Origin of the sequence: Oscillochloris sp. ZM17-4, from assembly GCF_019599295.1 — a bacterium.
Taxonomy (GTDB): Bacteria; Chloroflexota; Chloroflexia; order Chloroflexales; family Chloroflexaceae; genus Oscillochloris.
Map to the genome: position 1 here is coordinate 30,067 of NZ_JAIEWN010000017.1, position 57,671 is coordinate 87,737.

The 57,671-nt window shown below is 58.9% G+C and carries 46 protein-coding genes; 36 read left to right on the forward strand and 10 right to left on the reverse strand.

From position 1 onward, the window contains the following. Positions 1 to 280, forward strand: a 280-nt coding sequence (locus K2Z83_RS14040) for a hypothetical protein (protein ID WP_220595814.1), incomplete at its 5' end; no start/stop codon positions are given. 244 nt (positions 281 to 524) lie between these two features. Here the strand turns inward: K2Z83_RS14040 and K2Z83_RS14045 are convergent. After that, positions 525 to 2,117, reverse strand: coding sequence for a hypothetical protein (locus tag K2Z83_RS14045; protein WP_220595815.1), 1,593 nt, complete (start codon positions 2,115 to 2,117; stop codon positions 525 to 527). Between the two features lie 477 nt (positions 2,118 to 2,594). On the opposite strand from K2Z83_RS14045, the gene K2Z83_RS14050 reads away from it, so the two are divergent. The 11 genes from K2Z83_RS14050 to K2Z83_RS14100 all read left to right on the forward strand — a co-directional run bounded on the left by K2Z83_RS14050 (position 2,595) and on the right by K2Z83_RS14100 (position 14,905). Further along, a complete protein-coding gene (locus tag K2Z83_RS14050; RefSeq protein WP_255603941.1) occupies positions 2,595 to 3,815 on the forward strand; it encodes a hypothetical protein in 1,221 nt (406 codons plus the stop codon). Between the two features lie 402 nt (positions 3,816 to 4,217). Next, positions 4,218 to 4,943, forward strand: coding sequence for a sugar transferase (locus tag K2Z83_RS14055; RefSeq protein WP_255603943.1), 726 nt, complete (start codon positions 4,218 to 4,220; stop codon positions 4,941 to 4,943). 90 nt (positions 4,944 to 5,033) lie between these two features. Beyond that, positions 5,034 to 6,713, forward strand: coding sequence for a WecB/TagA/CpsF family glycosyltransferase (locus K2Z83_RS14060; protein ID WP_220595817.1), 1,680 nt, complete (start codon positions 5,034 to 5,036; stop codon positions 6,711 to 6,713). 36 nt (positions 6,714 to 6,749) lie between these two features. Further along, a complete protein-coding gene (locus K2Z83_RS14065) occupies positions 6,750 to 8,432 on the forward strand; it encodes a sugar phosphate nucleotidyltransferase (protein ID WP_220595818.1) in 1,683 nt (560 codons plus the stop codon). A 31-nt stretch (positions 8,433 to 8,463) separates the two neighbouring features. Continuing rightward, a complete protein-coding gene (locus K2Z83_RS14070; RefSeq protein ID WP_220595819.1) occupies positions 8,464 to 8,802 on the forward strand; it encodes an STAS domain-containing protein in 339 nt (112 codons plus the stop codon). Between the two features lie 197 nt (positions 8,803 to 8,999). Further along, complete coding sequence (locus K2Z83_RS14075) at positions 9,000 to 10,385, forward strand: PP2C family protein-serine/threonine phosphatase (RefSeq protein WP_255603944.1); 1,386 nt, start codon at positions 9,000 to 9,002, stop codon at positions 10,383 to 10,385. Continuing rightward, on the forward strand, positions 10,382 to 10,816 hold the full coding sequence (locus K2Z83_RS14080; protein ID WP_220595820.1) for an ATP-binding protein: 435 nt from the start codon (positions 10,382 to 10,384) through the stop codon (positions 10,814 to 10,816). Before K2Z83_RS14075 ends, K2Z83_RS14080 begins: the two co-directional genes overlap by 4 nt. A 13-nt stretch (positions 10,817 to 10,829) precedes the next feature. Beyond that, positions 10,830 to 11,249, forward strand: a complete 420-nt coding sequence (locus K2Z83_RS14085) for a response regulator (protein ID WP_220595821.1) — start codon at positions 10,830 to 10,832, stop codon at positions 11,247 to 11,249. Positions 11,250 to 11,431: 182 nt separating this feature from the next. Beyond that, positions 11,432 to 12,547 (forward strand): glycosyltransferase family 4 protein, encoded by a 1,116-nt coding sequence (locus K2Z83_RS14090; protein WP_220595822.1) that lies wholly within the window; start codon positions 11,432 to 11,434, stop codon positions 12,545 to 12,547. Continuing rightward, complete coding sequence (locus K2Z83_RS14095) at positions 12,544 to 13,647, forward strand: glycosyltransferase family 4 protein (protein ID WP_220595823.1); 1,104 nt, start codon at positions 12,544 to 12,546, stop codon at positions 13,645 to 13,647. The genes K2Z83_RS14090 and K2Z83_RS14095 overlap by 4 nt, the downstream gene beginning before the upstream one ends. A gap of 64 nt (positions 13,648 to 13,711) precedes the next feature. After that, positions 13,712 to 14,905, forward strand: a complete 1,194-nt coding sequence (locus K2Z83_RS14100) for a glycosyltransferase family 2 protein (RefSeq protein WP_220595824.1) — start codon at positions 13,712 to 13,714, stop codon at positions 14,903 to 14,905. Positions 14,906 to 15,130: 225 nt separating this feature from the next. On the opposite strand, the gene K2Z83_RS14105 is transcribed toward K2Z83_RS14100, so the two are convergent. From K2Z83_RS14105 to K2Z83_RS14125, 5 genes are all read right to left on the reverse strand, one after another. Next, positions 15,131 to 18,433 carry a hypothetical protein gene (locus K2Z83_RS14105; protein ID WP_220595825.1) on the reverse strand — a complete coding sequence of 1,101 codons (3,303 nt, stop codon included), beginning with the start codon at positions 18,431 to 18,433 and terminating at the stop codon, positions 15,131 to 15,133. 531 nt (positions 18,434 to 18,964) lie between these two features. After that, complete coding sequence (locus K2Z83_RS14110) at positions 18,965 to 19,945, reverse strand: ATP-binding protein (RefSeq protein ID WP_220595826.1); 981 nt, start codon at positions 19,943 to 19,945, stop codon at positions 18,965 to 18,967. A gap of 12 nt (positions 19,946 to 19,957) precedes the next feature. Next, positions 19,958 to 20,488 (reverse strand): dTDP-4-dehydrorhamnose 3,5-epimerase, encoded by a 531-nt coding sequence (gene rfbC / locus K2Z83_RS14115; RefSeq protein ID WP_220595827.1) that lies wholly within the window; start codon positions 20,486 to 20,488, stop codon positions 19,958 to 19,960. A gap of 178 nt (positions 20,489 to 20,666) precedes the next feature. Further along, a complete protein-coding gene (lhgO, locus tag K2Z83_RS14120) occupies positions 20,667 to 21,884 on the reverse strand; it encodes an L-2-hydroxyglutarate oxidase (RefSeq protein ID WP_220595828.1) in 1,218 nt (405 codons plus the stop codon). 102 nt (positions 21,885 to 21,986) lie between these two features. Further along, positions 21,987 to 22,937, reverse strand: a complete 951-nt coding sequence (locus tag K2Z83_RS14125) for a UDP-glucuronic acid decarboxylase family protein (RefSeq protein WP_220595829.1) — start codon at positions 22,935 to 22,937, stop codon at positions 21,987 to 21,989. A 252-nt stretch (positions 22,938 to 23,189) separates the two neighbouring features. On the opposite strand from K2Z83_RS14125, the gene K2Z83_RS14130 reads away from it, so the two are divergent. From K2Z83_RS14130 to K2Z83_RS14155, 6 genes are all read left to right on the forward strand, one after another. After that, on the forward strand, positions 23,190 to 24,317 hold the full coding sequence (locus tag K2Z83_RS14130; protein ID WP_220595830.1) for a DegT/DnrJ/EryC1/StrS aminotransferase family protein: 1,128 nt from the start codon (positions 23,190 to 23,192) through the stop codon (positions 24,315 to 24,317). Further along, complete coding sequence (locus K2Z83_RS14135; protein WP_220595831.1) at positions 24,314 to 25,318, forward strand: NAD-dependent epimerase/dehydratase family protein; 1,005 nt, start codon at positions 24,314 to 24,316, stop codon at positions 25,316 to 25,318. Before K2Z83_RS14130 ends, K2Z83_RS14135 begins: the two co-directional genes overlap by 4 nt. Before the next feature lie 9 nt (positions 25,319 to 25,327). Then, entirely contained in the window at positions 25,328 to 26,338 is a 1,011-nt protein-coding gene (gene rfbB, locus K2Z83_RS14140; protein WP_220595832.1) for a dTDP-glucose 4,6-dehydratase, read from the forward strand. Between the two features lie 265 nt (positions 26,339 to 26,603). After that, entirely contained in the window at positions 26,604 to 27,896 is a 1,293-nt protein-coding gene (locus K2Z83_RS14145) for a glycosyltransferase family 4 protein (RefSeq protein WP_220595833.1), read from the forward strand. 95 nt (positions 27,897 to 27,991) lie between these two features. Beyond that, the gene (locus tag K2Z83_RS14150; RefSeq protein WP_220595834.1) at positions 27,992 to 29,692 is read left to right on the forward strand and encodes an alpha-L-arabinofuranosidase; all 1,701 of its coding nucleotides are present in this window, start codon (positions 27,992 to 27,994) and stop codon (positions 29,690 to 29,692) included. A gap of 218 nt (positions 29,693 to 29,910) precedes the next feature. Next, positions 29,911 to 31,116, forward strand: a complete 1,206-nt coding sequence (locus K2Z83_RS14155; RefSeq protein WP_220595835.1) for a hypothetical protein — start codon at positions 29,911 to 29,913, stop codon at positions 31,114 to 31,116. 129 nt (positions 31,117 to 31,245) lie between these two features. Here K2Z83_RS14155 and K2Z83_RS14160 read toward each other — a convergent pair whose 3' ends face one another. Next, a complete protein-coding gene (locus K2Z83_RS14160; protein ID WP_255603945.1) occupies positions 31,246 to 31,797 on the reverse strand; it encodes a DapH/DapD/GlmU-related protein in 552 nt (183 codons plus the stop codon). Between the two features lie 581 nt (positions 31,798 to 32,378). Here K2Z83_RS14160 and K2Z83_RS14165 point away from each other — a divergent pair. The 18 genes from K2Z83_RS14165 (at position 32,379) to K2Z83_RS14250 (ending at position 50,650) form a co-directional block, all read left to right on the forward strand. Continuing rightward, positions 32,379 to 33,458, forward strand: a complete 1,080-nt coding sequence (locus tag K2Z83_RS14165) for a Wzz/FepE/Etk N-terminal domain-containing protein (RefSeq protein WP_220595836.1) — start codon at positions 32,379 to 32,381, stop codon at positions 33,456 to 33,458. 71 nt (positions 33,459 to 33,529) lie between these two features. Beyond that, positions 33,530 to 34,321: a CpsD/CapB family tyrosine-protein kinase gene (locus tag K2Z83_RS14170; RefSeq protein ID WP_220595837.1), complete on the forward strand. Its 792-nt coding sequence runs from the start codon at positions 33,530 to 33,532 to the stop codon at positions 34,319 to 34,321. Between the two features lie 23 nt (positions 34,322 to 34,344). Beyond that, positions 34,345 to 34,488, forward strand: a complete 144-nt coding sequence (locus K2Z83_RS14175) for a hypothetical protein (RefSeq protein ID WP_220595838.1) — start codon at positions 34,345 to 34,347, stop codon at positions 34,486 to 34,488. 135 nt (positions 34,489 to 34,623) lie between these two features. After that, positions 34,624 to 36,306, forward strand: a complete 1,683-nt coding sequence (locus K2Z83_RS14180; protein ID WP_255603946.1) for an O-antigen ligase — start codon at positions 34,624 to 34,626, stop codon at positions 36,304 to 36,306. Between the two features lie 13 nt (positions 36,307 to 36,319). Further along, positions 36,320 to 37,156, forward strand: a complete 837-nt coding sequence (locus K2Z83_RS14185) for a hypothetical protein (protein WP_220595839.1) — start codon at positions 36,320 to 36,322, stop codon at positions 37,154 to 37,156. Positions 37,157 to 37,220: 64 nt separating this feature from the next. Beyond that, complete coding sequence (locus tag K2Z83_RS14190; protein ID WP_220595840.1) at positions 37,221 to 38,711, forward strand: flippase; 1,491 nt, start codon at positions 37,221 to 37,223, stop codon at positions 38,709 to 38,711. A gap of 62 nt (positions 38,712 to 38,773) precedes the next feature. Then, complete coding sequence (locus tag K2Z83_RS14195) at positions 38,774 to 39,328, forward strand: acyltransferase (protein ID WP_220595841.1); 555 nt, start codon at positions 38,774 to 38,776, stop codon at positions 39,326 to 39,328. Positions 39,329 to 39,684: 356 nt separating this feature from the next. Continuing rightward, positions 39,685 to 40,692, forward strand: coding sequence for a Gfo/Idh/MocA family protein (locus K2Z83_RS14200; protein ID WP_220595842.1), 1,008 nt, complete (start codon positions 39,685 to 39,687; stop codon positions 40,690 to 40,692). A 34-nt stretch (positions 40,693 to 40,726) separates the two neighbouring features. After that, entirely contained in the window at positions 40,727 to 41,827 is a 1,101-nt protein-coding gene (locus K2Z83_RS14205) for a DegT/DnrJ/EryC1/StrS aminotransferase family protein (RefSeq protein WP_220595843.1), read from the forward strand. Positions 41,828 to 41,854: 27 nt separating this feature from the next. Beyond that, the gene (locus K2Z83_RS14210) at positions 41,855 to 42,838 is read left to right on the forward strand and encodes an NAD-dependent epimerase/dehydratase family protein (protein ID WP_220595844.1); all 984 of its coding nucleotides are present in this window, start codon (positions 41,855 to 41,857) and stop codon (positions 42,836 to 42,838) included. Continuing rightward, positions 42,835 to 44,022 carry a DegT/DnrJ/EryC1/StrS aminotransferase family protein gene (locus tag K2Z83_RS14215; RefSeq protein ID WP_220595845.1) on the forward strand — a complete coding sequence of 396 codons (1,188 nt, stop codon included), beginning with the start codon at positions 42,835 to 42,837 and terminating at the stop codon, positions 44,020 to 44,022. The genes K2Z83_RS14210 and K2Z83_RS14215 overlap by 4 nt, the downstream gene beginning before the upstream one ends. A gap of 11 nt (positions 44,023 to 44,033) precedes the next feature. Next, the gene (locus tag K2Z83_RS14220) at positions 44,034 to 45,062 is read left to right on the forward strand and encodes a GNAT family N-acetyltransferase (RefSeq protein ID WP_220595846.1); all 1,029 of its coding nucleotides are present in this window, start codon (positions 44,034 to 44,036) and stop codon (positions 45,060 to 45,062) included. 26 nt (positions 45,063 to 45,088) lie between these two features. Next, positions 45,089 to 46,123, forward strand: a complete 1,035-nt coding sequence (locus K2Z83_RS14225; protein ID WP_255603947.1) for a glycosyltransferase family 2 protein — start codon at positions 45,089 to 45,091, stop codon at positions 46,121 to 46,123. Between the two features lie 12 nt (positions 46,124 to 46,135). Next, on the forward strand, positions 46,136 to 46,864 hold the full coding sequence (locus K2Z83_RS14230) for a polysaccharide deacetylase family protein (protein ID WP_220595847.1): 729 nt from the start codon (positions 46,136 to 46,138) through the stop codon (positions 46,862 to 46,864). 35 nt (positions 46,865 to 46,899) lie between these two features. Beyond that, positions 46,900 to 47,868 carry a glycosyltransferase family A protein gene (locus K2Z83_RS14235; RefSeq protein ID WP_255603949.1) on the forward strand — a complete coding sequence of 323 codons (969 nt, stop codon included), beginning with the start codon at positions 46,900 to 46,902 and terminating at the stop codon, positions 47,866 to 47,868. A 664-nt stretch (positions 47,869 to 48,532) separates the two neighbouring features. Continuing rightward, positions 48,533 to 48,940 (forward strand): DapH/DapD/GlmU-related protein, encoded by a 408-nt coding sequence (locus K2Z83_RS14240; protein ID WP_255603951.1) that lies wholly within the window; start codon positions 48,533 to 48,535, stop codon positions 48,938 to 48,940. 115 nt (positions 48,941 to 49,055) lie between these two features. Next, a complete protein-coding gene (gene epsD / locus K2Z83_RS14245) occupies positions 49,056 to 50,075 on the forward strand; it encodes an exopolysaccharide biosynthesis glycosyltransferase EpsD (RefSeq protein ID WP_220595850.1) in 1,020 nt (339 codons plus the stop codon). Positions 50,076 to 50,077: 2 nt separating this feature from the next. Continuing rightward, on the forward strand, positions 50,078 to 50,650 hold the full coding sequence (locus K2Z83_RS14250) for a serine O-acetyltransferase (RefSeq protein WP_220595851.1): 573 nt from the start codon (positions 50,078 to 50,080) through the stop codon (positions 50,648 to 50,650). Positions 50,651 to 50,675: 25 nt separating this feature from the next. Here the strand turns inward: K2Z83_RS14250 and K2Z83_RS14255 are convergent, their stop codons facing one another. From K2Z83_RS14255 to K2Z83_RS14265, 3 genes are all read right to left on the reverse strand, one after another. Continuing rightward, a complete protein-coding gene (locus tag K2Z83_RS14255; protein WP_220595852.1) occupies positions 50,676 to 51,011 on the reverse strand; it encodes a helix-turn-helix domain-containing protein in 336 nt (111 codons plus the stop codon). Beyond that, complete coding sequence (locus K2Z83_RS14260; protein WP_255603954.1) at positions 51,008 to 51,766, reverse strand: phage antirepressor N-terminal domain-containing protein; 759 nt, start codon at positions 51,764 to 51,766, stop codon at positions 51,008 to 51,010. Before K2Z83_RS14260 ends, K2Z83_RS14255 begins: the two co-directional genes overlap by 4 nt. 63 nt (positions 51,767 to 51,829) lie before the next feature. Beyond that, positions 51,830 to 57,085 (reverse strand): MBG domain-containing protein, encoded by a 5,256-nt coding sequence (locus K2Z83_RS14265; RefSeq protein WP_220595854.1) that lies wholly within the window; start codon positions 57,083 to 57,085, stop codon positions 51,830 to 51,832. Positions 57,086 to 57,671 lie beyond the last annotated feature (586 nt).

The following is a 57,671-nucleotide window of genomic DNA, read 5'->3' on the forward strand; positions in this document are numbered from 1 at the left end:
TCGTGCCAGCAGCGCGGTCGAGAACTGGCACAGTATCCTGCGCCCCCATCTGGCCGTGCATCGGACGTTGTCGGCGGGTCTGCTGGCCTTGTTGGCGGTCTGGCACAATCATCGCGTCTTCACCCGTGGGGTGCATAAGGGCACGAGCCCGCTCCACCTCAGCGGGATGGTGGATGCGCCCACCAATTGGTTGGTGGCCTTGGGCTACGGGCCAGCCGCATCTGCTGCGCCCGCTCTGCCACCGGAGCCGCCACCCGCAATCCTGACGCTGGTGGCCTGAGGCCCAAACTGTCAAGTGCGTTTGAAACATGCCTAAGGGGTTGTTTTGGGGTTTAGCGCACCAGAATAAGCTAAATGGTGGGGGCGCGATGATCGCGCCCCACCGATGAACGACGCCATGCTCAGAGCGGCGTGGTTCTGGAATCATCAATAGGATAGGTCGTACCATAGGGCATAGGCATACGCAAGGGCGCGGGCCAGCAACGCTGACCCGCGCCCTTGTGCGATCACCTCGCCTCACCCGCTCAGCGCGCCCAGATAGCGACATCCTGCACATGCCAATCAGCGCCCCACCACCTCTGGCCGCGGAACTGCACCTGGCTCGTGCCTGCGGGAACGGGCGTCCAATATGAGCGGAAGTGCTCATCCTTAAAGTAGCTTGGGTCCTGGGCTTGAGTCTTCGCAGCCTGCCAGCTCTGCCCCCCATCAAAGCTAACCTCCAGGCCCGGCCCGATCCCGGCAAAGCGAAGGTTGGCCCCGGCAGGGGCCGGCTGGGAGAAGCTGATCGCCGAGGATGTGCGATCGGCATAGCGGCGGCTCGCCTTTATGATCGTGAACGGCTTCGCCGGGCTGATGCTCACGTTATCCCAGTGCCAAGTATTCGGCGAGCAGGGGCCAGCACAGTCCTTCAGCGGGTTATAGGAGTGGTGGCCAAACTGCACCACACCCTGCTCCCAACCCAGGTCGGCAATCGCGGTGTCAACCCAGCTGAAGCCGTAGGCTGGCATGCCGGCGCGCAGATGGGTGCGCGAAATCCCAATCTCAAAGGTATCACGCCGTGCCGCATCAGGGGTGAGGAAGCTATCATAGGCCGTGTACGCCATCGCACCGCTCAGCGTCGTCGGCTGATAATTACGATAGACCGTCACCTGAAAGGTATTGCGGGCGAGATCCATATGAACCTGCACTGCATTCTGAGGCGGGCCGCTCAAATCAACCACCATATCGAGCGGCAGCGCCAGATTCTGGTCATAGGGAGTGATCCAGACATCGACCCAGTCACGCAGCGTCGTACGCAGGGTGGACATATCCCAGCGGATCACGGCCTCGCCCTGTGAGAAGTCCGCCATCTGGTTGGGGGTCAGATAAATGACTCCGTAGCCGCTGGCGCGGATCGCGGTCATCATATGGTTGCGGCAGGAGAAGACGGTGTCTTCGTAGCTGCGAATGGTGTGGGTGGCCGGAGGGGCGCCGCAGTCAGCGCCGTGCTGCGCCGCCATTGACTCCAGCTGGTACCAGGTGTCCACATCGCGTGAGTGAACCGCAACGTCCCAGTTCGCCCCATTCCAGGGCTGAGGGCTTGCCGGCGCGCCATCGAAGGTCTCGACAAAAGAGTTAGCCAGCTGGGGCTGCGTCGTCGGCTGCGTCGTCGGCTGTGTCGTCGGCTGCGTCGTCGGCTGCGTCGTCGGCTGTGCTTGGGCGGCACTCGCGTTCGCGACTGTAAAATTCACCCGCTTCGTCTCGCGAGCGCCATGGCTATCGGTAAGCGTTACCCGTAGCGTGTAGCGCCCATCAGGTACCGCAGCCGTATCCCAGCCTCTGGGCGTGCCCTGGCTATCCCCATAGAAGAAGAAAGGAGCCGAGCGATCAGTGAACGAGGCAGTAGCCGCGCCGGTGAGGCGGAACGCCACACGCGAGGCATTCCCGCTCACCAGCGCCTGGATAGCAACCACGCCGCTGACGCTCCCTCCATCCACAACACCGACAAGGCCATCGAGGCTCGCCGTCTGCGCGCCCGTTCTATGTGTCGCAAACGGCAGAGCGATCACTGCGAGTAGGACAAGGGCGAAGATGCCGGCGAAGAGCCGGGTGGGGAGTTGACGGTGCGTGTGTTTCATGGTGTAGGCGGTGAACGCCTGTGGGTGTCCTTTCTTTTTTAACCTTTTATTAACTTTCGTTCACGTCTGTTATATAGCACAGCCGCTCTCTCTGCGACCATAGGCCAGAGGTACCGCCTGGAACAGGGATAGGTCATACCACGTACTAAGACAGGTCAGGAATGAGCTCATTCCTGACCTGCGTAATAGCAACCGTATGCGATTCATAATACAGGGATGCGGAGAAACAGGAGAGTCTATAGCGGGGGGCAGAACAGCTGAGCCAGCATTGGTGCGCCTCTGATGCGATCCTGTTCTTCGCTCTGCGATCAACCGCTCTGCGCTCGGCTATAGCGCACAATACGCTAATCAGGGACCATCGGGCTATGGCCGTATACGGCGCTGGCTGCTAGATTGTGCGAGAAAGATCAAATAACCCAAGAAGAGGAAACACAACACATGACATGGTCTCGGCAGCTCAGACATCACCCATCGCGAATGCTCCTGCCGCTTCTACTCGCCATACTCATCGTGTTTAGCAGCTCCTCAGCATCCCAAGCCCAGACAAACACCGCGCACTCGATCACCTATCTTCCCCTCATCAAAACTCAGCACATAAGCACACCATTTCTCGCGACCTTTGACGGGGATCCAGCAAGCCCACAGGCCTGGGATGAACCAGGCTGGGAGGTCACCGTCCACTCACGCGATGGAGAAACCTGGTATCAGCTGGAGCCGATGGAGGCAATGCACGGCACCGACTGCGGCGCCCCTCCGGCCACCCACACCATTCGCAGCTACCAGGACACCGTCTTCTCCTGCCGCAACCATATGATGACCGCGATCCGCGCCAGCGGCTACGGCATGATCTATCTGACCCCCAACCAGATGGCGGACTTCTCACAGGGCGAGGCCGTGATCCGCTGGGATATGTCCACCCTGCGCACAAGCGGGCGTGACTGGGTCGATGTCTGGATCACCCCCTATGACCAGAATCTCCAGCTCGCGCTCGACTTCCAGGTAGACGGCAACGGACCGCCGCGCAATGCCGTACATATACGGATGGACTTTAACGAAAACACCTTCCTCGCAGCGATCTATAAGGAGTTCAGTGCATATCATCTCGACAGCCCAATCCACTGGATCACCTACGACGACGTGCTAGACCAAGACGCAAAGCGACGCGACACCTTCGAGCTACGGATCTCACGCACCCACATCGCATTCGGCATGCCGAGCTATAACCTGTGGTGGTACGATACGGCAATACCAGACCTCGGATGGGATCAGGGGGTTGTACAATTCGGACACCACTCCTATAACCCAATGAAGGACTGTGCTGGCCCCTGCTCACCGAACACCTGGCACTGGGATAACATCAGCATCAGCCCGGCAGTGCCGTTCACGATCATCAAAGGCAACCAGTACGTTGTCAATAAGGACAGCGAGGGCACTCCGGTTCGCCTATCAAGCCCGGCACCCTCCAGGGCGAGCCTACGCTTCACCGGAATGTATGACGGCATCGAGGTGAGTTTTGATAACGGTACAACGTGGCGTCCAGCTTCGCTCCAGCAGATCGATACCAGCCAGGCCAACATGTACCACTTCCAATCCTACTGGATGCCGATCCCCGCCGGCACCACACAAGTGTACTTCCGCAACACCCAAGAGGCCCAGTGGCTTGTGCGCTCGATCTCTGTCTGGGCGCCCCCTGCCTAACGCCAGACAAGGCAGCACCATTACAAAACAGCCGATGACAACAAACCAGCAGGCGAGGGGATGCTCTTGGCATCCCCTCGCCTGCTGGTTTCCTTCTGCCAGACGATGTTGGTTACAGCAATGCGATACAGTATAGTACCATGGCACCAAGAGGGCGGGTGACGACAACTATATCTGCAAATATCAAAAAACAGAAATGTTACGTTCATAATACGCGCTGTTACCGCGCCACCACGCGGAAATCCTACACCTTCAAGCGCCACCATCTCGGTGAACTAATATTCACACGTATACTTCAGAGATGTAAGGCAATTGTTCACTGGCACTGATACAGTTCATTGTGTAAAAGATATTGCCTCAGATGAGAGATAGCACACGAGGTGCCTGATGCGTCCAGCCGATATGGAACAGCAGCTCGACCCAAAAACTCTCCGCATGCTGGAGAAGTTCGCGAACCGCCGTTTCCAAAGTACGCGAGCAAACCAGCGCCTACGTTTCGTCATGTCCTGGTGGGTGATCCGCAACAAGATCGTAGGAAACCTCAAGCGTGCGCTCGACATCACCGTATCGCTCGTCGCAATTGCCCTGAGCTCACCGATCATGCTGCTCACCATCATCGCTATCAAGCTCGACTCGCCCGGCCCTGTGCTCTTCCGCCAGACTCGCGTCGGGAAAGATGGGGAGCACTTCCCCTGCTACAAGTTCCGCTCGATGTATATCGATGCCGAGCAGCGTAAGGCGGAGCTGATGGCCAAGAACGAAGCTGATGGCCCTGTCTTCAAGATGAAGCACGACCCACGTATCACCAAGGTGGGCAGGATCATTCGCAAGTTGAGCATCGACGAGCTACCACAGCTGTTCAACGTGCTCAAAGGCGAGATGAGCCTTGTTGGGCCTCGCCCGGCACTGCCAAGCGAGGTGGCAAAGTATAACTACGACCAGATCGGCCGGCTCCACGCCATCCCTGGGATCACCGGCCTCCAGCAGGTCTCTGGCCGCAGCAATGTGGACTTCAAGCGCTGGGTTGAGCTCGATCTGCAATATATCTCCGAGCAGAGTATCTGGAAAGACCTCGAGATTCTGATCAAGACGATTCCGGCTGTACTGTTCAGCAAAGGCGCGTATTGAGTGATGTTGAATGCTGAATGCTGAATGCTGAATGTAGCTCCATTCAACATTCAACATTCAACATTCAGCATTCGATATAGAGGGGCTCTGATGCGCAAGCTGCTCGTTGTTCTGGGAGTGCCGGTCGACAACCTGACAATGGATGAGGCGCTAGACCGCTGCGATGAGTTTGTCGCCGTGGGCCGAGCATCCGGGCGTACCCACCAGATCGCGACCGTAAACGCCGACTTTGTAGTGAACTCAATACACGACCCAGAGCTCCAGCGGATCTTGCAAGAGTCTGACATGGCCACGGCCGACGGCATGCCACTGGTGTGGGGAGCCCGCCTACTTGGCGGCCGGCTCCCCGGACGTGTTACCGGCGCCGACATGGTGCCGGCCTTAGCCCAGCGCGCAGCGCAGAAGGGCTACTCGATCTTCTTCTTAGGGGCGCGCGAGGGGGTGGCCGCGAAGGCCGCCGCAATCCTCCAGGAGCGCAACCCAGGGATGATCATCGCCGGAGTGCTCTCGCCACCGCCACGCTCCCTTTTCGATATGGATCGCTCTGTGCTCGATGCGGTGAAAGCAGCCAAGCCAGATATCTTGCTCGTAGCGTTTGGCAACCCCAAGCAGGAAAAATGGATCCGCATGCACGCCCACGAGCTCCACGTGCCGATCTGCATCGGCGTGGGCGGCACCTTCGATATGATCGTCGGGGTCACGAAGCGCGCCCCATCGTGGGTGCAGAAGATCGGCCTTGAGTGGGCCTACCGACTCTCACAAGAGCCGCGCCGCCTCGCAAAACGCTACCTGCACGACTTCGGCTACTTCGGCTACTTCTTCGCGCGCCAGTGGTGGGGCATGCGTCGGGGCACCGCTGTCTCGATGACACCAACGACTGCGCCTGAGCCCGCTCAGGCACCACCGATTACCCTCGCGCCGACTCCTGAGGTTGCCCTCGCGCCAACTCCTGCCCCCCCGATCGCCCCCATCGCCCCGACGGCACTGGTGGATAGACCAGAGGATGCCGAGCCGCTGGCCGTAGAAGGACAGGCCGAGCCACATGTCTCAGATACACAGCAAACGCTCAACAGCACCCCAGTGCTCTACCTGCGCGGACGACTCGACATCAACAACCACGAGGAGTTCACCACGCAGGCGCATATCATGCTGGATGAATCTCCCTACCTGATTATTAACATGTCAGATGCCACCTTCCTGGATAGCTCAGCGCTCGGAACGCTTGTCGCACTCGCAAACCGAGCGCGAACCGACGGCGGGGCGCTCTGGCTCGTCGAGATGCCTCCGCAGATCAAGAGCCTGCTTTCGCTGGTGCGCCTGGAGAGCTTTTTTGAAGTCTACCCCGACGCCGAGGCCGCAGAGTTCAAGCGCCGCCAAGCCCCACAGCCTGTGGCCCCACGCGCTGCGGACAACGGATGGAGCGTTGTTCATATGCCGCGAATATTTGACGGCAACAACATCGGGCTGATTGTCGAGCGCTGCCTCGCTGGCATTGAGACAAACCCGCATCTCGTGATGGACTTTAGCGAAACCTCTTTTATGTCAAGCGCTGGCATGGCAGCACTCCTCAAGCTAGACAAGGCAGCCCGCGCAAAGAATGGCGCTCTGCGAATAGCCAGCTGCTCCCATGACCTGATCCGAACGCTGAAGCTGATAAAGCTCGACAATATTCTGACGGTGATGCAAGATGTAGCTACCGCAACCAGAGATCCCATCGCGACAGCGCCAGATCTCTCGGGGTTACGGATCATGCCTGCCGGTCAGCAATAGGCGATGGTTGCTTCACCATCAGAGTGATACGAGACTATGCAAGCGATCATTCTCGCAACACATGAGGAGCGCAAGCTCCCCCCACTCACTGACACCATACCTGGGCCGCTCATCCCAGTAATCGACCGACCCGTGATGGCAATGACGGTCGAGATCCTCGCCCGATCTGGCCTCAAACGAATTCTTGTGAGCCTCTACAACCAGGGAGGACCAATCGCGGCGTACTTTGGGAGCGGCAAGCGGTGGGGCGTTGATCTGGAGTATGTGGCCCAGCGCGAGAGCTGGGGCTCGGCCGGCTCGCTCAAGTGGGCGGGGCGCCTGCTCGATCAGACATTCCTCGTGATGCCCGGGAACGCCCTCATTGATCTCGATGTCGCAGCGGCGCTCGCCTTCCACCAAGCCCACGGAGGGCCGGCAACCGTTATTCTGCACAGCCCCGTTCCAGGGAGCACCGCACCACTGATCCACCTCGGAGCCAACGCGCAGCTCGCAGATACCGGCAAGCCGCTGAGCGCCACAGGTGCATTTATCTTTGAGCCAAGCGTACTCCAGCACATCCCCGCGCGCAGCCACTTCGACATTCTCACCGAGCTCCTACCGGCAATCGTCGCCGCCGGTGAGCCAGTACACGGATTCCAGATAGCCGGCTACTGGAGCCCGCTTGACAACCTCGCTTCATTTCAGGAAGCCCAGCAGGTCGTGCTCTATAGCGCCTTCAAGGAGAAGGCGCCTGAAATGTCCTCCACGGGGCCGAAGGCAACCGTTCGCTACCCCTCGCTGAGCAGCCGCCAGATCGTGCCGGGCGTCTGGGTGGGGCTCAACCACTCAATCCACCCCAGCGTAAAGATCGCCTCGCCCGTCTACATCGGGGAGAATAGTTACATTGGCCGCGAGGTCGAGATCGGTGCCGGCACCGTGATCGGCTCGAATGTCGTTATCGATGACGAGGCGACTGTCAGCGGCAGCACCATCATCAGCGAGACCTACATCGGCCAACTGCTGAAGGTCGAGGGCCGCATCGTCACAGATAGAAGCATTAGCGACCCCGAGTCTGGCGAGACAACCGCAGTGCTCGACCCTTTTTTGCTCAGCCGAGTTGGCACACAATCCGAAGGGCAAAACCAGCTCCTCCGCGCCCTCGGCAGGACAGTAGCCATAGCCCTAACGGTTCTATCTAGCCCACTGATGCTCTTCCTCTGGCTGCTCGCACTTATCGGTAGCGCCGGCAAGCCTATCGCCCGCTGCCAGCGAATGGGCCAGCGGATCACCACCGCAGACGGGAGCCCAGGGCTCTACACCTTCGAGCTGATTCACTTCCAGACTCGTCGGCGCGACGGGAAATACACCGTCGGCGGCCGATGGATGGAGCGATGGGAGCTACACCGCCTCCCCGAGGTATTCAATGTACTCAGCGGTGATATCGCGCTCGTAGGAGTCAAACCATTGCACCCAGAAGAGGCCGCTCAGCTCAATGAAGAGTGGCACCAGCGACGCCACGACTCACGGGCAGGGCTAACCGGCCTGTGGTACCAAGAGACAGACCCAAACAGCAACCTCGATGCTGTGATCATCGCCGATGTATACTACACAGCGACACGAACGTGGCGAAGCGATCTGCTCTTGTTCCTGCGCACACCAGCCATCTGGGCGCGTCGAAACGCTCGCCGCAACGCCGTTGCGGAAGCCCTGCTCCACGCCGATAACGTGGGAAGTATGTAGCTCTATCTAAGCTGTTAAGGAGGATCTCCATATGGAGATGAAGACTCGCGTTGCCGGTGACGTGAATATCCTGGAGATCTCCGGGCGCTTCGACACAAACACGGTCCCCCCAGTAGCGACCTGGCTTGAGCAGGTCACGTCGGCCCAAAAGGCGCGCGTCCTGGTGAACCTCGCGGAGACGACCTTCGTCGACTCGACAGCCCTGGCCACCCTGGTGCAGGCCCTCAAACGATGTCATCAGGTGCAGGGCGACCTCTGTGTCTGCAGCCTGAGGCGCCCTGTGTACATGATCTTCGAACTGACCCGGCTCGACAAGGCATTTAACATTTTTGTCGATGAAGAGCACGCCCTCCAGTCGTTCAATAGCTGATCGGGAGTTGAGGGGGCCTTCAAGGAGGGTGCTTCTTGAAGGCCAGCCCGACACATGTTATGCTCGTCACACTACTCAGCTCACAATATCAGCGTTTCGCAAGCCTAGCTGAGGCGTGGCTCGCCCAAGGGGCGAGTGCCTTTGGGGTCTTTCAAGATAACCGCCCCCTGGTGTATTGGCCGTCCGGACACCGGCTCATGAGACCCAGTATCACGGCACCGATCACCAAGAACGATGAGGACATCGCCGATCTCCGCGTGGCCGGGATCAGCGGAATGAGCGCAGAGCTCCGACTCAAGGCTGACGCAGCCATGATCAGCTACATGCTCCAGCTCGAAAGCGAGCTTCAGCACATGACAGCTGACCTCGTAACAAGCCAAGACCAACAGCTCGCACTGTACCGGCTGACCCAGACCATGCGCGACCACATGACGGTCGTTGAGACGCTCCAGGCACTGGTGATCGAAGCCCTACGCATGACGAAGTTCCAGGTGGGTTTCGCCGTGTTTGTATCAAGTACCGGGCAGGAGCCACTGCTCATCCAGTCATCCGAGAATTTCTTTGATGACGACATCGCCTGGCGCATCTACTGGCACACCTTCTCGCTCGAACATGATGTGATCTTACCCAACCCGGAGAGTGAGTTCCCATGCCCGAAAGGAATCGAGAACTTACTATCAGTGCCAATCTGGGTGCGAGGCAGCATCATGGCCGGAATGGGCCTGGCAAACCGGCCTGGAGGGTTTGGGAGCCCCGACATCAAGCTCGTACGGGCGATAGCTGATCAGGCCAGCGCACAGATCGAGCGCATGCTGCTCTACCAGGAGATGTTTGACCAGGCGAAGCTGCGGACTGAGATGGATCTGGCACGACGCGTCCAGCTTGACCTGATGCCGCGCCAGCTGCCCAAGATAGACGGCCTGGACATCTTCGCAAACTCACGACCAGCACTCCAGGTGGGGGGAGACTTTTTCGACTTCATCCTCGGCGATGGCCGGCCAATGCTCTTCTCACTAGGCGATGTGACCGGTAAAGGGCTCTCAGCAGCCCTGCTGATGACAATGACCCGCTCGGCCATCCACAGCAAGGCCCAGTTTATGCCGTTCCCGACACCTGAGGCAGTTATGCGCCAATCGAACGAAGACCTCTACAACGACTTCACACGGGTGGGGGTCTTCGCCACCGCCTTTGTCGGTCAGTATGAGCCAGGCAGCCAGAAGATGCTCTACGCCAATGCCGGACATGCGCCCGTGATCTATCGGCCCTTCGACGGTAGCCCAGAGCTCCTCCGGGCAGACAGCACCGCGATCGGGATCCTCCCGATAAGCCACTGTCGAAATCAAACGCTGAATATGCGCCCCGGCGATCTGTTAATTGTCGCCACCGATGGATTCAGCGACGCCCGAAACGCACACGATGAGACATTTGATATCGAACGCCTCATCGAGCTCGTTGATCAACTCGCTCCACGAACTGCACGCGAAATCGCTGATGCGATGTTTGAGACGGTTGATCGCTTCGGAGGGGGGCGCAACCAGGATGATGATCAGACCCTCGTGGTGATCAAAGGAGCAGCATCGTGAGCCTGCAGCACCCAGAGGTTATCCGGCTAGATCTGCCGGCCCGCTACGCCTACCTTCATATCCTCAGCGACTGCATCGCCGATATGCTGCGCCAGATCGACGGAGTCGAAGACCACGAGATGCTTACCTACAATATGCAGCTAGCCGCGCACGAGGCCTGCACGAATATTGTCGGCCACGCGTACGACGGCGCAACAGACGGTAACGAGCGTATTGTCATTTCGCTCTCCCTCTTCCCACAACCGCGCCGGCTAGAGATCGAACTACACGACACAGGAAAGCCCTTTAATCCTGAGGTAGTCCCATCGCCAAGCCTGGAGCAGGCGCAAGTCCACGGCTACGGGCTCTTCCTCATGCGCAATCTGATGGATACGGTGACCTATAAGGCCCAGGTGGGGGATAACTACTGGTGCCTGGTAAAAAATCTCTAAAGGAGGGGCGCTTGTGACAACGATCCTGATCGTCGATGACTACGCGCCCAACCACCGGCTGATGAGCTTTATTCTTGAGCAGCATGGGTATGCAGTTGTGGCCGCCTTCGACGGACAGCAAGCGCTTGACCGACTGAATAACGCAGCTGTTGATCTGGTATTGACCGACCTCACCATGCCGAAAATAGATGGCCTGGCCTTAGCCCGTGCAATCCGCGCCGATGCCCGTTTTACAAGCACGCCAATTCTTATGGTCACCGCAAGCACTCGCGAGCAAGATCATGTGCGCGCCAGCGGCATTGGCATCGACTCATTCCTGACAAAGCCAGTCGACTCGGAAGATCTGGTGCGCGAGGTGGCCCGGCTGATTAGCCAGTGTCCCCCCCCCGAAGACACTGCTCCGATCAAAATGTTCGAGCACAGCGCAGCATAACCGTCACGCGGGAACGCTCAGGTATGCACTATCAACCCTCGCTCTTGATCGAATTGACACCAAGATCACGCGCCCATTCACATAAGGTTTATACGACCCAGATACTCTACAATGGGGATCGAGGGAGATCGGGGGATCTCTCTCGATCTTTACTTTTTTTGTAGTAAGGGAAGCAGCATCTTATGGGCATCTACAATATCGGCTTCATCATGGAACAGGCGCTCGGACATGTCACCCACACCAAAAACCTCCAGGCGAATGTCCCAAATGACCCCGAGGTGCGCGCCTATTGGGGGCTGATCCCGTTTGAGACTACCGGTATCGCCAGCCGGATCCCGATCTATAAGAGTAACTGGACGGTGCGCGCCGGGCTACGGGCACGCGGGGAGGTGGCACGTATCGCCCGCCAGACAAAGCTTAACGCGCTATTCTTTCATACACAGGTTCCGGCCATCCTTGCCACAAGCTGGCTCCAGAAGATCCCAGGAATCGTCTCACTCGACGCAACGCCGATGCAGTATGACCAGCTCGGCACCTTCTATCAGCACGAGCAGGGGCCAGACTGGCTCGAAGGCCTGAAGTGGCGACTGAACCGCGACTGCTACCGCGCCGCGCGCCACATTGTGGCATGGGGCGAATGGACGAAGCGCGGTCTCGTCGATGACTATGAAGTGCCCGCCGATAAGATTACCGTTATCCCGCCCGGCGTGAATGTGCGAGATTGGAAGCGGCCCACCCCGCGCATGCGGCACGATGGCCCTGTGAAAATACTTTTTGTCGGTGCGAACCTTGAGCGCAAGGGCGGCCTGCTACTGCTCGACGCCTTCCGCGCCCTACGCCCGCTTGGAGTCGAGCTCCATCTTGTGACGAAAGATAAAGTAGCAACGGAGCCAGGACTCTTCGTTTATAACAATATGCAGCCGAACAGCCAGCCGCTCAAGGATCTGTACCACAGCTGTGATATTTTTGCGCTGCCGACCTTCGGAGACTGCCTGCCCATGGTGCTCTCTGAGGCAGGTGCCGCCGGCATGGCGGTGGTCTCGACACATGTGGCAGCCATCCCTGAGATCGTTCGTAATGGCGAAACCGGGCTGACAGTGCCAGCCGGCGATACCGCTGCGCTCACCGAGGCCATACGCCAACTGGTCATGAGCCCCAACCTGCGGATGAGCCTAGCCGAGCGGGCGATGGCGCATGTCGCCCGTGAGTACGACGCCCAGAAAAACGCTGGCCGCCTGCTCGATCTGCTCAAGGGAGAGGCCGACTTGTCCCGTATAAAAATGAAAGTTGCCACATGAATAACCAAGTTCTTCTGACTGTCTCCGGCACAATCGCCGCCGACATCGACACGAAGATCGCTGCAGGGTCACGGCCACGGGCCGACTACCGCGCTCTCGCAGAGGCATTTGGGGCCGACTTGCTCGACTACCCTGCAGCTAGGGGGGTGGCCGGCTCTTTTGGAAAAGCGCTCGAGCGGATCGGCGGGCCAGATCTGATGCTCGCCTGGGCATGCTTCATGCTTCGCCACCGCTACAAGGTCATCGTCACCGACGGTGAGCAGATCGGGCTACCGCTGGCCACACTGCTCAAGTTCTTGGGGCCTGGGCGCCGCCCACGGCACCTAATGATCGCTCATATCATCTCGGTGCCGAAGAAGATGATCTTCCTCGACCGGCTCGGCGTACAGAGCCACATCGACCGCTTCCTCGTCTACGCAACAGCGCAGAAGCAGTTCATCGAGCGACGCTGGAAGATCCCAAGCGCGCGCGTCGTCTTCACACCCTTCATGGTCGACAGCGACTTCTTCGCGCCTGACCATGTGCAAGCCAACGATGCGGAGCCGATGATCTGCGCGGTAGGGCTCGAGCGGCGCGACTACCCGACGCTCCTGAAAGCGGTTGCTGGCCTACCGGCGAAGGTGATCATCGCCGCCGCCAGCCCCTGGTCGAAGCGCAGCGACACCACCGAGGGCCAGGACATCCCATCAAATGTGGAAGTGCGCCGTTTCACACAGTACGAGCTGCGCCAGCTCTATGCCGATAGCCGATTCCTGGTGATGCCACTGGAGAATGTAGAGTTCCAGGCCGGGATCACCGCAATCCTAGAGGCAATGTCGATGGAGCGAGCGGTCGTCTGCTCGCGGACAACCGGACAGACGGACGCGATCATCGAGGGTGAGACCGGCACCTATGTGCCGCCGAAAGACCCTGAATCGCTACGGGCAGCCATGGAGCACCTGCTGTGGCACCCCGAGGAGGCCGAGCGCATGGGCAAGGCGGGCCGCCGAATCGTCTTACAGCACATGAGCCTCGATAGCTACGCCGAACGGCTAGGCCAGCTTGTCCGCGAGGTGCTCGCCGAAGCAGAGGGCGGCACATCGAAGATGATGCGTGTGTAATGGCGGATCAAGACTGAATCGCTACTCTGCGTCGCTACTCTGCGTTCGCCATGATGGAGGCCGCGTGGCATCACTTCTTTCGACCCTGACACGCCTGCTCATCGCCGGCGAGGTAGGGCTCGCGCTGATTATCGACTATCTGCTCCTGCTGACCGCAGCGGCACTCTTCGCAAAGCGGCAGACGCCTCTGCGTGACGGCAGCCCATCTCACCGATTCGTGATCATGGTGCCCGCCCACAATGAGGAGCTGCTGCTGCCTCAGCTCCTGGAGAATCTGGATCAGCTCGACTACCCTCATGATCTCTACGCCGTGCATGTGGTGGCTGACAACTGTAGCGACCGTACGGCGGAGCTAGGCCGCGCCCACGGGGCGACCGTCCATGAACGGTTCAACACCGAGCTCATTGGCAAGGGCTACGCATTAGAGTGGCTGCTCCAACAGATCTGGGAGCGGGGCGACACCCATGACGCCGTCATTATCCTTGATGCAGACTCGGTTGTCTCGCCAAACTTCTTGCGGGTGATGGACACGCGCCTCGCGCGGGGCGAGCGCGTGATCCAGGCATACTACGCAGTGCGCGCACCCGAGAACGCCCGCAGCGCAGGGATCCGCGCGGTGGCGCTGACGGTGCTCCACTACCTACGGCCCCAGGGTCGGATGGTGCTGGGCGGCTCGACTGGTCTCAAAGGGAATGGCATGGTCTTCGCCGCCGATATCTTGCATAAGCACCGATGGACAGCCTCGCTCACTGAAGACATTGAGTACCACATGGAGCTGATCCGCGCCGGCGAGCGAGCAATGTTTGCGCCTGATGCGGTGGTATGGGCAGAGATGCCAGATAGCCTGAAGGCCTCGCAGACACAGAACGAGCGCTGGGAGCGCGGGCGTATGGAGATGATCAAAACCTACGTGCCCAGCCTGATCAGCGATGGACTACGACGTCGCAACTTCTTACTGCTGGATGCAGCTATCGAACAACTGATACCTCCCTTCTCAGTGGTGGCAGGGCTCAGCGTGATAGCACTAATAGCCGCCCTGCTGCTGCGAAGCCCTCGGGCTATCGCTCTGGCAGTAGCGATCATCATCGGCCAGATCATCTACATCTTCGCGGGGCTCGTCCTCGCACGCGCGCCACGCGCAGTCTACCAGGCACTGCTCTTCGCCCCGGCATTCATGTTCTGGAAGATCTGGCTCTATGTGCGGATGCTGCTGGGGATCAAGCCTGGCGGCTGGATCCGCACCGCTCGTAACGGATAGATCACCCCTTCGCGGTGGCAGAGTGCGGCGTATATGATAGTTCAGCCTCGCTGAGTTATTGCACACGCCGCACTCCTGATTCTGCTGCCCAAAATTACGGGTGTATGGACATTTTTAAGCTACACGAACCTGAGCGTTGCCTTTTTGGCAGCGCAACGCGAGCAGTCATCACATCTGTGTCGGCCAGAGAAACCGTGTTTCTGAGCAAGATCCTCTTGCTACGAGCTAATCAGGCGGGCCTGTCGAGCACGGATGATAGCGCCGCCTATATCTATGCGCATGGCGGTAGGGCCATGTGACCCGATGGAATAAGCGTGTAACATAAATCATGTTACGCGCTAAAAACAACGATTTTACGCTTGTGGAAGCTTGTGGTGGTGGTTCTGCTACCTGTCTCGGTTCTTTCTTTGGCGGAACGATGCGCCCTCGGCGGATCAGAATCTTTCTTCGGTAGGATCGTTGCTGTTCGGCCGACGAACAAACATCGTGTCGTATTTGGTGCCCATGGCGTAGCCGCAGGCGTATCGCAACATACTCCCAGTACTTTCGCACCGTTGCGTAGCTCACATTTGATGCGTGAGCGAGATCATCGATGCTGAACCAGCGCTTTCCTGCCGTGAGCAGACGTTCGGCCGCTTCAATGATACTAGCTCGGGCTGCCTCTTGCCGCCCTATGTTGCTCGTGGGCGAGGCATTGCCTTCTCTGACAGTGGTTGGCAAGAGCCCTGGCAGAGGCATACCGAAGAGCAGGGTGATCTGAGCTTCTGGGTGGTCGAGTGGGCGTCCCCGCAGCGCGCACTGCACCATCTCAGCCTCGCGTCTGCTCTCAAGGAGGGCGGTCAGTCGGTCGTCGGCGAAGATCGGCACTTGTACAGACCAGCGTGCGCCGGTCGCATCTTCGAGTATCCGCTCGGTAGCGATGATCTCCTCGTTGAGTGGGTCTCTGTCATGGGCGAAGAGCGCCCTCCCTTCGCGGACAATCGCCTCAAGATTGGGGTGATATATCTGGGCGAGGATGACGTCGTAGCCTTTATAGGCGTTTGAACCGCGTAGCGCCCCGTAGTGGGCGACCTCGATCTGCTGGTGTCCGTGTGCGGTCAGGAATTGGCGAAGGTCGTTCACACACGCTTGCGTGCAGACCACGAGTGTCGGTCGGTCAGGGCGAATCTGGGCCGACACCTCGGCATACCAGTTTGTGCGCCGTGTTCCGCGAAGGGTTGATTTTGCCCAGTCGCGGGTGATGATTTGATGTACCTGTGCGCCGCTCGTGATGTCTGGGCGCTGGATCTGGATCGGTGCGTCTGGGAAGATCGCGCGCAGCAGGCTATCGCTCACGGTCGCGTCGAGGATGATCTTTGGCTGCTCTGGGTTCGCCAGCTGGGCGATCAGGTGCTCGATGCGTAGGAAGAGGAGCAGGCGTCCGCTGCTGAGCTCGATCCGGCTGGTGAAGGGTATCCCGGTGAGGTGAAGCCGTCGCTCGTGGGCGATCTGCTGGAGGAGTATGGCAAGGTAGTTCGGCGGCAGCGCCTCGTATGCGCTGAGCCCGGCGCCTTGGGGAAGTCCTGGGAGTATTGAATGCTCATCGTCGGTCGGTAGGTTCGCACAGGCCGTGTTGAGGATTGTATCAAGACTGAGGCCCTCGGCGCGTGCAGTGCTCTCCAGATCGGCTAGGAGCATGACTCCTGTGAGGAGCCGATCAGTTGTTCCGGCTAGCACGAGGCTGATCCAGCGGAGCACCACGTGGGTATGTGGGCATGTACTGGTGCGGCCCATAGCGGCGAGATCGGCGCTGGTCAGGTGTACGATCCGGGTGAGGCGCGCGGGGTCAAACTCGTCGAGGACGATGACTCCAGCGCGCTCCCACCATCCGGTGGCCTGAAGCAGCGGCATCGGCGCGAAGAAGTGGGCGTCCTGGCTGAACTGGCGTAGGTAGATGCAGTGGTCGACGTAGGGGCAGCGGCGTCGGCAGAGGGTGTCGCGTACGCTGTAGCCCTTTGCGCTGAGCACTTGCGCCTCACCGAACTTGCGGCAGTTTCCGGGGTTCCTCCCGTGAAGCGGGGTCAGCTCTAGCCCATCTTGGTCACGAATCTGCTCTTTGCGCAGGGCTGTCCAGACGATCCTCCCTGGCTCGTTATCGCTGCCCTCAAGGTAGGATTGCAGGCCGGCGATGGTGTTGTGGCCTTTGCCTGAGCCGGGTGGGTGGGCGAGGACGAGGAATCCCTGTCCGGCCTGCGCGTGCTCGCGTACCTGTACCGCGATTTGCGCCCTGACATCGCTTAGGCGTATTGTGGGTCTATGCGTTGCTGTTGGGGCGCTCGTGGACTCTTCAAGGCGCTTTGGGCGGGCGCGACGGGTCGGGTATGTCTGTAGCTGGGGGAGCTTGGCTGCTGTGAGGAGGTTGCGCGGCAGTGCGCGATGAAAGTCACGTAGGGTCGGCGCAGTATCAATCAGGTGCTGGAGTCGTGTGGCGCTGTGGTCGAGCAGGAAGGCGTCAAGGTCGGCCTTCTGCTGACCTGGTGCGATCGGGAGGCGCAGAACACGCACCTCCAGCCCGGCTTCGGCGAGGCGTTGCCCATGGCGGATGCTCCATGTCTCTTCGGGGGCGAGCTGGGGCAGGTCATCCTTGATGGGGCGTGGCCCGCTGTCGTAGGCCAGGATAATGGTGCGGACGCCGCGGCTGCGCAATTGGTTGGCCCATTCCTCGCGGATGTATGAGAGGCCTGGGTGGGCCATCGCGGGGATGCTCAGTTGACCCGCTTGATAGGCCTGGGTGACAGCGAGTGCCTTGAACTCACCCTCTGTGAGGATGATTGTATCTGCGTCGTCGAGGTCGTCCCAGCCGAAGGGGAATGTCGCACCGCGATCAGTGTAGCCGCCCGGGAGTGATTTGTAGCCCTTTCCGGGGTAGCTGCGAGCGCGTAGGTCGACGATCTCTCCGTCGGCGATGTAGGGGAAGATCAGGGCACCGCAGAGATTTGGGTGTGCGCGCAGATCGCCGGCGTGATCTTGTACGAGTACGCCAGCCTCTTCGGCATAGGCTATCAGCTCGGGGCAGTCGCGGCGCAGTAGCTCCGGGATGGCCTGTGGGTCGCGCAGGGTGGCCCCAAGGATGTGTCGGCTGACTGTGCTGCGGTCAATACCGCGCTGTCTGATGTAGTCTAGCGGCTCGGGGTTGGCCGGATCGCACAGAATGGTATGTGCCCAGAGCGCGATGGTGGCGTAGATCTGGCGGTAGTGCTCCTGTCGATCCTGTGTGGCTGGCGGAGATAGGTGCCGGGCTGAGGGACGGCGGGACGTGCCCATTCTGGGCCTGATCTCTTCGCCGAGGAGCTTCGTCAGCGGCCCCTTTGCGTCACAGCTGCGGCACCAGTAGCGCTCGTGGCCGGGCTCCATCCAGACATGGAAGCGGTCGCTGCGCTGGTCTCCGCCGCAGAAGGGGCACGCGCCAACATGCTCCTTGGTGCGGCGACTCACCAGCCGCAGCGGCGGGAGTTTGTTTGGGAGGGTTATGGTTGGCTGTCGGTCCATACTGGCTCTTGTCTACCTCTACCCCAAATACAGGCAACAAAAAGACAACTTGTCACGGAATACCGTTGACAGAGGGAGTCCAAGGATGTTATAGTAGCAACGGCGATACTGTTATTTCGCGATGGCACTCCTTTCTTGCTATTGCGATGGGGCCTTCGACTACGTGCTTGGCGGCGTGGTAGTCGAGGGCCTTTGCCATGCCCGCGTGCCATTTCCGGCTCGCGGGTTTTTCTATTCGTCTCACATCTTCAGGTGCAGACGGGAACTATTGTACTATATTTATCCACTTTCGTGTAGCTCGACTCTGGGCGCGTATCTATGCGCTGAGTCTATCAAAATCTCGCGCCATACTCAATAGGTTTGCGCGCCAGTATGCGCGAATCTCGCGCCAATCTCGCGCCACTCGCGCCACTCGCGCCACTCGCGCCACGTTCGCGCCACGTTCGCGCCACGTCTGCGCCAGTGTCGTATGCGGGAAACGATCAAGCGCGCCGTATCACCGGCGCGCTTGATCGTTTTTTCTTGGTGGGGCTACTTGCGTGCGAGGCGGTAGCGCGCCCGTGAGGTCGGCCCATCCATCTGAACCAGGCCAAGCTTGAGCATGATCTGGAGGTCACGCTGGACATTGCGCCGGGCCTCGCCTATTGCGTCAGCCAGCTCGGCGCTCGTGGCCGCACGACGCCCGCCGATTTCGGCCAGGATCCGCTCCTGGCGTAGAGTTAGGGTCAGATCATCGACACCCTCAGTCTGACTCATCGGCCGGGCGAACACCTGGAAGGTGAAGAATGTCGTGTCGTCGTGGTAGATCGGTGGCTCGCAGCCCATGCTGGCAAGGGTGTCGAGCACGGTATCGATACCCATGCCGAACTTCTCTACCAGGCCGCCATGGTAGAGAAGCTGGGCCAGCGCCGGGTTGCGCGAGACCTGGGCGACTCGGATGTTCTCCACAGTGACGCCTGCGGGTAGGCCTCCCGGCGTCACCCAGCGGATGAAGCCGGGGTGCATTTCGATGCGGGCGATTGCCCCGGCCAGGCCCCAATCGCGGTGGCAGAGGGTGTTGACTGTTAGCTCACGCAGCACTGTGGTGTTGAAGGCATGCTCTTCAACGCGCTCTGCGCCCTCTAGGCGGTAGCGGTGTTCGGATCGTGCCCAGAGCAGATCGACGGTGCGGTTGATCACGTCAATGATCGGCCCGCGGATCTGGCGCGAAAAGACCATGGCGGTCGAGTGGGCGTTTGGTCCGCTGAACTGGGCGATGTCGACGCCTGCGGTGTCGAGCCAGCGATCCGGCTCGGCGGCGAAGACCAGCATGCCCGCAATCGTTGGTCGTAGCGCGTCTTCTTCGGAAGTGAGGCAGTGGTAGCGCTGGAGATATGCGATCGAATCGGTGGTCCCCTCGTAGCCGCGTCGCTCGACGGCGGTGCGGATGTGGCGCCGCACGAGGTCGAGGTCGAGATCCTCGATGCGCGCGCCAGCGACTGTCTGGCGCTCATTGAGTCTCTGGTCGATCATGCCTGTGGTCCTCTAGCCCCCAAAGTCCGGCCATTGTGTGTCCTTCGGGCTCATCTCAGTGGGCTCCAGGGGCCATGTGATGCCGAAGGCTGGGTCGTTGTGGCGCACGCCGCCCTCTGCGCTTGGCATGTAGGGCTGAGAGACCTGGTACATCACCTCGACGTCATCCACGAGGGTCTGGAATCCGTGGGCGAAGCCCTCTGGCACGTACAGGGCGCGGCGGTTCTCATCGGTGAGCTCGACGCCGATCCAGCGCTTGAAGGATGGTGACTCGGGGCGCAGGTCGATGATCACGTCGAGGATGGCTCCGCGTATACATCGAACGAGCTTCGTCTCGGCATAGGGATGGTGCTTAAAGTGCATCCCACGCAGCGTGCCCTTCACGCGGTTGTACGAGAGGTTCATCTGCGCGATGTGAGAGCTCAGGCCGCGGCTCTCAAAATCATCGGGCGACCAGGAGCGGGCGAAGAATCCGCGGTTGTCCTCGAAACGCTGTACGTCGATGATGAATGCGCCTACGAGCTCGGTGGGCGTAAAGAACATGCTGCTACCTCTAGCTGCCGTCGGCGCGTCGCGCTATGGCGTGAGCGAGTTGCCGATCTGTGATCAGGCTGATGTCATGGCTGCTAGGATACTCTTGATCCTCAGGTATTGTCCAGCCGGGGCGGCCAGATCGTTAGCCGCTATCCGCCAGCACGTGCTGGCGGATAGCGGCTCGCTCTTAGGCCGTCAAGAGCGTGCGTCGCTCGGGCGCGGGGATGCGCTCGACGATAGCCTTGCCGATCTCGATCGATGCGGTCGCCGCCGGCGATGGCGCGTTACAGATGTGGATGGAGCGCTCTCCGTTGATGATCACAAAGTCGTCCATGAGCGTGCCATCATGCATAAGCGCTTGGGCGCGCACGCCGGCGTGGGTTGGCACGACATCTTTGGGCTTGATATCGGGGATGATCTGCTGCATGCTGCGGACGAAGAGCGCCTTGCTGGCCGAGCGCAGCATCTCTTTCACGCCCTCGCCCATATACTTCCCTGCGAGCTTCCAGAAGGCAGGGTAGCTCAGCACCTCGCCGAGGTCGCGCAGGTCGATGTCCGTCTTCCGGTAGCCCTCACGCTTGAGCGCCAGCACTGCGTTGGGGCCGGCGTGTACCGTGCCGTCGATCATCCGGGTGAAGTGGACGCCGAGGAAGGGGAAGTTTGGATTTGGCACCGGGTAGATCAGCCCCTTCACCATGTGGCGCTTCTCGGGGACGAGCTCATAGTACTCGCCGCGGAAGGGGATGATCTTCATTCCGGTGCGGGCTCCAGACATGTCGGCGACACGGTCGCTGTGGAGGCCCGCGCAGTTGATCAGAAAGCGCGCCTGCATTGCCCCTCTGCTGGTCTCCACGGTCACCAGATCGCCGCGCTCGGTGATCGATAGCACCCTGGTGCTCAGGTGGAGCTCACCGCCCTGCTCGCGGACGATCCGCGCGTAGGCCTCGCTCACCTGGGTGTAGTTGACGATCCCGGTGCTGGGGATGTAGATCCCGGCGACTGCCCGCACGTGGGGCTCGCGCTCGCGGATCTGCTCAGGTCCGATTTTTTGCGCCTCCAGACCGTTCGCCAGGGCGCGCTGGTAGAGGTTCTCCAGCCGCTCTCGCTCGCTCTGTGCGGTGGCGACGATCAGCTTGCCGCATACCTCATAGGCGATCCCCTGCTCTTGGCAGAATGCGACCATTGAACGCTGCCCCGCGCGGGCGAATTGGGCCTTTAGGCTGCCTGGCTTGTAGTAGACGCCGGCATGGATCACGCCGCTGTTGTTGCCGGTCTGGTGGGCCGCCCAGCGCGACTCCTTCTCGCAGACGGCGATCTTTGCCTGCGGGTGCTGCGTTCCGAGCGCCATGGCTGTGGAGAGGCCAACGATCCCGCCTCCGACGATAAGGTAGTCATAGGTTGGCATGGTGGTTGCTCAGCTCTTGATCTTCTAGGGTGCAAGTCTGCTTTGTCATGTATAAAGAGGGTAGAAGGAGGGCGATATCCCGCCCTCCTCTCACCCTCGCTGCTAGATCTCTCCGAGCCGCTGGAGCTCCTCGCGAAACCAGGGTATGGTGCGCTCCAGGCCCTCCTGTAGGCTTACTTGTGGCCCCCAGCCGAGGATCGTGCTGGCCTTGGTGATGTCGGGCTGGCGCACCTGTGGGTCGTCCTTGGTGCGTAGATCTTTTGTGATGGTGCCGGCTTTGTTCCCTACGAGATCATTCACCAGGTGGGCGAACTCTTTGATCGTGAACTCGCCGGGGTTGCCAATATTTACCGGCTCGACCTCGTCAGAGGCCAGCAGCCGGTAGATCCCGTCCACCAGGTCGCTCACATACTGGAACGAGCGGGTCTGCATCCCGTCGCCATAGAGGGTCAGTGCTTCGCCGCGTAGGGCTTGCGCGATGAAGTTGGGCACGACACGCCCATCACGCAGGCGCATGCGCGGCCCGTAGGTGTTGAAGATTCGTACGATACGAGTCTCGACGCCGTGAAAGGTGTGGTAGGCCATCGTGATGGCCTCGGCGAAGCGCTTGGCCTCGTCGTACACGCCGCGCGGGCCGACCGGGTTCACGTGGCCGTAGTAGCTCTCGGGCTGCGGGTGTACCTGCGGGTCGCCGTAGACCTCTGATGTTGAGGCGAGCAGAAAGCGGGCCTTCTTCTCTTTGGCCAGGCCGAGGGCCTTGTGGGTGCCTAATGCTCCTACCTTCAGCGTCTGGATGGGAAGCTCCAGGTAGTCGATCGGCGAGGCCGGCGAGGCGAAGTGGAGGATTGCGTCTAGGGGGCCGTCAACATAGATATAGTTGGTGACGTCATGCTTGATGAAGGTGAAGCGCTCGTGGCCGGCCAGGTGGGCGATGTTGTCGGTGGTCCCGGTGATCAGGTTGTCCATCGCGATAACCGTGTGGCCCTCCGCCAGGAATCGGTCGCTGAGATGTGAACCGAGGAACCCGGCCCCGCCCGTGATCAGAACGCGCATATCAAGGTTCTCCTCTCCCTGTGCGGCCATTCCGCCCAGGCCCAAGTCTGTGTCGCAGATGACTGTAGCGCTCGTCTATGAATGCTTGATGATATTTAGCATGCGCTGCGCTACCGAGTTCGTCACATCAGGCTCATTGTACACTACGCGCTCATCTGCACCATACCACGCTGCGCTCAGGGACAGCTCAGCCGGCCTCAGATCACGCCGTGGTACAATCCCCCGCAGGAATCAAACCCTACGAGGCACTCGATGGAATCTCCCGCTGTCCCATTTGGTGATCTGCGTCGCCAGAATGCGGTGATGCGCGCTGAGCTTGATGCGGCCATGGCCCGTGTTATCGAGAGCGGTTGGTATATCCTCGGCCGTGAGGTGGCGTCTTTCGAGGAGGAGTTCGCCGCCTACTGCGGGGCTGCGTTGTGTGTCGGCGTGGCGAGCGGTGCTGAGGCGCTCTATCTGGCTCTGGCCGCCCTTGATGCCGTCGGCCCGGACGCTGAGGTGATCACGGTCGCTAACGCTTGCATGTACCAGGTTGCCGCCATCCTCCAGGCCGGAGCGCGACCGGTGCTGATCGATGTGGATCCGATGACTCACACGATGGATCCGCAGGCGCTTGAGGCGGCGATCTCGTCGCGCACTCGGGCGATTATGCCCGTTCATCTCTTCGGCCGTCTCGCTGATATGCCTGCGATTATGGCGATTGCAGATCGCCATGGGATCCCGGTCGTTGAGGATGCGGCGCAGGCCCATGGAGCCTGGCTGTTCGGCACCGATGGGCACCCGCGTAAGGCCGGGGTCTGGGGGGCTATCGCCTGCTTTAGCTTCTACCCCTCGAAGAATCTTGGCGCCCTTGGCGACGGCGGTGCGCTCACCACGAGCGATCCGGAGATCGCCGCTCGCCTGCGCCGCCTCCGCATGTACGGCTGGGGCAGCAAGTATCACACCCGCGAGCCTGGCGGTCGGAACTCGCGCCTGGATGAGCTACAGGCGGCGCTGCTGCGGGTGAAGCTGCGCTATCTCGATGCGGGTAACGCCGCGCGTCGCGAGCGGGCCTCATGGTATGCCGAGCTTCTCGCCGCTGCGCCGCTGACTCTCCCGTCTCCTGATCATGGACACGTCTACCATCTGTATGTGATCGAGTCTTCGCAGCGCGATCTGCTACGCTCCCATCTCCAGGCTCGTGGTGTCGGCTGCGATGTCCACTACCCCGAGCCGGCTCACCTCCAGCCGGCCTATGCCGATCTGGGCTACGCTCCTGGCAGCCTGCCCCATACCGAGACACTCGCCGGGAGAATCCTCTCGCTGCCGATGTTTCCCGAGCTGAGTCGTGTCGAGGTCGAGCGGGTGGCCGCCGTTGTGATTGAGGGGGTATCTCGATGAGTGACACGCGCAGCATCGCCGAGCACTTCGCTGGTGCCCACGTCTTGATCACTGGCGGTATTGGCTTCGTCGGCGCGAACTTGGCCCGGCGTCTGGTTGCCCTTGGCTCGGAGGTGACTCTGGTTGACTCGTTGATCCCTGAGTACGGCGGCAACCTCTACAATATCAGCGGCATTGATGATCGGGTGAAGGTGAACATCGCCGATGTGCGCGATGAGTACTCCATGAACTTTCTTGTCCAGGGGAAGGACTACTTGTTCAACCTCGCTGGTCAGACAAGTCATATGGATTCGATGCGAGACCCCTATACGGACCTAGAGATCAATTGTCGCGCCCAGCTTTCTATTCTGGAGGCCTGCCATAAGTACAACTCGGCCATTAAGGTCGTCTACGCGAGCACCCGCCAGATCTATGGCAAGCCCGACTATCTGCCGGTTGATGAGCGCCATTTGCTGCATCCCACTGATGTCAATGGCATTAACAAGATGGCTGGCGAGTGGTATCACATCCTGTACAACAATGTCTATGGGGTGCGCGCCTGCGCGCTGCGCCTAACCAATACCTATGGTCCGCGTATGCGGGTGAAGGACGCGCGCCAGACCTTTCTGGGCATCTGGATCAAGAATTTGCTCGATGGCGTGCCCATCCAGATCTGGGGCGATGGCATGCAGATCCGCGACTTCACCTATGTCGATGACTGTGTCGAGGCGCTGCTGCTCGCGGCGGCGACGCCGAGCGCCCACGGCCAGATCTTTAACCTCGGCAGCGATGAGACGATCAACCTGAAGCATTTGGCCGCCCTTCTGGTTGAGATCGCTGGCTCTGGCAGCTATGAGATAATCCCCTATCCGGCTGACCGCAAGCCGATTGATATCGGTGACTACTACGGCGACTACCGCTTTATCCAGGGGCGTCTCGGCTGGCGTCCGCAGATCGGCCTGCGAGATGGCCTCGCTCGTACGATCGACTTCTACCGTGAGAATAAGCAGTTTTATTGGTGAGGCATACTGATGCAGAACCTGCTCGTCACCGGCGGTGCCGGATTCATTGGTTCGAACTTCGTCCACTATATGCTGGAGAAGTATCCTGCGTACCGGATTGTTGTCTATGATGTGCTCACCTACGCTGGGCGTATGGAGAACCTGGCGCTTGCGCAGGGCAACCCGCAGCTGTCTTTTGTGCGGGGCGATATCTGTGATATCGATGCCGTGCGCGCTGCCGTGGACACGTACCAGATCGATACGATCATCAACTTTGCCGCCGAGACCCATGTCGATCGCTCGATCCTCGCTCCTGATGCTGTGGTGCGTACCAATGTCAATGGCACCTGGGCTCTGCTTGAGGTGGCCCGCGAGCGCCAGCTGGAGCGATTTCATCAGATCAGCACCGATGAGGTCTATGGGGCTATTCCTGCGCCGCAGCGATCAACGGAGGGCGACCCCCTGGAGCCGCGTAGCCCGTACTCGGCGAGTAAGGCTGGTGCCGAGCATCTGGTCTATGCCTATTTCATCACCTATGGCCTGCCGGTGACGATGACCCGCGGCTCGAACAATATTGGCCCCTTCCACTACCCCGAGAAGGCCGTCCCGCTCTTCACCACGAACGCGATCGATGATATCCCGCTGCCTATTTATGGCGATGGGCTTCAGATGCGCGACTACCAGTTTGTCCTTGATCACTGTGAGGGCATTGATCTGGTGCTGCACAAGGGCGCGCTCGGTGAGACATACAATGTTGGCACTGGGGTGGAGACGGCCAATATCGACATGGCCCACAAGATTCTGCGCATCCTCGGTAAGCCCGAGAGCCTGCTGCAGCATGTGACGGATCGCGCCGGCCATGATCGGCGCTACGCGCTGGATTGTAGCAAGCTACGGGCGCTCGGCTGGAGCTCGCGCCACAGCTTTGATCAGGCGCTAGAGCGTACGGTGCGCTGGTATGTGGAGCATGAGGGCTGGTGGCGGCCGATTAAGTCTGGGGAGTATCTGGAGTACTACAAGCAGCAGTACGGCGCTCGTTAGGGTTTCTGTAGGGGCGCATTATGTGCGCCCCTACGGCTGTTCCTCAATCTTTTTGGCTGGGAGCCCCTCTCTCTCCCTCTCCCCCCTCTCCTCCCCCGCGCATACATGGTGCGATCTGAGCTGACATTTTTGTCACGTTATTACATAGTATGTGTACTCCAATTCTCAGCACAAACCCGTACTTCTGCTATATACTGATCTCTGCGTGGTCTCCAATATATCTCGTATTATAGTTTAAATATCTTCTTAAGTGTGTATATGTCAGATGTTGATCATTGGTCAGGTGCTCGTACGGGAGGTTCTTCTTGTGATGTCTCTCTCTTCTCATGACTCTTCAGTGTCTGGCAGTATGAAGACGCAGCACCGCGCCGGCGATGTGCGCGTGCTATTCATCCATGCCTCCCAGGATCATCTCTCTGCTGAATATAAAGTCCACAAGATCTTTGCGGAAAGCGCCACCGCCTATGGGGTTGAGAGTCACTTTGTCTGGCAGCGAGGATTACAATCGACGAGCGATAATACGATGGTCTTCCCCTGGCCTGAGCGCGTGCGTTACATTGATTTTGGGCGCGATCTCTCTCTCGGTCTCCATGGAGGGCGCCTGCGGCGTGCTCGGATGATGCTGCGTAGTATGCCGAGCGCTTTGCGCGAGACAATCACCTATGTCCGTGTTATCCGGCCCGATCTCATCTATACGTCACAGCAGGTCTATGATGTGAGGGTCGCTCGCTTCATCACGCAGATGACTCGTGTGCCCCATGTGATACATATTCACTATACCGTTGGGAAATGGCTGGGCGGCGATGTCTTGCGCGCTATACAGAAGACTCCGCGCCTTATCGCAGTCTCTGAGTTTATCCGCCAGAATGCTATGCTCCAGGGCGTCTCTCCTACGACGGTGAGCACGGTGCCAAACCCAATAAGCCCAGAGGTGTTCCTTCAGGGCTCTGTCCAAGAGGGCGATGCGCGCGCGGCCATGCGGGCTGAGTTCGGCTGGGCCCCTGATACCCCTGTGATAATCGCAGCTGGCCGCCTTGATCCGATGAAAGGCCACCACAAGCTGATCGAGGCGTTTGCTGCGCTGCTCACGCATGTGCCTCATGCTCGGTTGCTGATCTGTGGGCGTACCTTTAACAGCTCTACCTACCCAGATATGCTCAAGCGGCGTGTTGCTGAGCTCGGTATCCAACACGCGGTCGTTTTTGCTGGGCACCGCTATGATGTCGCTGCGCTTATGCGTGCGGCTGATGTCTTTTCGCTGCTCTCAGAGATGGAGCCCTTTGGCCTCGTCTTCCTGGAGGCAATGGCTGCCCGCCTTCCGGTGGTGGCATATTATTCGGGTGCTGTCCCCGAGATTGTGGCCGATGGTGTCACTGGCCTGCTCTCCTATCCTGATCAAGTAGAGCCGCTGGCGCATAATATGGCGCGGCTGCTCTCAGATCGCACGCTTGCCGCGCAGATGGGGAAGGCTGGCTATGAGCGTGCCTCTAGCACATTCTCGTCTACGGTGATCGTTCCTTCTTGGGCTGCGCATCTCCACCGGTTTGCTGGCTGCTGATGATCTTCACCAATAGCGATCCGAGTTCGGTTGTGAAATCTATCAGGTGTGGCTAGTGATAGATGTACCGCATTTCAGTAAAGGTGTCTGTTTTTATGCGACGAACGTTTGTGATGCTCATGCTTGTGGCGGGTATGGTGGCTACGGCCGCTTGCTCTCGCTCTGCCCCGATACGCCCTGCCCCTGCGGCTGACGCCAGTCCGCTGCCGACTTCGTCATTGGTCCAAGTTCCTATTGACGATGCCCCCGCCCCTACAGATGATGTGCCTGTTAGCACGCCGCTGCCGTCTTCTCCCGACGGTCGTCCCCTGATCACGGTTCATGTCGATGGTGACACGCGTCCGCTCGATGATCGCCTCTTTGGGACGAACATACCTGCTTGGCTCGGCCCAAGCAATCTTGGGAGCAGAGATGTACGCACGCTGACCACGGCTCTGGGCGCGTCGGTGCTGCGTCTTCCCGGTGGTAGCTGGAGCAATGCTTATAGCTGGCTGGCGTGTGAGACCGGAGATAGCGACGGCTGTTACTGGACGTGGGCTGCTCGACCGACGGACTTTCTGAACTTTGTGCGCGCCACTGGGCAGCAGGCCATGTGGACGGTCTCGATCAATGGGACGTCTAAGGAGGCTGCTGCCCTCGTCGCCTTCTTTAACGGCTCAGTAGATGACACTACTGTGATTGGGGTAGATGTTCGTGGCAAGGATTGGAAGACGGTTGGCGACTGGGCGAAGCTTCGTGCGGAGAACGGTAACCCTGAACCGCTGCCGATCAAGCTTTGGGAGGTTGGGAACGAGGTCTATGGCGGCAAGCCCGATGGCGGCGGCCCCGAGTGTGCTGATTGGGGCTGGGAGGATGTTTGGACCTGCGATGGCAAGGAATATATGCTTGGCAAGGGTGCGGGGGCAGAACGCCACGAGGGCTACCTGGAGTTTCGTGCCGCGATGCGCGCCGTCGACCCGACGATTATGGTGGGGGCGGTCGGCGTGCCGCATCCGAGCGACTGGTCAAACTGGGGGAATGAAGTCATTGTTGAGGGGGGTGCGAACCTCGACTTTTATGTCGTTCATTACTATGCATTTGACCGTCAGCCCGAGAGCGCTGAGTCTATCCTTGTCACTCCCCAGCAGATCTGGGCGGGGATTATGGACTCAACCAACGCCGCCTTCGATGCGCTCGCAGGCGGGCGTCGTGCCCCCGTCGCTGTGACTGAATATAATCTGGTGGCCTTCCAGGAGATCGATAACGAGCAGATCATGACCCGCGCTGCCAATGCGCTCTTTGTTGCCGATATGGTTGGGCAGATGGCAGTGCATGGCGTCACACTGGCAAACCAGTGGGATCTTGCCAATGGTAAGGCTGGGAATGGCACTGACTATGGTTTGATCAATGTCGATACGAAGGAGCGTTCGCCGCAGTACTACGCGCTCGTTCTCTGGAGCCGTTTTGCTAACACGCTTCTCTTGGTTGATTCTCCCCTCTCCGATACGACGACGCTGAGCCTCTATGCTGGGCGTGCTGATGATGGCACCCTTAGCATCATGGCGATCAATAAGACTGGTGAGCCGCTTGATGCTCAGCTCCGGCTTGACGGTGCATCCGGCACATTCAGCGTCTCTGCTGATACGTTCGCTGCGCAGAGTCTGGACTCCACCGACATTACCTTTAATGGGGTCGCCGATCCAGCTATCGATCTCTCCGATGCGCCAGCAGCGAAGGTAGGGGATGTTGATGAGGCGCTAGATTATGTCTTTGCGCCATATTCGATCACACTGCTCCATCTTGTGCCGACACCATGACGATGTCGTGTATCCCTTCTGGGTGAGCAAAGATTTCTGAGACCCTACGTGGCGTATGCACATCTGTAAGATCAATGAGGCTCCTGATGATGAGCAATAGTCGCTACATGGTACTCTTCTGTCTCCTCGTAGTGCCTCTGCTACACTTCGGAGGCACCCCCGCTCACGGGTTCAATCTCGCTGCTACCACGGTTGTCCCTAAGGGTCAGTCAGGCTGTGTGACGGGTACAGTTGTCGCTGGCTCCAATAAGGTTTTCAACGGCGACTTTAGTATTCCGGCAGGGAATGGCCCAGAGATTAATCCTGGAGCTGGGTTCGATAGCGATTTGCCAAATGTCGGTCCTGACACCTACCCTTACGATGAGAACGGTGGAGGATTTTCGATTATTAGCACTGGCGTTTTTACTGTCGCTAACCGCTCTCTGATATATGGCCGGCCTTTTCCTGGCGACCCTCGCCGTGCTGTCGCGGCTTCACAGCCTTACTTTTATACTAAGCCGAACAAAGACAGAAGCGGCAATGATATTTACGGTACGAAAGGCTATGCGCTCCTCTGGACTCAGCAGGTCACCCTGACGATCGGCACGACCTACAATTTTTTTGCCTACTTTAATAATATGCTTCTCCCCAGCGTAGGCGATAACAATTTCGTAGATCCGCAGATTAAGCTGCTTGTCAACGATGTGCCCGCTGGTGATTCTATCTTTGTGCCGGAAACTCCTGATGAGTGGGTTCCTGTGCAGTTCTCTTTTTCCCTCAGCGGTGAGGTTGGTGCTCAGGTTCCGGTGACCCTTCAGATTCGTGACTATGCGGCACAACGTCTCACCTATGCCGGCGATGACTTCACGATGACTGGGGTCAATTTGAAGCAGTGTGTTTCTGGGCTAGGGGTTGCCTTCGCCAACCTGAAACCTGTCGATAATGGTGACGGGATCTACGATATTCCTTTTGTTGTCACTTTGCGTAATTATGGGGTGGATCCCCTCCCGATCACTGGTGTTCAAGTGGTCGCTGATCTCTCTTCGATTGCGCAAGCTGTTGACACATTCCATATCTTGAATTTGAGTAGCCCATCCCTGAGTGTAAATAGTGGCTTTAATGGGGTAAGTGATACAAAGCTGCTCTCTAGTGCTCTGAACGTGCTCCATTCGGGCTCGACGGCGACGATCACATTTACTGCACGTATCAAGTTGCTGCCGGGATCAACTATTGTTGGCCCGTTTAATATCCAGGTTACTGCCTCTGGCCAGGCTGGAACAGAGGATAGTGGATCTGGTGGAGGGGTGCCGATTATCGTCGAAGATGTATCTGCACCTGGGCTGGATCCTGGCCCTGATGATGATTTTAAAGATCCTGTCCAGGATACTCCAACACCAGTGTATATTACGCCAATGAAAATATATATTCCAATGGTGCAATTGTAAAATATATATTTGAGGCCTTTAATGTAAATCGTATGCATATCAAGCGTTGCTAGTGAGACTAGCGAGTTTTGATGTGTATGCGATTTTTCTTGTGCAATTTGGGGTTACGTAGAAATCTCACTCTTTGTGTCATTCATTGATCGCCCGAATCATCCGTGCTGGAACCCCACCAACCAGGGTGTTTGGCGGTACATTTTTTGTTACAATCGCGCCTGCTCCAACCACGCTTCCTGATCCTACTGTCACACCGGGCATGATCACACTGCGTGCGCCAATCCACGCCCCGTTCTCAATACAAACAGGTGCCGTAAAGAGTGGGCCTGCGCGATGGACTGTCTGGTCGATGTGGTGCGATGATGTTAAAATCATCACTTCATGGCCAATGGCAACGTGATCTCCAATATTGATATGCTCGTTGAGCTCAAAGGTGCAGCCGATATTGATGACGACGTTATCTCCGATGCATAGACGGTGATAAATATCCCCAGATCCGTAGAGAAATGGTGTGCCCATGATAGTGCTGCCATGACCGACGTGAATTCCGAATACTTTCAAGATCCGTGCTCGTGCTCGAATGCCTGTATATCGCGGTATCAGGCTTGTGATGATGTGCATAAGGATAATGCGGGGCTGAAGTGCGTTGATTTCCTCACGCAGGACTCGTTCAAGCTTTGCTGTCAACTTTGCCCTCCTTGGATATGTGCGGTGAGTATGTATTCTGTCATGGTAACGTGAACTGAATGCTATTTCTCTGCTGTGGGTGTTACGCTATCCCATAGAGTTGTCATTCGTTGGATATGTCGGATATGTAAAGATGTGTCATATGTATTGTTCCTGGCAGGGCCCTTAGTGGAATGAAATCCCTGTTGCTGCGCTTGAGTTGGATGTAGTGTGAATGTTCGGCTAACAAGAAGCCTCTATCGGCGTTTGTGTTTCAATCTAGCAGTTATCTTTTATTTTATGCGTATGACGAAACTGTTAGGAGATATTTGGGTTACGACTGGCTGTCGTTTTAGCGATAGGGCCCTCAATTATGAGCTCTGTGCCTCATCTCCGTGCAGGATTTCGCGGCTTTCTCACCTATTCTTTATGTTGTCAGATGAATATTTGCAAACGTGGTAATTCATATCCTGTATGCTCAATCCTGATAGGATTTCCTTAGCTTGACGTCATGAGCCTTCTATTCTCCCCTTGACTTTCACCGGGCTCTGTTCTTATGATGAAGCAGTGTCGTCACAGTATATCCCGAGGATGAAACAGTTATGGTACGGATTGTTCTACTAAGGCTTTTGGAGAGCTACTTCCGCCATCGCTGGCTGTATGTCCTTCCCATCGTGATTGCCGTTGGGGCGGGCGCAGTATTTGTCTCTAGCACGCCGCCCGAGTATTCGGCTAGCGGTCGTCTCTATGTGTCACAGCAGAACCTTCTCGCCGATCTGACATCCAGTAATACTGGAGGCTCGTGGTGGGTCTCAGCTGCACAGTCTACTGTCACCGAGATCAACGAGCTGCTTGGCACGCAGGCATTTATTCGCACCGTTATCCAGAAGACTGATCTCGAGCAGGGCATGTCAGGTGGGCCTGATGCTGTAGATGAGACTATCTCATATGCTCGTAGCATCCTGAGCCTCCAGGCTGCTGGTGATAAGCTAGTGGACATCAGCGCCACCGGCGATGATCCTACGATTGTGTATCAGATCGTGGTCTCGACGATGGATGCGTATGTCCAGTGGAAGATCAACAACGGCTATCAAGAGAGCATCGCCGCCCGCACCTTCTTCGATAACCTGATGAAGCCGTATCAGGACGATGTCGATCAGGCGCGGAGTGATCTTATCACGTTTCTGAATGCCCATCCGTCGCCGGTTCGCGGTGATCGTCCTCCGGCGGAGCAACTTGAGCTTGATCGCCTTCAGGCTTCAGTTCAGCGCGCTGAGGATCGCTTGAACAGTGCCCGCGATAATGAGGAGAGCGCTCGTCTCTCTCAGGTGCAGTCCGAGAGTGTCACCAAGCAGACATACATGGTGATCGATCAGCCTCAGGTTCCCCAGGAGGCTAAAGTATCGACGAAGACGATCGCGACCAATATGATTATCTTTTTGGTCGTAGGGGTCTTCCTCTCCGTGGCTGGTATTGCAGGTGGGGCGCTGATCGACCGGAGCTTGCGCTTCCCGATTGATGTGCGCCACGGCCTGAGTCTGCCGGTGCTGGCGATGGTTCCGGTTGCTCAGTTTATCGTCCTGCCTGCCCCTGCCGAGCAGGCGCTACCCACGCCAACGTTAGGTGCCACCTCTGCGGAGGCTGGGAAGAGTGAATCGTCGCTGCTTCAGCCGCAGATCTGACAGCTGTCGCCAAGCCGATTTCTCAGAGGGTGTAGCTCGTTGCGACCTACCCATCTATAAGGCACGTATCTATGTCGAAGCGACAGAAGAAGAACCAAGGTGTTGATGTCGATCACGTCCTCACCGTACGCTCTACAGATGGCATTCTTCAGCGCACGTTTGACGCTGATGTGATCCAGAGCTTTCGCTATATGTCAACGGAGCTGACCCTGAATGGCGACCTCCCTCGCAGTGTCGCGGTGATAGCTGCCCTTCGTGGTGAGGGTGTCACTCATACGGCGGTGGCGTTAGGTGCGACTCTCGCGCACGATACGGGCGCCAGCGTTTGTGTGGTCGAGCTGAATTGGTGGTCTCCTGGGCAGATTGCTCTGCTCGACCCAAAGGTGATCGCAGAGGCTGCGAGTAAGAAGCGTCGTAAAACGAGTTCCCCATCATCTGCTGAGCCCGCTCTTGCTAGCCACCCAGGCTTGGCTATGGTTGTCTCTGGTGAGGTGAGCCTCGATGATGCCATAATCCACAGCGATATGCCCAACTTTGATCTGCTCCCTGCGGGCGAACTCTCCGTTGCTAAGCGCCCTTCGATGGCGCGGAGCGCCGCGCTTCGTGAGCTCATGAAGCAGCTGTCAGCTCGCTATGATCACCTGATCCTGGATGTTCCCGCTGTGCGCACGACGAGTGACTCTATTGTCCTTGCGTCGTTGGGCGATGCCTGCATTGTTGTCACACGTCAGGGTGCCACCTCCACTGCGAGCGTGCAGCAGGCGCTTGATGATGTCAAAAGCCTGACGATGCTTGGCGTGGTTCTCAACAAGGTCACCATCAAGACACCAGGCTGGATCCGTGCGCTGGTACCACAAGAGTAACTGCGTGTGGAGGAGGGCTACTGATGAAAGTCTTTATGGGGTTCTTGCTTGTCTGCTTCTTCTCCGGGTGGCTGATGAATAAGGTGAGCCTGAAAATCATGGCGCTCTTGTTGATCGGACTCAGCGTTATGGTGACAGCGGGCTACTTCTTCCTAAACCTCATCTAGCACAGATCCTGGGGGCTGTTGGACAAAATGTTCTATTGTAGACTTTGCCCAGATATGCTGTGCCGAATCTGTACTCTATGATCGCACGAGGCGGTATCGGGCTGTCCGCCCAAATCGCCAGAGGTCTATGTCGTTATGGCGGTTGATGCGTTTCTCCCCAAGCGAGTACCCACTGTCACCGAGTATATGCGGCGATCACAGATCGCATGGTGGCTCTTATTTCTGGGCCTGCTCGGGCTCAGTGGGGTAGTCGGCTTTTTGATGAATAGCAATGGTCCTTCCTGGTCGGTAATCGCATGGATCATCTACTTCGTCGGCATTGTTGCTATCTTCTATAACCCGCGCTACGGCGTCTATATGATCCTTGGCTTTACGCTGATGGGCGACCAGGTCATGCTCTACTGGTACCCGTTCACTAAGAATTTTTCAAGCGCCGAGTCGATCATGTTTCTCAGCCGCGCGGTGAATCTGAGCCCGCTAGAGAGCTACATGGTCTTCACGCTTTTCTCGTGGTTTGGCCGGATGGCAATGGAGCGGCGGATTCGCTTTCGTGCCGGGCCGCTCTTCTGGCCTGCGGCCATGTTTACATTCTTCATAACGGTTGGTCTGGCCTATGGAGTCTCTCGTGGTGGTGCGTTTAAGATCGCGCTCTGGGAGGTTCGTTCGATCTATTATCTGCCAATTGCGCTAATTCTTACCGGAAATCTGATACAGACCCGTGATCAGCTCAATAAGCTGATCTGGATTATGGCATTGGCAATTGGCTATAAGGGCCTCGCTGGTGTTTTTTATATCGGGATTGCGCTCAATTGGGATATTGGGAGTGTTGAGCAGATCGGCGAGCACTCCTTGTCTATCCACTACAATGCTTTTTTTATCCTGGCGATCACTGTCTGGTTTTACCATGACTCGGTTCTCAAGCGGCTGATCTTGCCTATCTTGACGCCGTTCATGCTGTATAGCTTTTTGGCGAACCATCGACGCGCCGGCTTCCTTACACTTGGGTTGGGTATTGGTATTGTTGTATCTATGCTCTACCGTGAGAACCGCAAGCTGTTCTTCACGCTTGCGCCGACTGGTCTTGTCGTTTTTCTTGCCTACCTCGCTGCTTTCTGGAATAACACCGGCTCGATCGGTATGATCGCCCGAGCTGTGCGCTCCGTGGTTGGTCAGCCCACAGCGCGTGATGCTGCCTCAAATGTCTACCGCGATCTCGAAAACATCAACTCGATGTTTAATATTAAGAGCTCGCCGATATTTGGCCTTGGATTTGGTAATAAGTTTCATATCGTCGCTCCGATGCCAGATATTAGCTTTTTCGAGTGGTGGGAGTACATTACCCATAACTCGATCATGTGGATCTGGATGGAGGCAGGCGTCGGGGCATTTTTTGCCATGCTGCTGCTTACTGGCATGACGATGATTGTCGGCGGGCGGGCGGTTTGGAATGTGCCGCGTGGCCCATTGCGGGCGGTTGCGCTTACCGCGACACTCTATGTGTTTATGCACTTCACCTATGCATATGCTGATATGTCTTGGGAGGGTATCAGCATGACATTTGTTGGCACGATGATGGGCCTGATCAATAGCATCGAGCTGATCGCCTCGCGGCCGCTGCCTGCTCAGGTGAAGCGCTGGCCATGGGTGCCTGATCGTGATGCGCCGCTTGAGAAGCGCTGGCCATGGGTGCCTGACTCAGGAGTTCTCCCTCCCTACCGCCAGCCGAAGGTTTGGCCTATGCCTGTCCCTGCTTATCGCGCAGCTCAGGCCTCGCGTGAGGCGGCGCGTCGTGAGGCGGCGCGTGTGTCTCAGCATTGAGGCGCTCTTCTCTATGATGAAACGCAACCACGCTCGCATAGCAATTCTCGGCTTACTGCTTTCTACCGTTTACATCGCTGCGTGTGGTCCTCAGCGGCCAGTTATTTCGCCTGATCAGGCTGCCTCTCAGGTTGCCCCGACGGTGTCTTCAGTCTTTGGCGCGCAGCCGAGCCCCGTGCTTGTCCCTACCCGTAGGCCGACCTCTGTCTCTAACTCGATCTTGGCTGCGACGCCTAATCCTACGGCGGTGGCCCAGGCTACTATTGCAGCTATGGGAGAGGATCAGTTTCGTGTCGTTACTGTCTATGGTGATACACTGAGCTCTGATTGGTCTGTGAAGAACAGCTTTCAGATAAATATCGATCTAACTAACAGAGAGTATATTGATCAGGGCCGATCTGCTATCAAATCGCAGCCGCTGTACACGACGGGTATCCTCTATTTCACGTTAGATAGAGCCGCAAAGGAGACATTTCTCCGCTCGAAAGTTCAGGCTGTACGCTTCTATTTGAGCGGCGGCGCAAACCCAATTAATAACGATGCTATTGCGGTCGCGGTTGTGGGCAGCAATACACAGCCCTATTGGGTCGATGGTGATACCTCGGTGAAAATCGAGGGTCGAGTCACCGATAACCAGCCTGTATTCTCTGAGACGAGGCTCTCGTTCCTGGGCATTAATACGGCGATCCCGCCAAAGACATATGTGGAGGTTACGGTCTGGCTTGATAGCCTTATCTATGATCCGCTCTACACCTATGTCACAGGCTTTTATCTGAAGACTGATAAGGCTGATGCGCCCACATTTTATGTGGATCAAGTAAGCCTGCTGTTGCTGCCAGATAAGCCGTAGCATCGCTTCAGTATCGTGTCGCTTATTTACGCAACGCGTCTATTCTCTAAAGGAAGTTGCCCCTATGATCAGTGGAAAGACTATCGCCAAGAATGTCGGCGTGATGATGGCCTCGCAGCTGATAACCTGGGTGATGGCGTTTATTCTGGCGATCTTCTTGCCGCGCTATGTGGGGGCTGAAGCGATTGGTGCAATCACAATCGCTACCTCGGTGTGGTTGATCATGAGCGTGTTGTATACATTTGGCATGGATACACACCTCACGAAGAGCATCGCACGCGATCCTTCAAAGACATCGGAGTTACTTAGCACGAGTTTGGTGCTTCGAACGATATTCTTTCTGATTGGCTGTGTCATCGTAGCTCTCTACGCGAGAATCATGCAGTATGATCTGCAACTTACTACGGTGATCTGGATCATGGGTTCCTACTTTCTTACGTCATCTTATGCCGCTGCGTTCAATGCCTCGCTTATTGGCTTAGAACGTATGGAATTCATCTCGATCTCAAACATTGTTGGCAAGACCTTGCTCACAGCCGTTAGCTTGCTGATGATCTACTTAAATGCTGGGCTCTATCTTGTGATCTCCGTCATGACATTCTCGTCGCTGGTCTCCTGCACTATCCTCTTTATCTCTCTTAACCGCCAGCAGCCTCTCCGATTCCAGGTGGACTTTTCCAACATGCGAGCTGTCGCACGGGATTCATCAGTCTACCTTGTCTCTGGCCTAGCCATGGTGATCTATCAGCAGATCGACAAGCCTTTCATATCTGCCCTTGTTGATACAACTACTGTTGGTTGGTACGGTACAGCTATGAATCTGTTTGGCACGCTGATGTTCCTCCCGGTTGTTTTCAGCTCAGTAGTATTTCCGGCGATGGCACGTAGCTACGCATCCGGAAACAATAAGCTGAATATCATAGCCCAACGCAGCTTCGATTTGATGTTTCTCATCAGCATCCCTGTAGGCCTTGGCCTGGTCGTTATTGGCCAACCGCTAGTGGATCTCCTCTATGGGCCGCAGTTTAGGCCAAGTGGTGGCATTTTGATGATGCTTGGCGTCGTTCTGATCTTCACGTATCTCAACACGATCCTCGGACAGTTGTTGATCTCAACGGATCGCACTAGTCGGTGGAATATTGTGATGATAGTGGCGATTGTGGTGACCTTGCCGATCGACTATGTGATGGTGCCTTGGACTCATCAGGTCTATGGGAATGGCGGTCTGGGTGGCACTTTTGCCTTTCTCATCACTGAGTTTGCCATGGTTGTGGCTGCTATTCTTCTTCTTCCGCCGAAGACCTTGCAGTGGTCGAATGTGCGAACTGCATCACTCACGCTGCTCTCTGGGCTGTTGATGATGGCAACGAGTTGGTGGTTCCGTGAGACGATGATGCTTGTGTCGATCGGCATCGCGGCGGTCACCTATATTGGGGCGGTGGCGCTTCTGCGGATTGTTCCGAGTGAGGATGTCCTCCTGATCAAGAATGCGGTGATGGGGATTATTGGCCGGCTGCGCCGTCGTAAGGATGCTTCAGCAAGCCTTGGTAATTAGGAGACCAGGGTCATCCGATAAGATAGGGAGGGGCACCGCATTTACTGAAAGGCATGTCATACATGGCGACCATCCATTCGACCGCCGATGTCTCACCGCAGGCGGAAATTGGCGATGGCACTCGGGTATGGGCCAATGTGCAGATCCGTGAGCGCGCGAAGCTGGGTCGCAACTGTATTGTTGGCCGGAATAGCTATATTGAGTTTGATGTTTCCGTCGGCGATAACGTCAAGATCCAGAATAACGCCTCCCTCTATGTTGGCCTCACGGTCGAAGACGGAGTCTTCATTGGCCCCCACGTCATCTTCACTAACGACAAGCTCCCTCGTGCGATTAATCCTGACGGTAGCCTGAAGAGCGCCGCCGACTGGCATGTTGGGGAGACCCTCGTGCAATACGGGGCGGCGATAGGTGCCGGTGCTGTGATTGTCACGGGCGTCACGATTGGCCGTTGGGCGATGGTTGGCTCCGGTTCGGTCGTTACGAAGGATGTGCCTGACCATGCGCTGGTTGTTGGCAATCCAGCTCGTGTCATTGGCTATGTGAGCGCCACCGGTGTTCGCTGCGCTTCTTTGGAAGAGGCGGCGTCCTTGACGCAAGACGAGGGTGGCGTCTGACGCTCTCTGTGGCTCACCAGCTCACACCTCCCCCCATTCTGTCGCACCGATCTCGTTCCTCTTCCTCCCTCCCCTTCGGTCGGCAAGCCTCTTCTGAAAGCCAATACGCGATGGGTGCATTCCATGCTGCATCTTCATTCGCAGGTGGCTGCTGGTATGATTGCTACGTGAGCATGTAAGAGCGTGAGATATTCCAACTGGTTTTTTGTGGTTTAGCCTCACCTAAGTTATTTCTTATATGTCGTACGGGGATTGGTCATCGTATCCTCATCTCCATATACAACTATGGTGACGTAATAGGGAATACATCAGGCAACGTTTTTCCTTGGGTCTACTCATCATAAGGACGGACCACTATGGTAAGCATTGGTGTTATTGGCTACGGCTACTGGGGCCCGAACCTTGTTCGGAACTTCTCACAGGCAAAGGGGGCTCACGTCACCGCTGTTTGCGATCAGCGCCCCGAGCGGCGCGCGCTCGTCGAGAAGGTCTACCCCTCGGTGAAGACCTTCTCCGATATAGATGAGATGCTGCATAACCCTGATGTCGAAGCGGTCGCTATTGCTACCCCCGTCTCCTCGCACTTTCCGCTGGCAATGCGCGCCATCCAAGCAGGCAAGCATGTCTTTGTCGAGAAGCCTTTTGCTGCGACGGTGGCCGAGGGTGAGCAGCTGGTGGCCGAGGCTGAGCGCCGCAAGCTCACCCTCATGGTCGACCATACCTTTATCTACACAAGCGCAGTGCGTAAGATCAAGGAGCTGCTCTCCAATGGGTCTTTGGGTGATCTTTACTACTATGACTCGGTGCGGGTCAACCTTGGTCTCTTCCAGAGTGATGTGAGCGTCCTCTGGGATCTGGCGGTTCACGATCTATCAATTATGGATTTCCTGATCGGGCGGAGCCCGACGATGGTGGCCGCCACAGGTATGTCGCACGTCCCAGGTCGGCCTGAGAATATGGCCTACCTGACCTGCTTCTTCACGAATAATCTGATTGCTCACTTCCATGTGAACTGGCTCGCCCCTGTGAAGATTCGTCAGACCCTGATCGGCGGCTCTGAGAAGATGATCGTCTACGATGACATTGAGATGAGCGAGAAGATCAAGGTCTATGACAGCGGTATCACCGTCAACCAGGATGAGGACTCGGTCTACCAGCGCCACGTGGGCTATCGAACCGGGGATATGTGGGCACCGCGCCTCGATAATATTGAGGCCTTGAAGATCGAGGCTGAGCATTTTGTCGAGTGTGTCGAGACGGGCCAGCAGCCGCTTTCGAGCGGCCACGCTGGGCTGCGTGTCGTCCGGATCCTTGAGGCCGCCTCTCGTTCGATGGCTAATCATGGACAGCCCGTAGAGCTGTAGGGCGCAGCGTGCTGATACCACTAGGAGGACTTCTATGGTTCCGTTTGTTGACCTAAAGGTACAGTATCTCTCTATCAAGGAGGAGATCGATACCGCTGTGCTCGGTGTGCTGGAGAGCACGCAGTTCGTACTTGGCAAAGAGGTCGCCGCCTTTGAGGAGCTGTTTACTGCGTACACCCAGACGAGCCATGTGATGGGGGTGAACACTGGTACCAGCGCGCTGCACCTCTCCCTTCTTGCCGCCGGCATTGGCCGCGGCGATGAAGTGATCACGACTCCCTTCACGTTTATTGCCACGGTCTCGGCCATCGACTACACCGGTGCCACCCCGGTCTTTGTTGATATTGACCCGGCATCGTTCACGATCGACCCGGCAAAGATTGAGGCGGCGATCACGCCGCGAACGAAGGCTATCTTGCCGGTGCATCTCTATGGCCAGCCCGCCGACATGGATCCGATCATGGAGATCGCGAAGCGTCACGGGCTGGTGGTGATCGAAGACGCCGCGCAGGCCCACGGCGCTGAGTATAAGGGCCGTCGTGTCGGTAGCATCGGCGACCTCGGCTGCTTCAGCTTCTACCCTGGCAAGAACCTTGGTGCCTATGGCGAGGGTGGCGCGGTGACGACGAATAACCCCGAGTTTGCCCGCACGGTGAAGATGCTGCGTGACTGGGGGGCTGAGCGAAAGTACTACCACGACCTGAAGGGCTTTAACTACCGGCTGGAGGGTATCCAGGGCGCGGTGCTTAAGGTCAAGATGAAGTATATCGAGGGTTGGACCGAGGCCCGCCGCGCGGTGGCTGCGCGCTACGACGAGGCGCTTGCCGGTACCAGCATCCGTACTCCGACCGCCCTGCCCGACCGCCGCCATGTCTATCATGTCTACGCGATCCGCGATGCCCAGCGCGATACGCTCCAGACCTTCTTGCACGACCATGGGGTGAGCACGGGCATCCACTACCCGATCCCGGTCCACCTCCAGCGCGCGTTCGCCGAGCTTGGGCACAAGGAGGGAGACTTCCCGCACTCCGAGGCTGCCGCTCGCGAGGTGCTCTCGATCCCGATGTACCCCGAGCTGCCTGAGGATCAGCAGGATCTGGTGATCGCTGCCCTTAAGGCATGGCCGCTTCAGTAATCCCTTCTTACTAGGAGAACTCATACTATGAGCACAACCCCCCAGCGTGTTCTCGTCACCGGCGGCGCGGGCCTGATCGGCTCGCATATCGTCGATTTACTGATGGATGGCCGCGAGCAGGGCAAGTACGGCGAGATTGTGATCGTCGATAACTTCGTGCGCGGCCGGATGGAGAACGTGGCAGCAGCGAAGGCCCGCGGCGACCTGACGATTGTTGAGGGCGATATCACCGACCGCAAGCTGATGGCTGAGGTGATGCAGGGTATCGATCTGGTCTTCCACCTGGCCGCCATCCGTATCACCCAGTGTGCGGAAGACCCGCGCCTGGCGGTTGATGTGCTGGGTAATGGCACCTTCAATGTGCTTGAGGCCGCCGTGCAGGCCAACGTGAAGAAGGTGGTTGCTTCATCGTCGGCCTCGGTCTATGGCCTGGCTGAAGTGTTCCCGACCACGGAGAAGCACCACCCCTACAACAACCGCACGATCTATGGTGCGATCAAGGTCTTCAACGAGGGTCTTCTGCGTAGCTTCAACGATATGTATGGCCTGAACTATGTGGCCCTGCGCTACTTCAACGTCTACGGCCCGCGCATGGATATCTACGGGGCTTACACCGAGGTGCTCATCCGCTGGATGGATCGAATCATCGACGGCAAGTCGCCGCTGATCTTCGGCGACGGCAAGCAGACGATGGATTTCGTCTATGCTCCCGACATCGCCCGCGCCAACATCCTCGCCGCCGAGGCCGATGTTTCTGACGAGGTGTTTAACGTAGCCTCCGGCGTCGAGACGAGCCTGGAGGATCTGGCCCACGCCCTGATGCGCGCGATGGATGTGGACATGCCGCTTGAGTATGGCCCCGAGCGCAAGACGAACCCGGTGCCCCGGCGTCTGGCCGATATCAGCACGGCCCGCGAGAAGCTCGGCTTTGTGGCTCAGGTGGGCCTTGAGGATGGCCTGCGGGACCTGGTGGCCTGGTGGAAGTCGCAGAAGAGTGGGGTGTCAGCATGACCACAGATCTGAAGCGCCGCACGATCCCGCTCGCCCGCCCGCTGATCGGCGAGGCCGAGGCCGAGGCCTCGCGCCGGCCCATCATGTCCGGCTGGCTCACCCAGGGTCCGGAGGTCGCCGCCTTCGAGCAGGAGTTCGCCGCCTACACTGGCGCTAAGCACGCCACCGCCGTCTCGAACTGTACCACCGCGCTGCACCTGGCCCTGCTGGCCGTCGGCGTCGGCGCCGATGACGAGGTGATCACCGTGAGCCACTCCTATGTGGCCACGGCCAACGTGGTGCGCTACTGCAACGCCACCCCGGTCTTCGTTGATATCGAGGCTGCCACCAGCAACATGGATCCGGCCACGATTGCGGCGGCGATCACCCCGCGCACCAAGGCTATCCTCTGCGTGCATCAGATGGGCATGCCCTGCGACCTCGCGGCGATCACGGCGATTGCGAAAGCGCATGGCCTGCCGCTGATTGAGGATGCTGCCTGCGCCAGCGGCAGCGAGATCTGCTGGGACGGCCAGTGGGAGAAGGTCGGCAAGGCCCACGGCGACATCACCTGCTTCTCGTTCCACCCGCGCAAGGTGATCACCACCGGCGACGGCGGCATGCTCACCACGAATAACCCGGACTATGACAAGCAGTTCCGCCTGCTGCGCCAGCACGGCATGAGCGTGAGCGACCGGGTGCGCCATAGCGCCAACCAGGTGATCTTCGAGGAGCATGCGGTGATCGGCTACAACTACCGCATGACCGATGTGCAGGCGGCGATCGGGCGCGAGCAGCTCAAGCGTCTGCCTGAGATCGTCGCGACGCGACGCAGGCTGGGCGACCGCTACCGTCAGCTGCTGGCCGCCATCCCCGGCCTGACCATGCCTCACGAGCCGGAGTGGGCGCGCACGAACTGGCAGAGCTTCTGGGTGCGCCTGCCGGATGCGCTCGACCAGCGTGAGGTGATGCAGGGCATGCTCGACCGGGGCGTGGCCACCCGGCGCGGCATTATGTGCGCCCATCGCGAGGTGCCCTACCAGCGCGAGGGCGGCTACGACCTGCCCGAGTCCGAGCGGGCGCAGGATCGGAATATCATCCTGCCGCTCTACCCGCAGATGACCGATGAGGAGCAGGATTACGTTGTCGAGATGCTCAGTGAGGTATGTGCATCCTCGGATGCACATACCTCCAATATTGTCTGAGGGGTACGTCGTTGCGCATTCTTCGAAACGTTTCAGATGAGTTCTGGTGGGAGGTGGCGCGGAAGTGTAGCTATGCCACCTTCTACCAGACACCGATCTGGAAGGAGTTGGCAGAGCGCTCTTTCCCTGACCGCTACCGTAATGAGACATTCGGTGCGATCTTGCCGAGCGGGGTGCATGTCGTATTCCCTATGATGAGCACACGGCGGCTAGGCCCAGTACGCTGGCTTGAATCTACCTTTGCGGGGTGTTACGGCGGATTCATCGCGGATGGGCCCGTCTCTTCTGATGAGGCGACAGCGATCTATAAGCATGCGTGCGCCTCCTCGACATACTCGTTCTATGTCCTCGAGAACCCGCTGGGGCCTCAACTCCCAGATGCGATCAAGCCCCAGCTGAACCTCGTGGTCAGTGAAGACACGTATGTCATCACGCTAGATGCCGACTTCGACACCCTCTTCGCGCGCTTCAGCCGTAGCCGACGAGCCGCCTATCGACGCGGGATCAAGAAGGGGGTCAAGGTTCGCTTGGCGACCACACTTGATGACTACCGGGCGTACTATGTGAGCTATCGGGACGCGGTTGCACGTTGGGGAGAGGACGAGAACTACGGTTATCTGTGGCCCCTGTTCGAGCAGATCTACCAGCTGAGCCAAAACCACCCTGAGCAGATCAAGCTCTGGGTGATGACCGTGAGCGATCAGGTTGTGGGCGGACGCCTCTTCTTCTACTGGAATCAGCAGGTGTCATTCTGGACGGGCACGGCGCATCGCGACTTCTTACACCACAATGCGATCCCTGTAGCTGACACCGAAATCTTGCGCGACGCCATTGCGCAAGGCTATCGTCACTTCGACTTCAACACGAGTGGCCTTAACCAAGGGATGGTGGAGTACAAGCGACGCTTCGGGGCAACAGGCGTAAATGTGAATGCCTGGTATTTTGAGAACGCACTGATTACATCTGCACGATCTATATCCAAGGGCGTGCGTACCCGACTCACATCGATGCTTCGCCCCAGAGCGTCATCTGGTGCTTAGCATAGTGATCTAGGGAGGCGATAAGCATGGCTACCAAGAAACCTCTGTTATCTGTCACCGTCCTTAACTACAACTACGCGCACTATCTGCCAATCTGCCTGGACTCGATCCTGAAGCAGACGTTCCAGGACTTTGAGCTGATCTTGATTAACGATAAGTCCACTGATAACTCGCTAGAGGTCATCGAACCCTACCTGAGAGACTCGCGGGTGCGGCTAGTGGATCATGTCGAAAACAAAGGATTCATGCGATCCCTGATTGAGGGTGCAGATATCTCACAGGGGCCTTATATCACCGTGATCTCAGCTGATGACTGGATCCTTGAGCCGACAGCCTTTGAGCAGCAGATCGCGGTGATGGAGCGTGATAAAGAGGTCGCGTTCACGTTTACCGATTACGGCTGCTACACCAGCAACGAGACCTGCACCTATCTGATGCACCCGGCGCCCGAGAGCTATATAAAGCCGGGGTTGGAAGCATTCAAAGACATCATCATCTCACGCTCGCCGCTGCACAGCGGTACGATCATTCGTAAAACGGCCTATACGGAGATCGGCGGCTACGACCCAGACACGCTCTATGCGGTTGATACGAAGATGTGGGCTGGGCTATGCCTCGTCGGCAAGGTGGCCTATATTAACGAAGTGCTGTATGCCTACCGCATCCATAACCAGAACATGTCGCGGAGCAAAGAGGTTGTGCGCAAGAGCATCACCGAGGTGCTAGATCTGATCGATTGGTCGTTTGGGCTGATGACAAAAGAGCAGCGCGACTCGCTCGGCTGGCTCTATAAGAAGGCGGTACGTCGGGCGCTGGCCAGCTACACGATCCTATTCACCTTCCAGTTCAACAATCTCAAGCTTGGCTGGTACTACTTCTGGATCGCGTTTAGGATGCGCCCAGCAGAGACACTCTTGCAGAATACTATTTTGGTTTTGCTCCTGCGCACCATTCTTGGAGCCCGCGGCTATCGCTGGTTTGAGAAGATGAAGTCGCTCTTTAGCAGCCGAACCCGCAAACGTCTGACGACCGAGGCCATTCATGTTGGCACGAATAGCTAAGGTGGATTTCTCATGAGTACGCTCAACCCGAGGCAGGTTGCGAAGAAGATCATCGACACGACCGGAAATGCAGTTCTTAGCCCACCCTATGGGGGCTTCGGCTTCTTTCATAACCACGGCCCGCGCAACCAGCGTAAGATCGCGCTCACATTCGATGATGGCCCAAGTAAGCCGAGCACCACCAATCTGCTCGACGCCATGGACGATCTCAATGTGAAGGGCACCTTCTTCTGCGTCGGGATGCACGTGACGTTCCATCCCGAGGTGCTACAGCGGCTGGATGCGGCAGGGCATATTATCGGCAACCACTCAATGCTGCACGCCCGCAAGGATGGGCTCCTGCTGAACAGTGGCCCGCACATCGACGACAGCGCGGATGCGATCGCCAAGGTGATTGGTCGTCGCCCACGGCTCTACCGCCCGCCGTGGGGATGGCTCACTCCATGGGAGGGCCAGCGCCTGACTCAGCGCGGCTACGCAGTGATTGGTTGGGATGTGTACACCCTTGACTGGCAGACACCTGAGGTTGACAGCGATCTGATCGCGGCCGGGATTCTCCGCGATGTGCGGCCAGGATCGATCATCCTGCTCCACGACTCCGGCGCGGTGGTGTCCGAGTGCCATAAAACAAACACCTTACATACGGTGCAGAAGATTGTCCCGCAGCTTCGCGCGCAGGGGTACGAGTTTGTCACCATCCCTGATCTCTTAGGGCTGCCAGCATATGGGCCGCTGGAATAGGAGATACTTACCTCTCGCGTAGTGGCGCAGCTCAGATGGGAGCTTCCTTGACCCATATATCAGTAATCATCCCTACCCGTAATCGCACAGCGCTTGTGCAACAGGCTATCGAGAGTGTCCTGGCGAGCTGTAGCGAGGCGCTTCAGGTAGAGATTCTGCTCATCGATGATGGGGAGAACGATGAGACCAAGCTGATCGCACATCGCTACCCGCTCAACTATCTGCGCGGCCCGGGGCGCGGCGTCTCGGCCGCACGAAATGTCGGGCTTAGGGAGGCCACCGGCAGCTACATCACCTTCCTCGATGATGATGACACCTGGCCAGCGAACAATCTCATGCGCCAGATCAGGTTTCTTGATGAGAACCCATCCTATGGCGCGGTCTGCTCCCAAGTGGTGCTGACCGACGATGCGGGAGAGATCTGCTCACCGCCGTACCCCAACCCGCCCTTCGCCTCCGGCTGGATGTTCAACGACTTTCTGAGCTATATCCCGCAGGTTGGCTCGCTCCTGGTTCGCCACGATATTGCGATGGCAGTCGGCGACTTCGACCCTAACCTTCAGGGCGGCGAGGATTGGGACTGGGCGCTACGCCTGGCGCGCATCTGCCAGATCGGATTTGTTGCAGAGGTGGTGCTGCACTGGCGCATGCATAACACAGCGCGCTTCGATGGCGCGGGGAACCGGCGGATAGAGGATATCACCTGGCGGCGCTACACCGATGTTATGGATGTGGCACATCGCCATATCGAGGGCGGCCCGCCACGCAGCTGGCTGGCGAAACAGCGCATTTTGCTCAAGCATAAGGGGCACTACATCCCGCTCTTTACAAGGTATGCGATTGGGTATGCGCGTAAGGGCAAGCTGAGGCAAGCGGCGATCTGTTACTGGCTCGCCATCCGCATCTCCCCGCTGCATATCGTAAGCAGCACTGCAAAGACAGCACTGAGGCAGCTGCAAAGCAATCTGTCTCGGCTGAGGGCTAGCGAGAGACTGCCCAGGTAGCCGGCGCACAAAACGTCGTAATAGCTCAGCTCGCAATGATACACGAGAGTGGCTCAGCTCCCCAAGTCCTGGCTAGAAGCCAGACACCGGGGAGTTGCTATATCCGCTGCGGTTCGCATGACAACGCAATGTATATAGATGTCTCAGGCGAAGCAGCCGCGCCAGTTATATCAAATCTGGCAAGATACGGTGCACCTGCGGCCTCGTCCCTCACCCCCGCCTCGCTGCGCTCGGCACCCCCTCTCCCTTTAAGGGAGAGGGGGCAGGGGGTGAGGGACAAATGCCCACGATCAAACAGGATTTGATATTACAGAAATATCCCGTAAAGCCCAGCAGCTTTAGCGCTGGGAGCCGTTACGCATTTCTCATCTATAGCTGATACACTTACGGTGGATCTCGAGGCGCGCAGGCCGCAGCTCTGGCGGCAGAAGAGCTGTATTTCGAGCGAGCGGATGCAGATGGAGTTAGCCCGATGAGTAAGTTAGCACAGCAGGTTCGACAGGGCGTAGCGGAGCCGGCGCAACGACCGAACTACGGCTCGATCCGGGGGCTCTGGGATAACGGGCGGGCCGTACTGCGCGCACGCTGGTACTTTCGTACCGCAACCCACGTGGGCCCACGCGTCAGACTCTGGGGACGCGCGTCGGTGCAGAACTATGGGAAGATGATCATCGGCAACCGGGCTCGCCTCGTCTCGACAATCGTCCCCCTGGAGATCGTTGCCGGGTCGCAGGGCACGCTCGTCATCGGTGAGGGCAGCTTCATCAACTACGGTTGCTCGATCGCGGCAACAGAGCTGGTGCAGATTGGCCCCAACTGTCACATCGGGACCTATGTGATCATGATGGATAATGACTTTCATCGGATTGAGCCTGAGCGGCGCACTGAGAGTCCCCCGTCGGCGCCTATCATCTTGGAAGAGAATGTCTGGCTAGGCGCACGGGTGACGGTATTGAGCGGGGTGACGATCGGGGCCGGCAGTGTCGTCGGCGCGGGCAGCGTTGTGACAAGAGATATCCCCCCGCGATCGCTGGCCGTCGGCATGCCCGCCCGCGTCATCAGGCAGATCTGAGAGGGCGAGAGCCCTCCGTCTCCCAGGCGGAGGGAATGAGCGGCGCGCACCCTTCACCCCAAAGCAGATGACCGAATACTTGAGCGCTCTGCCCCTTTCTAGTGGAGATGCCCTCATGGCCAATGTCAGCATTGTCATCCCAACCTACAATCGGATAGCGCGCCTCAAACAGGTGATCGCCGCTATCGAGCAGCAGACCTACCCGCTCGACAAGGTTGAGGTGATCATTGTCTCCGATGGCTCGACCGACGGGACACACGAGTACCTCGCAAACATCCAGACACCGCTCAACCTACGGTTTGTGCCGCAGGAGAACGCAGGCCCGGCCGCCGCACGGAACAACGGCTTTCGGAACGCCCACAGCGAGTATGTGCTCTTCATCGACGACGATGTCGTGCCCAGCCAGCAGCTTGTCACGGAGCATATGCGGTGGCACGCCCGCCGGCCCAACCTGGTGGTCCTCGGCCCTATGCTCAACCCGCCCGACTTCACACATACGCCGTGGGTGGCCTGGGAGCAGGCAATGCTCGAAAAGCAGTACGCCGCCATGCGCCGTGGTGACTGGGAGGCGACCGCGCGGCAGTTCTACACTGGCAACACCTCGCTACCGCGCCAGGTGCTCATCGAATCAGGTGGCTTTGATGAGCGATTCCGGCGGGCTGAAGACATCGAGCTCGCCTACCGGCTTGAGAAGCAACATGTCGAGTTCTGCTTCACGATGGACGCAGTGGGCTACCACTATGCGGATCGCAGCTTCGCCTCGTGGCTCCAGATCCCCTATGTCTATGGCCGATATGAGATTGTGTTTGGCCGAGAAGGACAGACTCATCTCTTAGCCTTCGTCCACGAGCAATTCAAACAGCGTAACCCGCTGATACACCTGATCGTCGGCATCTGCCTCGACCGCCCGCGGCTCAGCAGTCTCGTGCAGGTCCTGACAAAGCAGATCGCCGACATTGGCTATCGGATGGGCGGGCCTGGGAAGCGGATCGCCCAGGCTGCATACAGCGCCATCTTTAACCTACGCTACTACCAGGGGGTCGCCGATGAGCTTGGCGGACGCAGAGCCTTCTACGGCGGAGCAAGCTCCAGCGCCCTCAGTAAAACAGCTTCATCGTCATTGGATACGGAGTAGCCATGTTCGAGGACTTTACGCAAGATGCCCGCCGATGGATTGAGCCAAGCAACATAAACGAGGGCGCGCCAGTGAGCCTCTGGCTCATGCTCAGGCTGCTCTTCCGCTATATGCCGCTGCGCGCGATGGCCTGGTTTCGCTTCGGGTGCTGGTGTAAGCAGCACCGCATCCCCTACCTGCCCGGCTTCACACAGCGCCAGATCTATAGCCGCTACGGGCTAGAGATCTTGGTGGGAGCTGAGATTGGCGGCGGGCTCTATATCGCCCACCCGATCGGGGTCGTCGTCTCGCCAAAGCGCATGGGCCGCAACTGCAGCATCATCGCGGCGGTGACCATCGGTATGCGCAACACCTGGGACTTCCCGCAGATTGGGGATGAGGTCTTTATCGGCGCGGGCGCGCGGGTGCTGGGCGCTATCACGATCGGCGATGGAGCGGTGATCGGCGCAAACGCGGTGGTGATTAGTGACCTGCCCGCCGGCGCAACTGCGGTGGGTATTCCGGCGCGGATTACGCGCATCAATGGCATGCCTGTGCCACCCCAAGAAGTGTCGCCAGAGCGGATCGGGGCCTGATAACAACCGACCTATGTGGTAGCTATCACTCTCCGGCGGCGTCATCCTGGAGACTCACGCGTAGCAGATCGAGCACACGCGGGAGAAGATCAGGGCGACGCTCTAGCACACTCAAAACGACCTGAAGACCATCGCTCGCGTAGACGCCCGGCAAGAAGATTGTCACAGGTCGCCCAAGCAAGCTGGCGGCCTGGATGATGGTACTCACGGACATACTGCGGGTGCCGTTCTCATAGCGAGCGATCGTCGAGCGGTCCACCCCCAGCTGCACAGCGAGATCGTCCTGTCGAAGCCCGCGTGAGAGACGGGCCGTGCGCAGGGCCGTACCAACCTGAGCGTCGATCGGAGATGGCTCGCTCATAGCAGGCTCTCCTGAAGCGGCGGCAGCGCATCTGGATCATCGGGAAGATACATCTCCGCCGTGCGGCGCAACCAGGCTAGCGCGGCGTCATACTTCGCCTCCGGCAGCGCATCATAGCGCGGCGTGCCCAGATCAATGCAGAACTGGGCGAAGAGCTTGCCAAAGATATCGCGCCCCTCGCGCAGCTCAAAACGCTTCGCGATACGCTTGATAGCGCGCTGGATATACTCGGACTGTGACGCACTCACCGGCGTGCGCTGCTGGATATCGCCCACAAGCTCTTCGACAATGCTGATCCGGCGCTCGTGGTTAAGCTGCGACTCAACTAAGCGGCGGATATCGGCGAGTGCATCATCGACCCGCTGCTGGATCGGAGTCGCCGGCGCATCGGCACTGCGCAGGTAGATCTGGGCCAGCACATCAACGAGCTCGGTCTGGTAACGTACCAGCTTCGGGCGCGCCTCCTCACTCACCTGATGCGGCGAGATCGTGGCGAGCCAGAACGGGATGTACTTGTGGAGCAGCACCGCAATCTCACGCGCCTGACCGTCAATAGGCACGCGATCTTTTCGCAGCCCTTGGCGGAGCACCTCGTGCCGGCGAATGCGCTCGCTCTGGCTCTTCAGGTCAAGCCCAAGCACAGCACAGATCGTACGCACTGGCACCGCCATGCCCTCGCCGGGGCGATACACTGAGAGCAGCGTATCGCCCTCGAATGCGATCTCCTGATACTTCTCTGGCAAAAGCGGATCCATCCCTGCGCCCTCTCATCCGTGCCGTAGAGTCACAAATCACCGTAGCACACACGTACGGTATCGTCAAGCATGATTGGCATGATCGGCTGTGCTCGTTAATATCATGGGCAGGTAGAGCCGTGACGGTATCACTGGTGCCTCTGAAATCACACTCAGCACACCACCAGTGAAGCGGATCGTGTAGTTCGCTGCTGCCAGTGTGCCCTGGGTGATCGGGTACGTGCCCACCGGGCTCCTCGCGGTCGCCGTCGTCGTGAGCATACCCGTCAGTGCCGTCGTCGCTGTGTCACCGTTCATGAGTCCGCTCACTACGTAGGTCAGCGCCGGCAGTTGTCCTCCTGCCACTACGGTCTGATTGTTCGCTGCCACCATCAACAGTGCTGGAGTAATAGTGAACACTTCCTCAGTGTAGGTGATCGTGTAGTTAGCCGCTGCCAGCGTGCCCTGGGTGATCGGGTACGTGCCCACCGAGCTGCTGGCTGTCGCGATGGTGGTGAGCTTGCCAGTCAGGGCAGTGGCCGCCGTATCATTGTTCACAAGCCCGCTCACACGGTAGGTCAACGCAGGGTTAGCCTCCCCATAGCCCCTGGTCCTTCCATTCGCCTTTACTGCTAATGGGGCCTTGTCGATAACGAGTGTGAAGGTCTGAGTGGCGGGAGCGCCGGGGCCATTTGCGGCGCTGACGGTGATGCCCACGTAGGTGCCAGCCTTGGTGGGCGTACCACTCAGCACGCCGGTCATCGGATTCAGGCTCAATCCAGGCGGGAGGGTGTTGGTCGTAACGCTGAAGCTGGGCGCGGGCTCTCCGCTGGCGGTGAAGGTGTGGCTGTAGCTCGCACCGTAGCTACCTGCGGGTGGTGCGGCGCTGTCGAAGGCCGGGGGCGTGCTGGGGGCAGTGAGTGTAATGTCGTTGCCATCACCGCCGGCATAGCTGAGGGTCATCGCTATGCTGCCCACCATCACGGTGGTGCCCTCACTCAGGCCGTCAAAGACGCCGCTCACGGCGTCACTACCATCATTGGCGATGAGGAGTAGCACGTCTCCAGGGGAAGGGGTGTAGTCCGACGCGCTCATCGTGAGGGGGCCGCCAAGGGTGACCGGGCCATTGACACTCACTTGATCGCGCTGGCCATCGGCGGTGCCATTCACCGTGAGCTGAAGGCCGCCGCTCAGGCTCAGGCTTCCGGTGATGGTGGTGGTGCCGAGCGTCGCACCGCCCGGGGCAAGGGGCGCGCCCTGTACCGTGACGATGCCGGTGATATCGGTGAGCTCGGCCGCGCCGAGGCCAGCGTAGGTCTTGCCATCCCCGCCGCGCAGATCCACCAGCACAGCAGCTGTACCTGCGTCGATACGACTGCCGGCCGTCATCTGCACATGGGCATCACCCAGCTCACATTGGGCGTTGACGACACCCCCGGCGAGCGTGTCGTTAGCGATCAGGATGAGGGGGGCGCTGTCCGTGACGAGATCCGCGTCGAGGTGAATACTGCGCCCTGCGCTCAAGGTGAGCGTGCCGCCTGGGCCATCAGGGTTGGCGACGGCCAAGGGCGCGGTAAGGCTGAGGTCATTGCTCGCCTGCAGCGTCAGCGCGGCGCCGACCCCAAGGGATTTCGCGAGGAGCTCCGGCCTGACGGTGAGGCTCTCGGCAGCGGCGCGGGCGTAGATGAGCTGGGCCGCGTCGGTGAAGCCGACGACCACGCGCCCTCCGCTCGCGCTGCTCTGAACGATGAAGGTCTTGTTCATCGCGTCGGCGTAGAGGCCGGGGCTGGAGCCGGTGTTGAGGATGCTGTTTGCCGCTGAGACCGGGCCGAATGGGCCGCCCGCCCCGCTCCCCCAGATCACGGCGCCTGCATCTACCACGGCGCCATTGTCCCAGCCGGGGCTCGGGATGATGTAGTCGTCTCCCAGCTCGAAGATATCCTGGTCGCCGACGCCATCCTGGGAGGTTGTGCCCACGAGAGAGTTGGCGGCGGTGATCGGTCCGACGATGCCGCTGGCCCCGTCCCCCCAGGTGATGGCCCCAGCGTCCACCAGCGGGCCATTATCCCAGTTCGGGCTTTTGACCAGGTAGTTGCCGTGGCTAATTATGCGCGACATCCGATTGCCGACAAAATCGCCGGGGGAGGATCCGACGAGGGAGTTGGCGGCGGTGATCGGCCCGACGATGCCGCTGGCCCCGTCCCCCCAGGTGACGGCCCCGACATCCACCAGCGGGCCATTATCCCAACGTGGGCTTGAAACGACATAGTTGCCGTCGCCGACGGCGGTCGGCCAGCTACTGCAAACCTTGTCGTTGGCGGTTGTACCCACCAGAGAGTTGTCGGCAGAGACAACGCCCATAACGCCGCTTGTCCCGCTCCCCCAGGTTGCCGCGCCGGCATCAACTACCGCACCGTTGTCCCACCACGGGCTGCTGACGACATAGTTGCCATTCTTCAGCGCGGTCAGATAGCCATATCCGACCTGATCAGCAGTCGCGCTGCCGACGAGGGAGTTGGCGGCCGAGATCGGGCCGACGGTGCCGCCCGTGCCGCTGCCCCAGGTGACGGCCCCGGCGTTCGTGGCAGCGCCGTTATCCCAGTTCGGGCTGCTGATGACATAGTTGCCGTTGCTCAGGGCGATGGCGTGATACTCGCCGATCCTGTCGCTGGGGCTGCTACCGACGAGGGAGTTAGCGGCCGAGATCGGGCCGACGGTGCCGCCCATCCCGTTGCCCCAGGTGACGGCCCCGGCGTCCACCACCGCACCGTTGTCCCAGATTCCGCTGCGGACGATATAGTTGCCATTGGTGAGCGCGAAGGTGATGGAGACGTAATCCCCGGGGGATGAGCCGACGAGGGAGTTGTCTGCGGAGACGGGGCCGACGGTGCCGCCCATCCCGTTGCCCCAGGTGACGGCCCCGGCGTCCACCACCGCCCCATTGTCCCAGCTGCCGCTGGGGACGACGTAGTTGCCGTTGCTGAGCGGGATGATCGGGCTATTGCCGACCCGATCACTCGTAGTGGAGCCGACGAGGGAGTTGGCGGCGGAGACGGGGCCGACGGTGCCGCCTGTCCCGCTGCCCCAGGTGATCGCACCCGCATCCGCCGCTGCGCCATTCGTCCAGTACGAGCTGAGGACAACGTAGTTACTGTTGGTGAGCTGGGTCACGCCGCGGTCGCCAATAATATCAAAGCTGGAGGAGCCGATGAGCGAGTTGTCTGCGGAGATGATGCCGGTGACGCCGCTGTCACCGTTGCCCCAGGTGACGGCGCCTACGTCCATCATCGTGTTGTTATCCCACCATGGGCTACTAACGACGTAGTTTCCGTTGGCGAGGGCGATCGCAACGAGGCCGCCAACCTGATCCTCGGCGGAGGAGCCAATGAGGGAGTTGTCTGCTGAGATGGGGCCGGTAACGCCGCTGTCCCCGCTGCCCCAGGTCATGGCCCCCACATTGGCGAGCGCGCCATTGTCCCAGCTCCAGCTGCCAGCGACGTAGTTGCCGTTCTTCAGGGTGATAATAATGCTGCTCCCGACTCGATCACTCGAAGTGGAGCCGACGAGAGAGTTCGCGGCTGAGATGGGGCCAGTAATGCCGCTGACCCCGCTGCCCCAGGTGATGGCTCCGGCGTCTAGCACCGTGCCATTGTCCCACAAGGGGCTGCGGGCGACGAAGTTACCGCTTGGGAGGGCGGTCATACCGCCGCTGCCAATCTGGTCATTGGCGGTGGAGCCGACAAGGGAGTTCGCAGCCGAGATAGCGCCGAGCGTGCCGCCCGCCCCACTGCCCCAGGTGACAGCCCCGGCGTCCAGCACTGTGCCATTGTCCCACAAGGGGCTGCGGACGACGAAGTTGCCGCTGCTGAGGGCAGTCACGCCGCCACTGCCGACCTGGTCATTTGCCTTGGAGCCAGTGAGCGTGCTGAGCAGCGCGCCCGTCAGCCCGTCGAAGAGGTAGACAGCCCCGGCGTCTTTCGCTACAGCGTCATCGCCTACGTCGATAACCACAATACTACCCTGCGTCAGAGGCACGATCCTGTTGCCAAATGTATCCCCCACCGCTGGCGTGGGGCTGTGCAGCTCGAACTGCGGCAGGGCCCCGTCAGCGGCAATGGTGAGATTCTTGGGGTCGAGCAATGCTTCCCCGGCGTGGCCGGCCGGCGCGCTCACGTCAGGTGTGGCCCCCAGACGCAGCTCGGTCTTACCGGACAGCTCCACAAATCCGCCATCCCCGGCCTGCCACCCTCCCCGCACGCTCACCGCCCCAGATACCTCGGTCAAGCCGTCCGACCAGACGATAATGCGCCCGCCGTTGCCCTGTTCGATGGCATTCGCTTGCAGCGCAGTCCCCCTGGCCAACGTCACCGCAGCAGCGTTGATCACGGCCGGGTTGCGCCCCTGGAGGTCTCCGCCCACACGGATGCGCCCACCTCCGGCGGCGCCAGAGGCGTCGACTGTGGCCGATATCAGCTCCAGCGTGTGGCCCAACAGATCGACCCGCCCGCCTGCCCCGGTAGCACCTGTGGCGGTGATCGCGCCGCTGGTGAACAAGTGCCCGGTCGGGCCTCCGTCCAGTACCACCACGCCGCCCACATCGCCCCTGGCGTCGAGGCGGGCGGCGGCAGTAGCCTGGTAGATCTCGGCGAAGCGCACTGCGATGGAGGGGGCGGTGAGGACACCAGCCTGTACCACGGCGCGGGCATGCGCCGACACCCGTGTGGCGACCAGATCGCCGGTGATGATCAGGGCGTCGGCGCGCAACGCTGCGGGGCCAGCGACATCCAGGCGTGCGCCTGCGGCAAGGTCGAGCACTCCCGCAGCCGTCAGATCAAGGCTGGCAGCGCTGACCGGCACCATCACCGTGAGCCGGTCAACATCCGCGCGAAGCTCGCCCCTGAGGGCCAGGGGGGCGGCGAGCGTCACCGGCCCGTCGCTGCGAAGGTACAGGCTGCCAAGAACCGGCAGCTCTGCGACCGTCAGCCCGATTGGCCCCTCCACCATCACAGCGCGCAGATCGGCATGGGCGAGGGCAGGTAGAGGGGCGGCAAGGCGGGTCAGCGCGCCCTCGGGGGCGAGGGTGAGCACTCCGCCTGCGGATGTGAGGCGCAGCGTGTCATAGGCATCGCCGCCGCGTAGCGTGAGGGTGCCGGAGGCGGAGTCGAAGCTCGCCGAGGGAGCTGCGCCCCGAGGGAAGATGGCGGGGGCACTGTGGGTAACAGTATCAGAGAAGGGGGCGGCCGGCACCTCGACGGCACAGCCTGTGTCGGGCGAGGTATCGATGTAGTCACCTGACACCTGGTAGCGGCCGTTGCCGGAGGTTGTGGCGCAGCCCTCCACAGGAAAGCTGGAGAGTCCATCGTGAGGGACCGTCCGGTCACGTGCGCCCGAGGAGGCTCCTGCCATCTGTAGGAGCGAGCGTGGGGTGAGCAGGAGCGGCCAGATGAGCGCAACAGCGAGGGCACACAGAAGTGTGGGCGAGACTATTGCCGGACGTGGACGGGAAGGAAGAGAAGGAAGCATAGCGGGTTGTGTGGTCCATCTGGCAGTGATGGAGCGAGTCGTGCTTACGCACGAGAGCATATTGTAGTATGGCGAGAGCGAGGCCGCTTTGTAGCCGAATCATTCATGCTACCATTAGCGGATCTGCAAAAATGACACACTCGTATGTTAGGATGATCAGGTTTGTATGTCAAGAGCAGTGCCCAAGGTACAACAATACTCTGTGTGCAACGGCAGCGCGCATGCAGTGGGCAACCTTGATCACGAAGCGCTCCATCTGGCGGACGTGCTCCGCGATCAGGCAGATATTGATCAATTCGTGTCTGCGTAAGTCATAACAAAAACAAGCAAAAGGCGCATGTGAATCGATTAAGCAAACACACGTCGGAGAACGATCAGACTCAGACGTGCCCCCCCCCCGCAC

Bases quoted from the DNA above. Each gene is read 5' to 3' on its own strand.
- K2Z83_RS14045 (WP_220595815.1), bottom strand. From the start codon at position 2,117: ATGAAACACACGCACCGTCAACTCCCCACCCGGCTCTTCGCCGGCATC.
- K2Z83_RS14050 (WP_255603941.1), top strand. From the start codon at position 2,595: ATGCTCCTGCCGCTTCTACTCGCCATACTCATCGTGTTTAGCAGCTCC.
- K2Z83_RS14055 (WP_255603943.1), top strand. From the start codon at position 4,218: ATGGAACAGCAGCTCGACCCAAAAACTCTCCGCATGCTGGAGAAGTTC.
- K2Z83_RS14060 (WP_220595817.1), top strand. From the start codon at position 5,034: ATGCGCAAGCTGCTCGTTGTTCTGGGAGTGCCGGTCGACAACCTGACA.
- K2Z83_RS14065 (WP_220595818.1), top strand. From the start codon at position 6,750: ATGCAAGCGATCATTCTCGCAACACATGAGGAGCGCAAGCTCCCCCCA.
- K2Z83_RS14070 (WP_220595819.1), top strand. From the start codon at position 8,464: ATGGAGATGAAGACTCGCGTTGCCGGTGACGTGAATATCCTGGAGATC.
- K2Z83_RS14075 (WP_255603944.1), top strand. From the start codon at position 9,000: ATGAGACCCAGTATCACGGCACCGATCACCAAGAACGATGAGGACATC.
- K2Z83_RS14090 (WP_220595822.1), top strand. From the start codon at position 11,432: ATGGGCATCTACAATATCGGCTTCATCATGGAACAGGCGCTCGGACAT.
- K2Z83_RS14095 (WP_220595823.1), top strand. From the start codon at position 12,544: ATGAATAACCAAGTTCTTCTGACTGTCTCCGGCACAATCGCCGCCGAC.
- K2Z83_RS14105 (WP_220595825.1), bottom strand. From the start codon at position 18,433: ATGGACCGACAGCCAACCATAACCCTCCCAAACAAACTCCCGCCGCTG.
- K2Z83_RS14110 (WP_220595826.1), bottom strand. From the start codon at position 19,945: ATGATCGACCAGAGACTCAATGAGCGCCAGACAGTCGCTGGCGCGCGC.
- rfbC (WP_220595827.1), bottom strand. From the start codon at position 20,488: ATGTTCTTTACGCCCACCGAGCTCGTAGGCGCATTCATCATCGACGTA.
- lhgO (WP_220595828.1), bottom strand. From the start codon at position 21,884: ATGCCAACCTATGACTACCTTATCGTCGGAGGCGGGATCGTTGGCCTC.
- K2Z83_RS14125 (WP_220595829.1), bottom strand. From the start codon at position 22,937: ATGCGCGTTCTGATCACGGGCGGGGCCGGGTTCCTCGGTTCACATCTC.
- K2Z83_RS14130 (WP_220595830.1), top strand. From the start codon at position 23,190: ATGGAATCTCCCGCTGTCCCATTTGGTGATCTGCGTCGCCAGAATGCG.
- K2Z83_RS14135 (WP_220595831.1), top strand. From the start codon at position 24,314: ATGAGTGACACGCGCAGCATCGCCGAGCACTTCGCTGGTGCCCACGTC.
- rfbB (WP_220595832.1), top strand. From the start codon at position 25,328: ATGCAGAACCTGCTCGTCACCGGCGGTGCCGGATTCATTGGTTCGAAC.
- K2Z83_RS14145 (WP_220595833.1), top strand. From the start codon at position 26,604: ATGTTGATCATTGGTCAGGTGCTCGTACGGGAGGTTCTTCTTGTGATG.
- K2Z83_RS14150 (WP_220595834.1), top strand. From the start codon at position 27,992: ATGCGACGAACGTTTGTGATGCTCATGCTTGTGGCGGGTATGGTGGCT.
- K2Z83_RS14165 (WP_220595836.1), top strand. From the start codon at position 32,379: ATGGTACGGATTGTTCTACTAAGGCTTTTGGAGAGCTACTTCCGCCAT.
- K2Z83_RS14170 (WP_220595837.1), top strand. From the start codon at position 33,530: ATGTCGAAGCGACAGAAGAAGAACCAAGGTGTTGATGTCGATCACGTC.
- K2Z83_RS14175 (WP_220595838.1), top strand. From the start codon at position 34,345: ATGAAAGTCTTTATGGGGTTCTTGCTTGTCTGCTTCTTCTCCGGGTGG.
- K2Z83_RS14180 (WP_255603946.1), top strand. From the start codon at position 34,624: ATGGCGGTTGATGCGTTTCTCCCCAAGCGAGTACCCACTGTCACCGAG.
- K2Z83_RS14185 (WP_220595839.1), top strand. From the start codon at position 36,320: ATGATGAAACGCAACCACGCTCGCATAGCAATTCTCGGCTTACTGCTT.
- K2Z83_RS14190 (WP_220595840.1), top strand. From the start codon at position 37,221: ATGATCAGTGGAAAGACTATCGCCAAGAATGTCGGCGTGATGATGGCC.
- K2Z83_RS14195 (WP_220595841.1), top strand. From the start codon at position 38,774: ATGGCGACCATCCATTCGACCGCCGATGTCTCACCGCAGGCGGAAATT.
- K2Z83_RS14200 (WP_220595842.1), top strand. From the start codon at position 39,685: ATGGTAAGCATTGGTGTTATTGGCTACGGCTACTGGGGCCCGAACCTT.
- K2Z83_RS14205 (WP_220595843.1), top strand. From the start codon at position 40,727: ATGGTTCCGTTTGTTGACCTAAAGGTACAGTATCTCTCTATCAAGGAG.
- K2Z83_RS14210 (WP_220595844.1), top strand. From the start codon at position 41,855: ATGAGCACAACCCCCCAGCGTGTTCTCGTCACCGGCGGCGCGGGCCTG.
- K2Z83_RS14215 (WP_220595845.1), top strand. From the start codon at position 42,835: ATGACCACAGATCTGAAGCGCCGCACGATCCCGCTCGCCCGCCCGCTG.
- K2Z83_RS14225 (WP_255603947.1), top strand. From the start codon at position 45,089: ATGGCTACCAAGAAACCTCTGTTATCTGTCACCGTCCTTAACTACAAC.
- K2Z83_RS14230 (WP_220595847.1), top strand. From the start codon at position 46,136: ATGAGTACGCTCAACCCGAGGCAGGTTGCGAAGAAGATCATCGACACG.
- K2Z83_RS14235 (WP_255603949.1), top strand. From the start codon at position 46,900: ATGGGAGCTTCCTTGACCCATATATCAGTAATCATCCCTACCCGTAAT.
- K2Z83_RS14240 (WP_255603951.1), top strand. From the start codon at position 48,533: ATGATCATCGGCAACCGGGCTCGCCTCGTCTCGACAATCGTCCCCCTG.
- epsD (WP_220595850.1), top strand. From the start codon at position 49,056: ATGGCCAATGTCAGCATTGTCATCCCAACCTACAATCGGATAGCGCGC.
- K2Z83_RS14250 (WP_220595851.1), top strand. From the start codon at position 50,078: ATGTTCGAGGACTTTACGCAAGATGCCCGCCGATGGATTGAGCCAAGC.
- K2Z83_RS14255 (WP_220595852.1), bottom strand. From the start codon at position 51,011: ATGAGCGAGCCATCTCCGATCGACGCTCAGGTTGGTACGGCCCTGCGC.
- K2Z83_RS14260 (WP_255603954.1), bottom strand. From the start codon at position 51,766: ATGGATCCGCTTTTGCCAGAGAAGTATCAGGAGATCGCATTCGAGGGC.